Here is a 57671-nt window from a genome sequence, read left to right on the forward strand (position 1 = left end):
CGCGGTGAATAACTTTCAACAAAACCGTTGACGGACTGACTCAGAACTCTTCGTTCGGCGGGCGAAGTTCATCGCATCATAATAACGCGCGGCCTCCAGCGCCCGCGCCTCGGGCTTGCCGTCGGCGCCATTCGGCACCAGCTTCGGCCACCCGCTGGCGCGACCCGCCACTGCCCCGGTGTGATCGCACATGGCCGGCACGCCCGCGGCAAGAAATGTCACCCGCGAATCGAGTCCCGCCGCAACGATCGATTGCGCTCCGCCCTGGCTGCTGCCGTGCACAATCAGCGCGCGTCCATCCCACTCCGGCTGCGCGGTCAGGAAATCAATCGCCCGCACGAGGCGAAGGAACATCCCCAGGAAATAGATCGTGTCCCGCGACTCCCGCCCTTGGGTGCGGTATTCTTTCAACTCGCCGCTCGCCAGGTCCTGGTAAAACTGGTCGGGCTTGCCGTTCGGAATCCCATGCGCGTTGATGTCGAGCGCCAGGAAACCTTGTTTGGCCCAGCCGACGGTCCCGGCCAGATTGGCACTCCGCACCCCTGCCCCGTGGACGGTAAGGATTATAGGCAGGCTCCTGGCCCGGGCCGCAGCCGGTCGGGCATAGTAGCCTGAGACGGGCGCCCCGACGCAATCGGCCTGGAGGTCAAAAGCCTCGACGCCGGCCTCACGTGATTCCACCTGCGCGAGTTTTGCGTTAATCGGCACCGGGACCAGCTTTCGCTTCTGCGCGAACCAGAATGCGTCAAAGTCGCGCGGAACGGGCAAACTAGGCTTGATTCGCAGCGGAGCGACCCCGGCGCCGGCAACCGCAGCGCGGGTGGACCCGTCGGTCGCCGCAAAGGTTACCCGGCACTGCAGGAATCCCGGCTCGTTCAGTTTGCCCGAGATCACCCCGCGTCCGTCGGACAGCTTCAACGTCCCTGTTGTGATCGGCGGCACCCCGTCCTTCGACAGGGTCCATTGCACCTCGGCTTCCGGCACAAGTTGCTCCTGATGCGCCAGCCGGATGTTGAACACCACTTCCTCCCCCTTCCGGTAGATCGCGTCCGGTCGCTGCGTGCTGACGGTCAGCGAGTAGTTGGTGGTGGCCTGCGCTGCCAGCGTCTCCGGCGCCGGAGTAGCGCCGGCGATCACGCAAGCAAGGGTCACGAGTACGTGCGCGTAACGAGAAGTTCCAAGATGCATCGGGTGATTTCAGGGCGCGGTGTCGGGAATGGCAAGCACAAATCCTATTCATGTGGCGCGCTGTGGGAGCCGCCTCGTCTTGCCCAGCAGAAACCGGCCTCTGCCGTCTGGCGGCCGAGGTGCGGCAGCCACGTGAGGCCGAATGGGCGAGGAGTTGCCTGGCAGAGATGTTTGGGTCAGACTCGGAACATGAAAGCAAGCGAGACAAGCAACCAGATCGGTACCCCGGGCGTTTCCCGGCGGAAGTTCATAGCAGCGAGCGGCGCGGCAGCGGCAGCGTTTACGATCGTGCCGCGGCATGTGCTGGGCGGGACTGGATTTGTGGCGCCGAGCGAGAAAATCACCGTCGCCTACATTGGCTGCGGCACGCAAGGATTGCGGGAAATGCCGGGCATGCTGGCGATGCCGGAAGTGCAAATTGTCGCCGTCTGCGATCCGGTTAAGGAAAGCCACGATTATGTGGACTGGTCGAAGGATGGTCTGCGCACAGAGCTGGCTGCGGCACTGGGCAGGCCTGACTGGCGGCGCGGCACACCGGGCATTCCCGGAGGCCGCGACATCGCAAAGGAAGTCGTTGAGACCTACTACGCGGCCAAACGAGGCTCGGAGAAGTTCACCGGCTGCGCGGCTTACGCCGATTTCCGTGAATTGCTGGAGAAGGAAAAGGACGTTAATGCCGTCAAAGTGATGACGCCGGACCATCTGCACGCCACGATCGCCATAGCGGCGATGAAGCAAGGGAAGCACGTAATGATGCACAAGCCGCTGGCCAATCGTCTGCTGGAGGCGCGGTGGGTGATCGAGACGGCGCGCCAAACAAAGGTGGCCACGCACTTTCTGGCAGCCAGTGACGGCGCGAATGCCCGCGAAATCAAGAACTGGGTTGACGCCGGGGCGATCGGCAAACTGCGCGAGATTCACAATTGGTCGAACCGGCCTGTGTGGCCGCAATACGCAACCATCCCGACAGACCAGCCGCCCGTGCCGGCGGGTTTTGACTGGCCGCTGTGGCTCGGGCCGTCGCTGGACCGGCCCTATCACCCGCACTACACCCATGCGGTGTTCCGGGGGTGGTATGAGTTCGGCGGCGGGGCGCTGGCCGATATGGGCCATTACAGCCTGTGGCCGGTATTCCAGGTCTTTGATCTGGACGCACCGGTGATGGTGGAGTCGCGGCCCAGCCACGTCTGCGCGCTGAAGGACAGCGTGTCCGTGCGCATCAGGAATGACTACTCGTTCCCGGCGGCATGCACGATACGATTCAAGTTCGCCGCGAAAGGTTCGCGTCCTGCGCTCGACCTGTTCTGGTACGACGGCTCAATGCGACCGCCATCGCCGGAAGAGTTGGAGGCGGAGAATACGGAACTGCCCGCCGAGGGGATGATGTTCGTAGGCGACAATGGCAAGATACTCGCCGGGTTCCGCGGCGAGGATCCTCACATTATCCCTGGGAAGAAAATGCGGGAATTTCAGGCAGCGGAAAAGGCCCGGCAAGGGCATCCGGGCCAAGCCCGGCGCGAAGCTGCGGCATCGTGGGTGGCCGCCTGCAAGGGCGGACCGCCCAGCTACGGGGATTTTTTGCGAGCCGGGTCTATTTCAGCCGCCTTCAACCTGGGGGCGGTGTCGTTGCGCTTGGGCGGCAGACGGCTGCTCTTTGACGCACCGCGCTGCAAAGTCCCCAATGTCGCGGAAGCTGACCGATGCCTGGGACGTGAGTATCGAGCAGGATGGGAGTTAACAGGGCCGAAGGCTTAGGAAAGGGCGTCATGCCACGGCTTTACTCCCAAATCTCGTTGTAGAAGTCCCGGATATTGCCCCGGATCCCGGCCTGCTTGAGCTTGATAGCGGAGCGGGGATGCTGGTTCAGAGAACCGGTGATTCTATACGCCAGATCGAACCCCCACAGCGGTTCCAAGCGCATGGATTCTACCGTGTCATGCGCGCAGCGCAGGACAGGGAGCAGGTCGTATCTGGGGTTGTGCAGAAGACTGATCCGCATCCACATCCGGCAGTTGCCGGCCCCGCGGCCAAGCGCGGTCATGATGGCACTCTACCTTTTGTTGCCCCGAACGATGGTCTCGATGTTGTTGGCGGCGGCCAGGTGCAGGTTGTGGTGGATATGCACCCCAATCTCTGAGCCGCGCACTGTCCATATTTTGGACAGTCCTCCTGCCTGCCCGCCTTTTCCAGTCCCCACTGACCTCGGCATCTTTGGCTTGGCGATACGGTGCCGGGATGGTGGTGCTACGGTGTGTATCCCATGGGGAGCGCTCCCCATGGGATACACACCGTAGCCCAACCGCATCAGCAGGCTATCCCCAGCGTGCCGCCATGGTAACAGCGCCGCCCTGAGCGCGAGGGGGAAAGATTGAATGGGGGCCTTGCTTTTTCGTCTGTGTTCCAGTTAGTCTGCGCGTTGTTGCGTCCAAAACCTTAGCATATTCTATGAATTCGATTCCAAACCAGAGCATGAACCCTGGCGAGTCCCGCCGCACTTTCATCAAGAAGGCCGCCAGCGTGGCCGCGGCGGTCAGCGCCACCAATCTGTTCAAGACCCCCGTGTACGGCCAGAACCAGGCGCCTTCGACCGGCCGGGTCCTTGGCGCCAATGACCGCATCAACGTGGCCTACATCGGCACCGGCAAGCAGGGCATGCTCCACGTCAACCTGGAAAAGAAACATGCCCAGGACAACAACATTGCCCAGGTGGCGGTGTGCGACGTTTACCAGCGGCATCTGGACCAGGCACGGCAGGCCATCGGCGTGAGCGAGGCCGGCGCATACCGGGATCACCGGAAGCTGCTGGAGCGGAAGGACGTTGACGCCATCATTACGGCAACGACAGACGTGTGGCACGGCCAAGTGAGCATTGACGCGCTGGAGGCGGGGAAACATGTGTTTTGCGAGAAGCCGATGACCCGGTATTTGGCCGAGGCATTCGAGGTCTATGACGCTGTCAAGAAGACCGGCAAGACGTATGTGATCGGCTCGCAAGGCTGCATGGACTCCAAGTGGCACAAGGCGGCGGAGTGGATCAAGGCAGGCAAGCTTGGCCCGCTGGTCTGGGGCCAGGGCTCTTATTGCCGCAACAACAAAAACAACAGCGAGTGGACGTTCCCGGTTGATGCGGGGGTGTCGGAGCAGAACCTGGACTGGGTCCGCTGGCTGGGTAAGGTGCCAAAGATCCCTTTCAACCCCGATCACTACTTTAGCTGGCACAAGTATTACGCGTATAATTCCGGCATTATCGGCAACCTCCTGCCACACCGCTTCCAACCGCTGATGCTGGCGACCGGCAACCCCGAGTTTCCGCGCCGTGTGGTGGCCACCGGCACACGCAAAGTCTCGACTGACCGCGACATCACCGACACGACCCATTTGCTGACGGAGTTTCCCAGCGGTCTGACCCTGGCGGTAGTCGGGACCACGGTCAATGAGCAGGGCCTGCCCGAGGTCATAAGGGGCCGGAAGGCGACGCTGCATTTCGCCTCAAGCCAGAACCGGGTGGAGCTGAAGCCGGAGGCTATTTTCACGGATGAGCTGGAGGCGGAGGCATTCGCGGACCCACAGCCGCCGGAGAGAATTGAGCGGCTCGAGAAGAACTTCTTCGACTGCATTCGCAGCGGCAAGGTGCCCGTGGCAAACGTTGAACTGGCCATTCGGGCGCAGACGGTGCTCTGCCTGGCGGAGATGTCCGAGCGGCTGGGTTTGGCGCTGTTCTTCGACGAGAAGACGCGGACGGTCAAGACCGGCGACGGCCGCGTCGTGCCGCCGCTGACCTACGACAGCGTGGTGCCGCCGATGGGTTAGGCCTTTTCTGCGAGCAGATCCCGGCGGGCGCCGCTGAGGAGTTGTTCGATGAAAGTGGTGGAATAAACGCCGCGGCGGAAGTTGGGGTCCTGCAGAATCGCCTGCTGGAAAGCGATGGTCGTCTTTACACCAGTGATCATGTACTCACTCAGCGCGCGGCTCATCTTGTCCATGGCATCGCGCCGGTCGCGGCCGACAGTAACGAGCTTGGCAATCATCGAGTCGTAGGACGAGGGAATCGTGTAGCCGGCGTAGGCATGGGTGTCCACGCGGACACCGCGGCCGCCGGGCTGGTAATACATCTCGATCCGCCCGGGGCTGGGACGGAAGTCATCGAAAGCATCTTCCGCGTTGATGCGGCATTCGATGGCGTGGCCCTTGAAGTGAATGTCGCTCTGGGAATGGCGCAGAGGTTCGCCCATCGCAAGCATGATCTGATAGCGCACCAGGTCAATGCCGGTGACTTCCTCAGTAACCGGGTGCTCGACCTGAATGCGCTTGTTCACTTCGAGGAAGTAGAACCGGCCATCGGAGTCCACGATGAATTCCACCGTTCCCGCGTTGGTGTAGTTGGCGGCTTCGGCAATCTTGATCGCGGCCTTGCCCATCCTTTCGCGGAGCTTCTTGAACCGCGGATTGTCCAGCAGCGGTGAAGGGGCTTCCTCGACGACCTTCTGATTGCGGCGCTGGATGGAGCAATCCCGCTCGCCCAGGTGAATGATGTGGCCTTTATGGTCGCCCAGAATTTGGAACTCAATGTGGTGAGGGTTCTCGATGAACTTCTCGACATATACCCCGGAGTTGCCGAAGGCCTTCTCAGCCTCGCCGCGCGCGGTGTGAAAGCCTTTAACCAGCGAGATGTCATTATGAGCGACCCGCATGCCCCGGCCACCACCGCCGGCGATGGCTTTGATCATCACCGGGTAACCGATGCGCTTGGCCACCATCAGGGCGTCCTGCTCGGTGTCCACCACTCCGTCCGAACCGGGAGGCGTGGGCACGTCTGCCTTCTTGGCCAATGCCCGGCTGACAGCCTTGTCCTCCAGGGCATTCATAGCGCGAGAGTTTGGGCCGATAAAGCGGATGTTGCAGCTCTCGCAGACATCCGCGAAGTGGGCATTCTCGGCCAGGAAACCATAACCGGGATGGATGGCATCCACATCGGTGATTTCCGCCGCGCTGACGATCCGGTCAATCCGCAGGTAGCTTTCGCCAGCAGGAGCTTTGCCGATACAGATAGCTTCGTCGGCCAACTGGACGTGCATCGAGTTGGCGTCCGCTTCCGAGTAGATCGCCACGGTGCGGATATTGAGTTCCTTGCAGGCGCGAATGATGCGCACGGCGATTTCGCCGCGATTGGCGACCAGAATTTTCTCGAACATGCCTGGAGACGTTGAAGCGTTAAGTCGTTAAGGCGAAACCCGTGGCCAAAACATCCTTAATCCGGTTCAGGAGGGGCGGAGCTTGAACAGAGCCTGGCCGAATTCCACCGGTTTGGCGTTCTCTACCAGCACCTGTGTAATGACCCCCTTGGCTTCAGCTTTGATCTCGTTCATCACCTTCATAGCCTCGATGATGCACACCACCGTGTCGGCGTTGACCTCGGTGCCCACCTCGACGTAGGGGGCGGATTCGGGGGACGGCGCGCGGTAGAACGTGCCAATCATGGGGGACTTGATTTCAAGTTCATTGCTGGCAGGCACTGCGGTGGGGGGGGGTGCCGGGGCAGGAACCGCCACCACTGGTGGCTGGGCATAGACTACGGGGGGCGGATCTTCATTACTGACCACAGAACTACCCCCGTTCGCTCCGCGCCTAAGCCTGATCTTGAAGTCCTGCTTTTCGAGTTCGAACTCCGTTACGGCGTTCTTCCTCATCAGGTCAATAATGGCTTTAATGTCTTTTAGGTCCACAGTTGTTTGTTGCCTTACGCCAAACCTACTATCTTAATTGAGCAAGACGCTAGCAAACCCGTCCGATGTCGTCAACAGACAATCTCCAGGCAAAATTAGGGTGGATTTCGGCCGAGTTTAAGCCTTAGAAACGCCCCAACACAGCGCGAAAAGGGCCATGCGAGGCGCCATTATTACCTCGCGTTAACGTTAACGGCAGCCTCCAAGGCCAATAAGTAGGAATTGGCTCCAAAACCGAGGATTTGGCCGCAACAAACCGGGGCGATAATCGATATATGCCGGAATTTTTCCCGGGCGTGAATGTTCGAAAGGTGGACTTCGATGGTAGGTATGCCGACGGCGGCAATGGCATCGCGCAGGGCGACGCTAGTATGGGTGTAGGCAGCGGCGTTCAAGACGATGGCGTCAAACCTCCCCTTGGCCTGCTGAATCCAAGAGATCAGTTCACCTTCCTGATTGGATTGGTGGAATTCCACTGCCGCCTTGAGCTTCTTGGCCCGGGCGCGGACTTTGGCCTCGATTTCGGCCAGAGTCGTCCGCCCGTAAACCTCAGGCTCCCGCTGGCCAAGCAGGTTCAGGTTCGGGCCGTTGAGGAACAGGATTCTCATTCCGGTGCCCGAAACTAGCGGCTTTGGGCTCTGTTGTCGAGTGGATTCCTGACGGACTTGGGCGGATGTGAGCCGTTGGTGTTCTTGATGCCCAAGAGCCAGCCCAGGAAGGCAAAAACTGGCCAGGCGAGAGCGGGGATATAAAGCCCAAATTCGACCAGACCTTGCAGGCTCCAACCAAGTGCCCCCAGCCAGACCGCGAAGACCTGCCAATTGTCGTGCCCCGTGGCTGAACTCTCGCCCGCACGGGGAAAACTGCATACCAATGCACTCACAATGAACAGGGTGTAGGCCAGGAAGCCCACAAAACCGGAGTCAGAAGCCTGCTGCAAGTAGTCGTTGTGCGTCAGGCGCGCCATTTCGGATTCCGGACGCTTGACCTTCTGATAGGCGCTCGCGAAGGTGCCGGGACCGGTGCCGAGCAGAGGTTTGTCCATGGCGGTTTGGACCGCAGCGCCCCAATAGTCGAACCGTGCGCCGACGCTTGTTGCGCCCTTTTGAAAGAACACCGCGTGCCGCCAGAAGAAACCAGCCAGCCCGGCCAGCAGAATCGCGGTCACGAGGGCGAGTTTGAGCTGCCGGCTGAAGGGAAAGCGCAGCAACCCGACCAGTCCAATCAACAGCATCAGCAGCCAGCCGCCCTTCGAGCCCGACCAGTAGAGGCAGGCCAGGCCAGCGACTCCGACCACGCCCATCAGAAACCACCGGGCGGCCGGGGTCAGAATCGCGCGCAACTGCCACAGGCCTGCCAATGTGGCAGGCAGCAGCAGCAGCAACGCTCCAGCCAGAGTATTGGGATAAAAGAGCGTTGCGAAGATGCGGTTGCTGTTGATCTTCTTGAGGTAATCCGGGGAGACCTCCGTCAGCCCGGGATACACGTAGAGAAAGAAGTAACGGCGCGAAGCCTCCAAACCGCCGAGGTGTTGCTCCCAGCCTGCTGCCAGGACGATAAGGAAACCGCCCAGCAAGCCGGCCCAGAACAGCCAGAGTCGTCGAACACGGCTAAGAGAAAAGTAACCCAGGTAGAAGCAAACGGCACACGCAATAAAGTGCTTCAAGGTGGCTTCGGTGAGAGTGGGCTCGGCCGATTTTGTGCTGGCAATGCATTGCCAAACCAGCCAGACCATCGGTAAAACGACCACCCACCAAGGCGCAGATAATTTCCAGCGCGCGACGGAGACCCCAACCAGGGCGGTCAACGCCAGCAATCCATACGCCCAGCCGATTGGCCACGGATAGCTGAACAGGAACTCGTTCAACTGGGTCGGGGCGGTGACCCACTTCTCTGTAATGGGCGGATTGCCGAACTTCAGGAGCGATAATCCCAGGAGTACGCCGAACATCCCGGCGAACACAGCAGGTAGCAGGTCACTGCGCTGGGCTCCCACGGCTGGCGGTTCGGGCTTCATGGTTGGCGAGACCGCCCCACCCGGTCAGCCAGGAACTGTCGTCTCGACCAATGCATGGCACTGCCGGTCAACACCGCCAAAGCGATAGCCCAGCCTGGCCGACGCCCCGCTTCCATGGAAAGATCCGCCGCCTTGGTAGCGGCGCCCGATTGCGTCCGCTGAGGCCTGAACTCGAAGCCTGTCCGGCAGGAGAGTTCCCATACCAGTGCGTGTCATAGATTGAGCTTCAGCAGCCCAACCTCCAGGGCCAGCGCCTCCTGAACATTGGTGTGGAGCCAGCGTTGGAGTTGCTCGATGATGCGCAGGTTCTCCAGGGCGGCTTTGGGCGAGATACGCCTGGCCACGCGCTGGGTCCCCACCAACCGCGGAAACGCCAGCAACGAGTTGACTCCTGATTCAGGACCTTGGAGTCTGGCCTTTGGGCTCTCGCCTTCTGCCAACGTCTGGAACCACACATCGCGCAGCCACCATTGCAGGGCGAGGAGAAAATCGGACCGCTGGCGGCGATACTCGGCTTCCACGGCGGCTTTGAATTCCTGCTCCCACCGATCGCGCAGGTCCTCTTCAGCGTCCTCGTATTTCTCCAGCGGCGAGCGTGCGGTAAGCGTCTCCTCGATGCTTGTCCGGACTGCATTGAGCTTTCGCAGCAGCACATCCATGAGGCGATAGCGGCCTAGCAGGCTCTTCTGCTCCGCCGCCGCCATCTCGCTGAAAGTCGTCAGCCACTCCATTTGCGCCGGCGCCAACAGTTGCGGTCCTTCGGCGGCGAAGTTCAAGCGCAAGCACCGTGACAGGATAGTTTCAAGCAGCCGCTGCGGCTCGGTGGTCAGGAGAATCAGGACGGAGTGAGGCGGGGGCTCTTCGAGGGTCTTGAGGAAGGCATTAGCCGCATTCTCGTTCATCCGGTCGGCGGCGACGAGGATGCCGAACTTGTATTGGCTCTCGGCCGGCTTGAGATTGACCGCGTCCAGCAGCACACGTGGCGGGCCGTCCTCGCGGTGGACGATCTGGTTGATCTTTATCTGGCGCAGCTTGGACACAGGACGCACCCAGAAGACATCAGCGTGATTGCCGTCCTCAACTTTCTGGCAGTTCAGACATCGGTCGCAGCAGTCAACGGCCACACCGCTCCGCTTAACTGGGTGCAGGCAATTGAGGGTCTTGGCCAGCGTCCGCGCAAGCGCTTCCAACTCATCGAGCTTGTGGCCGGTGAAGAGGTAGGCATGGGCCAACCGCCTGCGCTCGAGCGAGCGTTGCAGCAACTCCACGCTTTGCGCTTGTGCCGGAAAGTCTTTGAATGCCATTGCAACTGTTATAGTGGGCCCGGCAGGAGAAGGGAAGCGGGCATTTCTTCCTCGCTATGGCCCGCCGGCACCTCTCTGAGCAGGGGCGTCTCGCCGAGCGGACCTGGATCAGGTAAAGACCGCACGTTTCGGCGAATAGCCTCTGACTTGCATTTTGGGCTTTGAAAACCGGGCGGGATGCGTAGGCTGGGCGCACGCTTATGGCAAAACAACAATACCAATTCTGTTTCGGTCCCTGGAATATCAGCGAAGGTCAGGATCCCTACGGCCCGCCCACACGGCCGGCCCAGACGTTCGACTGGAAGCTCAAACAACTCAAGAAGCTCGGCTTCGACGCCATGATGTTTCATGACGACGACGCGGTGCCGGACATTGACGGAAAGTCTGACGCGCAGTTGCGCAAGGAATCCAAGGAGCTGAAGACGAAGCTGGCGGATGCGGGCGTGGCGGCGGAGATGGTGGCGCCGCGGCTGTGGTTCAGCCCCAAGACGATTGACGGGGCCTACACGAACAACGACCCGAAGTGCCGGCAGTATGCCATCGAGCGCTCGCTGCGGTGCATTGACGTGGCGAATTACCTGGGCACGGATCTGATCGTGCTGTGGCTGGCGCGAGAAGGCACCTACCTGCGGGAAGCCAAGAATGGCCGACGCAGCGTTGACCTGCTGGTGCAGGCGCTGGACAAGATGCTCGCGCATGACCGCAGAATACGCATTTCGATCGAACCCAAGCCCAATGAGCCGATGGATCATGCGTATGTGCCAACCATCGGCCACGCGCTTGCGATTGCGCAATTGACACGCGACCCGAAGCGGGTGGGCTGCCTCATTGAATCAGCCCACGCCATCCTGGCGGGGCTGGATCCGGCCGATGAAATTGATTTCGCGATGGCCTTCGGCAAGCTTTGGTCGCTGCACCTCAACGACCAGAACGGGCTTAAGTTTGACCAGGACAAGCCTTTCGCCAGCTCGAACCTGCGAGTCGCATTCAATCAGGTGCGGGCGCTGGAGCGCAACGGCTATGGGAAGAATGGCGAATATGTGTGCTTCGACGTGCATCCGTTCCGGTCAACAAAGGTCGAGCACTGGCTGGCGCACCTGAGCAACAGCCGGCGCACGTTCATGAAGCTGGTGCGCAAGGCGCGGACGTTCGACGAGAAGGCGGCGCGGCAGCTCGTGGCCGACCGCAATTACGCGGCGCTGGACCAGATGGTGCTGGAGCACCTGATGGGCGAGTAGTTGCGCGGAGCGCGGAAGGCAAACGGGAGCAGGCCACCCCTGCCCTGCCCTTTTCCCACGAAATCAGTAAGCCGCCCGGTCGCCGGGCGGCTTACAATTCTTTTACACTTCTGTTGCCGGGCCGTGACAAGTTTGGATGGCCGACGGGCTAGCTTGGGCGCATAATGATGCCATGAAGAAGGTCGCGCTGGTATTCGTGCTGGCGGTGCTGGGGCCGAGCCTGGTGCTGGCCTGGCTGGCGGTGCGTTCGCTGCGCGACCAGCAGTTCATTCTGGAACGGCAGCAGTCGCTGCTCTACCAAGGCGTGGCAGACGCGAAGGCGAAGGAGGTGCAGGACGCGCTGGCGGAGTGCCAGCGCAGCTTTGTGGGCCAGGTGGCGAAGCTGCTGAGGCCAGACAACACGAAGCGCGTCACCGTCATGTTTGATGACCTGCTGCGGAAGGACTGGCCGCTGGCGCAAGTGGGTTTCGCGGTGAGCCTGGCCGGCGATATCATTGCGCCCACGGTCCTGGGGGGGGCCGAAGCGCGCCGATTCCTGGACGACAATGGCCGATTCCTGGCCAATCGGGAGATTGCCAACGTGTACGCCAATTACTCGCAGGTTCTCAACATTGGCAACAACGCGATGCTACAGAACTCTGTGGAGCCGGAGACCCAAAACGCAATCAGGCAAGCCGGGGTGAACACGTTTCAGCAGCGGAGCGTGGTGCCCCAGCAACAGGCCATTGACAATCAGCGGGCGGCGCAGACGGAGCAGGGTCAGTTTTCCCGGCTGCTGGCGGCGTCGGCGGAGTTCCGGCAGGTGATCGGCGAAGAGAGCGAGGGAACCATCGCGCGCTTCGTGGACAACAAGCTGGACGTGCTGGTGTGGCATCGGCCGCCGAACCAGTCGAACCTGGTCTTCGGCGCGCAATTGGCCTTGTCCCGGCTGGTGGAGGGGTTGAGCGCGGGGGTGCGCCAGATCGAGCCGGCGCTGCGGGAGGAGATTTGCGTGGCGCTGCTGGATGACACGGCCAAGCCCGTCGCGCTGTCGCATCCGGGGTTTCGGGCCACATGGAAGCGGCCGTTCGTGGCGACGGAGATCGGGGAGGCGCTGCCGCATTGGGAGGTGGCGGTTTACCTGTTGAACCCGGCAAAGCTGTCGCAGTCGGCGCGCCTGGTGACGCTGACGCTAGGGCTGTTGATCGGGGTGCTGTTGCTGGCGATCGGGATCGGGAGTTGGCTGATTGTCACGGACCTGAACCGACAACTCACCCTGGCGCGGCAGAAGACGGACTTCGTCAGCAACGTCTCACACGAGTTGAAGACGCCGCTTACTTCGATTCGCATGTTCGCGGAACTGCTGGCCGAAGGGCGCGTAAACGACCGGGCGAAGCAGCGCTCATACCTGGGGATCATCACGGCGGAGACGGCGCGGCTGACGCGGCTGATCAATAACGTGCTGGACTTTGCCCGCATCGAACGGGGTGAGAAGAAATACCAGTTCCAGGAGTGCGACCTGATCGGGGTAATCCGCGAGACTGCGGAAATCTACCGGCCGCACCTGGAAGCCAACGGATTTCGGTTCGAATGCGATCTACCCGACGAGCCAGTGCGCTTGAACGGTGATCGGGACGCGCTGGCCCAAGTGGTGGTGAACCTGTTGTCCAACGCGGAGAAGTACTCCGACCGCCGGAAAGAAATCACGCTGCGGGTGGCACAGCCCGGTCGCCCCTCGCGATGCGTGGAGGTCAATGTGCTGGATCGAGGCATGGGGGTGCCGACGGGTTGCGCGGAGAAGATATTCGAAAAGTTCTACCGCGCACACGATTCGCTCGGTAATGGAATCCAAGGCTCCGGCCTGGGCCTGACGCTGGCCCGGCAAATCGCGCGGGCACACGGAGGCGATGTGACCTATGAACCGCGCGAAGGAGGCGGGAGCCGCTTTACTCTGAAACTGCCGGTGATGCAGCCGGCCTGAACACCATGAAGACCAAAGTACTGATCGTCGAAGATGATCCGCATATCCTGCTCGGGCTGGAGGAGGTGCTCAAGAGCGACGGGTTCGATGTAGCAGTGTGTAATCGCGGGGACCAGGCGATTGACGCTGTCCGCAAGCACCGCCCGGCACTGGTGTTGTTGGACGTGATGCTGCCCGGTGCGAGCGGCTACGACATCTGCAAAGAGCTTCGCGCCAAGAAGGTCGCCACACCCATCCTGGTGCTCACCGCCAAAGGCCAGGAGATAGACAAAGTGGTGGGACTGAACCTGGGAGCGGATGATTACGTGACCAAGCCGTTTGGCGTGCGCGAGTTGCTGGCGCGGATTCATGCCCTGCTCCGGCGCACCGAGGCGGCTGCCTCGAACGATCCAGCGGCGCAAACGCCATTTCAAATCGGGGCCGCCACCATTGACCCCAAGACGTTTCAGTTAAAGCGCGGGAGCACAGTGGAAGAACTCACCGAGAGGCAGTTAAAGCTGCTCCAAATGTTCCATGCGCATCCGGGCGAGGTGTTGTCGCGCGACCGGTTGCTGAACAAGGTCTGGGGCTACAACTATTACGGCACAACGCGCACGCTGGACCAGGTGATTGTGCAATTGCGCAAGAAGTTGGGTGACAACGGGGACGAGCCCCAACACTTGGTGACGGTGCATGGGGTCGGCTATAAGCTGGTGCTGTAGTGTGGGGATTGTCCACCCGAACCTTCAGCCGTGCTCTCTTGACGCTGCTCGTGAAATGCAAAAGGGGAGCGACTGGCAGATGTGCGCGCTACCCATAACTCCAGCCGTTGACTCTCGCCGCAAACGGCGGACACTACTGCTGTCATGACGGCCCCCGGCGATCCAGCGGTCGAGTTGCGAGGACTGACCAAGCGCTTTGGCAGCGTGCTGGCAAACGCTGGCGTGGACTTGCGGGTGGCGCCCGGCACGATCCACGGCGTCATCGGGGAGAACGGCGCAGGCAAATCCACGGCAATGAAGATTCTCTACGGCATGTTGCACCCGGACGCTGGGGAGATCTTCCTTGGCGGCAGGAAATGTGTTTGGGCCTCGCCCTCGGACGCCATTGCTGCGGGGGTTGGCATGGTGCACCAACATTTCATGCTCGCCGCACCATACTCCGCGCTGGATAACATCCTGCTGGGAGCCGAGCCGCTCCGGTACCGCGTGATAGACCGCAAGGGTGCCCGCGCGCGCCTGGAAACTCTGGCGCGCCAATATGGGTTGCCGGTGGATTGGGACCGCCCCGTCGAGGAGTTGCCCGTCGGTTTGCAGCAGCGCGTGGAAATCCTGAAGCTGCTCTATCGCGAGGCGCGCATTCTTATCCTGGACGAACCGACTGCGGTGCTAACCCCGCAGGAAACGAACGATTTGTTTGGCAACCTCGAGAAGCTGCGCGCGGAAGGCAAGACTGTTTTGCTGGTCACCCACAAGCTCAAAGACGTGATGTCCTTCACCGATCGCGCAACGGTGTTTCGCGGCGGCAAAGTGACCGGCGAAGTGGAGACGTCCCGGACCAATCCGCAGGAGCTTGCCAGCTTGATGGTGGGGCGAAAGGTGATGCTAAGCATTGATGTCCCGCCCGCCCGCCCGCGCGCGGAGCTGGCGCTGGAAGTCGCTGAGCTCACCCTGACGGGTCCAGCCGGCAGCCGACACCGACTCTCGCAGGTCAGCTTCGCAGTGAAGCATGGTGAGATTTTGGGCGTCGCCGGCGTTGAAGGCAACGGCCAGACAGAGCTGCTGCAAACGCTGCTGCATCCGCGCGAGTTCCGCGCCCGGATTTCCGGGACTGTCCGCATTTGCGGCGAAGAGGTGGATAGCTTTGATACTCTGAGGATTCGCGACCTGGGAGTCGCGGTCATTCCTGAAGATCGTCAACAGGAAGGGCTGTTGCTGGAACAGCCCGTCAGCGAGAGTTTCCTTTTAGGCCATCAACGGAGCCCTGCTTTCAGCCGTGCAGGCTTCCTCCGCTTGAATGCTCTGGCCCGCATAGCCGCACAAGCAGTCACGGATCACGACATTCGTCCACCGCACTTGACCTTGCTGGCAGGCAAGCTCTCCGGCGGCAACCAGCAGAAGCTCATCGTGGCGCGGGAATTCCAGCGCCACCCGCGGGTCCTGATCGCGGCACACCCCACGCGCGGGGTGGATGTTGGCGCGATTGAGTTCATCCATTCCCGCATCGTTCGAGCCCGCGACGAAGGCGCCGGTGTGCTGCTCGTCAGCTCTGATTTGGACGAAGTCCTAACCCTGTCAGACCGCGTCCTGGTGATGTTCGAAGGCCGCATCGTCGCCGAATACCGCCGCGGTGAAGTCGACGAGCGGGAATTGGGCCTGAAAATTGGAGGGGTATGAACAAAACGCGGATGGTGGAGCCGAGGGGGTTCGAACCCCTGACCTCCTGAATGCCATTCAGGCGCTCTACCAACTGAGCTACGACCCCATCCGGAGCGAGGCAAAATGTATGACCCTGGCCGAAATTGTCAAAGGCATTTTGCGCTTTGATCTGCCCGCCCCGGACTTTAGCCTGCGGACGTGAACGAGACCGTGCCGAGCGTTACGGTGCTGATCGCGGCCCGCCCTGCCCAACCCGAGGTCAAAGCCGTGGCCGCCAGCCGTGCCTTGGATTACCCGGCTGACCGCTTGGAGATACTTGTTGCGCGTGGGAAGCAGCCTTCCGTTCAGCGCAATACCGCGCTGAGGGCCGCGCACGGAGAGCTTATCTACTTTCTGGACGACGACTCGGTACCCGAACCCGCCAACCTGCGCCACGCGGTGGCCCATTTCCACGATCCGACGGTGCAGATGGTGGGGGGGCCGAACGTATGCCCAGCCGAGGCACCGCCGCTTGAGCAGGTCTTTGCGCGAGTGCTGGCAAGCTGGCTGGCTTTTGGGCCAAGCCGCGCCCGCTATTCCGCGGTCGGGCAGGTGCGCGAGTCGAGCGAGAAAGAACTCATCTTGTGCAACCTGGTGGCACGCCGCCAGGCCATGCTGGAATTGGGCGGGTTCAATGAGGCGCTCTATCCGAACGAGGAGAACGCGCTCATGGATTTGTTGCAGAAGCGCGGAGGGAAGCTGATTTACGATCCGCAACTGCTCGTGCGCCGCCGTCCGCGTTCCAGCCTCAGATCCTTCTCCAGGATGCTGATGACTTACGGGCGGGGCCGGGCCGAGCAGTTCCGTGTGCACCCGACCTTCGGCTCGGCGCTCAACTTCGTGCCACCACTCTTTTGCTTGTATTTGCTGGCGCTGCCTTTGCTGCTAGCTCTCACACCAGTTAATTGGGTTTGCTTTGTGCCGCTCGCGGTTTATGCCCTCGCCGTTCTCGCACAGGGGATGGCTCTCGCAGCGGGTGGGCAAGTTTGGCAGAGCCTGGCTGCGGTCCCGCTGATTGTGTTGACGCATATCCTCTACGGCCTGGGCTTCTGGCGCGGACTGTTCACTCCGCTGAAGCCCCCGGAACAGCGCCCTTCGATCGAGGTGGCACTGGAGACGGTGACCCTGTGACCGGGTATTCTGGGAATGAACAATCCAGTATGGACGAATGCCATCAAGAGCTGCTCAGACCCGCGGCGGGCGAAGCACTTTTTTGACCTGCTCGCGGGCGCCAGCCCTGGATCAGCGCTCCAGGCCGCCTCGGCTGAGCAGGCGCGCGTGCTGGCAGCACTCTTCAGCGGCTCTCAGGCTCTGAGCAACCTGCTAGTGGCCAAGCCGGATTGGCTGGGCGTGCTGGAGCCGGAAACGTTGCAGTTCCCCCGGCGCAAGCAGGGTCTTGGGAATGAGGTCGGCCGGTGGTTGAAACCTCTGTTGGCGACCTCGAGTTTCGAGGCAGCGCTGACGCGCTTGCGCGAGTTCAAACAGAGGGAGATGCTACGCATCGCCGCACGCGACCTGGCAAGGCTCAGCAAGTTATCCGAGATTATGCAGGAACTTTCCGACGTGGCGGACGTCTGCCTGGAAGTGGTCTGGCAAGTTTGCCACCGGCAGCTTGCCGGGCGTTACGGCGTGCCCTGTCACCGGGATGCGAACGGACGCTGGCAGCCGACCGCGGGCTGCGTTCTGGGCATGGGCAAGCTCGGTGGGCAAGAGCTCAACTACAGCTCGGATGTGGACGTGCTGTTCGCTTACAGCGAGGAGGGAAGTGTCTTCAGGCAGCCTCCCACCGGCAGCGAATCGCTCCGCTCAGTCCTGACCAACCATCTTTTCTTCAACCGCCTGGCCGAGGCGTTCATCGCCGAAGTAAGCCGCAGGACACCGGAGGGATGGCTCTATCGGATTGATCTGCGGTTGCGCCCCGAGGGAGACGCGGGGCCGTTGACCCGCTCGCTCGCCGGCTTCGAGAACTACTACGCGCAGTGGGGGCAGACCTGGGAACGGATGATGCTGATCAAGGCGCGCGGCGTGGCGGGCGATGGGACGCTGGCGGCGGAGTTCCTGGAGATGGTGCAACCGTTCCGTTATCCACGATCCATCAACGAAGACGCGTTGCGGGAAGTGGTGGCCATGAAAGGCCGTATCGAGCGTGACGTGCTCAAGGCGGATGAGCTGGATCGCAATGTGAAGCTCGGGCGGGGAGGCATTCGCGAGGTCGAGTTTGTGGCACAGGCGCTGCAGACCCTGCATGCAGGTCGGCAACCTTTTCTGCAGGGCGCCCAGACCCTCCCATGTCTGGGCAAGCTGGCTCAATACGGACTCCTCTCAGAAGACGAATCCCGGCGGCTCGCCTCGGCATATGGCTTCTTGCGCGAGGTGGAACACCGCCTGCAGATGGAGGAGAACCTGCAAACGCACACCATACCCACCGACCACCGGACCCAGAAACGCCTGGCAGGCTTGATGGGCATTGCGACAAGAAAGGACTTCGAAGCCGCGCGCCAAACCCACACGGAGAATGTCCGACGGATATTCGACCGGCTGCTGAAAGAGACTGCCGGCGAAAGTGAATCGCCCTCCCTGTTCCCGGGCCAATTTGAGGGCGCCGAGGAAGAATGGAAGAAGCTCCTGACCGACCATACCTTCAAGGACCCGGACAAGGCGTTCCGCGTACTGCGGGAGTTTGTCGAGGGCCCAGGGTATGTTCACGTATCACCGCGAACGAGCGACCTGGCGCATCAGTTGCTGCCGCGACTCTTCGCGCTGTGTCCGCAGCCCGCGGGCCGGAACGTTTCGCGAAGGCGTCCGCGCGGACGTTTCGGAGAAACGTCCTTACCGGCAGCAACGGTGCCGCTTTCTGATCCGGACCGCGTGGTGACGAGGCTCGACAGCTTCATCAGCGCCTACGGGGCGCGGGGGACGCTCTTCGAGCTGTGGCACAGCAACCCTTCGATCTTCGAGCTGCTGGTGCTGCTGTTCGACCGCTCGGAATTCCTGGCAGAGCTGGCCATTCGCACGCCGGACCTGGTAGATGAACTGGTGATGAGCGGCCGGCTGCGCCGGGGAAAGTCAGCGGATGAGACACTGCGGGACCTGCGACACGGGTTGGGCGACCACGACCAACACTTGTGGCTGCGCCGGTATCACCAGGCCGAGCTTATGCGCATCGGCCTGCGAGATATCCTGGGCCTGGCGGACCCCGAGCAGTATTTAACCGAGCTTTCAGGGCTGGCGGAAGCTTGCCTGCAATACGCGCTGGAGGTCGTGATGCGCAAGCACAACGTCAAGCTGCCTCCGTTTGTGATCGTCGGTCTCGGCAAACTTGGCGGCGTAGAGATTGACTACGGCTCGGACCTGGACGTTGTGTTTATAGCCGATTCGACGGCGAGGGACTTGGGCAAACTGACCCGGTTGGCGTTGGAAGCACTGGACTTGCTCTCAGCGCGGACCGAGCAGGGTGTGGTATTTCGAACCGACGCCCGCTTGCGGCCAGACGGCGAGAAAGGCCTCCTGGTCAACACGCTGAGTGCCTATGAGCAGTATTACCGGCAGCGCGCTCAGCTCTGGGAGATCCAATCCCTCACACGCATGCGTGCAGTGGCAGGTGATCCGGAACTGGGCGCTCGTTTCCAGACCCTGGCAGCTTCACTTGTTAATTTCCGGCAGCCGTCGTTGCCGCTGGCAGCCTATGCGCCGGACTGGAAGCACCGGATTCACCAGATGCGCATGCGCATTGAGAAAGAACGCACTCCGCCGGGCAAAGACGATCTGGCCATCAAGACCGGCAAGGGGGGGCTGATGGACGCAGAGTTCATTGCGCAGACACTATGCCTCGAAAACGGCTGGCAGGAGGCGAATACCGTGCACGCCCTGGAGCGGGGACGTGCCGCCAGTGTCATGCCGGATGCGGACAAGCTAATCCAAAATTACCGCCAAGTTCGACGTGTCGAGGGCATCCTGCGGCGGTGGAGTTACGAGGGAGAGACTGTTCTGCCTGACGATCCCGCGCCATATTATCGCGTCTCGGTCCGCTGCGGCTTTACTACGCCGGACGCTTTCCACGAAGCGCTGGCCGGGTGGCGAAGGGCCATGCGCGAGGTGTATTTGAAAGTGTTTCAACAGGTCTGATCGCGGAGGCGGCAGCCGTCTGACTCGTTGGAAACTGCGCGCTCGCTGGGAAACAGCGCCAGAGGACTGGCGCACTCAAGAACTTGTCGACGGAGCGCGAATTCTACATTCGATTGCGCTGCCGATTGGCTTCGTAAAGGAATACCGCGGCGGCGCTGCCGACATTGAGAGAGTCCACCGTGGGGGACATGGGGATGACGGCGGCTTCGTCGCAGGCGGCGAGCACGGCGGGGGAGACCCCGTGACCTTCACTGCCGAAAACGATGCAGCAGTCGCCGGCAAAGTTCACTTGGGAGAGTGTGTGGCCGTCAGCATGCGGATGGGCGGCGACGCACCGAACGCCCAGTTTGCGCAGGTCATGCAGGGCCTGGGTCAGGCTCGCGCTCTCCACGACAGGCAGTTGGAAAATAGCCCCCATCGAACCTCGCACGGCGCGGCGTAAGAATGGACTGCTGCACGTTTCGCCAACGACCAGGGCCTGGGCGTTGAGGGCGGCGCAGTTGCGGACCAGGGCGCCGAGGTTCTCGGCGTTGCTGAGCCCGTCGGCCGCCGTCAGGAGACGCGGCCGCGGGCTGCGCGCGATAATGTCCGCCAGCGTCGGGAGAGGCGGGACTTTCCCCAACGCGAGCAAGCCCTGATACATGGAGTAGCCGGTGAGTGTCTCGAGCAGCGGCTTCTCGGCCACGTAAACCTGGATGGTTTCGGTCCTGGCCTTCAGCAAGGGCTCCAATTCCCGCAGCCATTTTTCCGGGAGCAACATCGAGACGACGCTGAAGTTGCTCTCCAGCAAACGCCGCACAACCTTTTCGCCCTCGGCAACGAAGATGCCTTGCTGCCGGTGTTCCGCCTGCCGCCGCATCGTGCGGTAAGGCTGAAGCTCGGGCAGATCGAAGGACTCAATCCTTTGGGCCTGATACATTTGGGGTGAGCGGGTCCCTGCGCGTCAGTCAAAGTGCCTCGGTGCGTCCCAGTCTCCCTCAGCCCGACCCTCTGTCGCAGGGAGAAAGAAAAGCGAGTGGCAGCCCATCATAATATCAGGGTCGGGCAGGGCTGGGCTTGGGAGGTTAGTTCGAGGCGTACATGGTTAGCCCCGATCTTTTGAAGGCGGTCGCTGACGACGCGGTGCGCCAACTCTGGGAGATTGCACTCGCGGCTCAAGTGGCCCAAGTACAAATGGCGCAGGTCGCCAGACATGATCTGCTCGGCCGTCTCAGCGGCGGCGTCGTTGGACAGATGGCCGTGCCGCCCCAGAATACGCTGCTTCAGGGGCCAGGGGCGTGTCGGACAATCCTGCAGCATCTGAACATCGTGGTTGGCTTCCAGCACCAGCGCATGGGCCGGGCGGATTCGTTCGAGCACCAGGCGGTTTGTATGACCGAGGTCGGTCAGGAATCCGATATTGCCCGCGCTGGTCCGCAGGAGGTAGCCCACAGGATCCTGGGCATCGTGCGGAATGCTGAACGTCTCAACCTGGATGTCGCCCACCTCGAAACTGGCGCCGGTCGCAAACAGGCAGCAGGCCAGCCGCGTTCCATATTGATACTCGACCGCCTCCAGAGTGGGGCGGTTGCCATAGACGGGAATTCCCAACTTCCCATTCAAGGCCGGGAGGCTCTGCACATGGTCCGAGTGTTCGTGCGTGATCAGGATCGCAGTCAGGTTCTCGGGCGCGCGGCCAATCGTGGCGAGGCGCTGGCGAATCTGGCGCAGGCTGAAACCCGCGTCAATGAGGACGCGGGCCTCTTCGGTTTCCACGTAGGCGCAATTGCCACTGGAACCGCTGCCCAAAATGGTTAGGCGAACGGACACGGCTTACCTTACGGACGAGTCGATGCTGGAGCAATGCTTTTCAAAGCACCTGCCCGGCCGCCTGGTTATTTCGGCCGCGTGGCACGATCCTGCAGCCAGGCAACATCGGGATTATCCGGCGAATTGAACCAGTCCCCTACCCCGCCGTTTTCCACCAGCGGCGGCGTGGTGCGAGCGTCGCGCCAGCGCCGCAGTTCTGAATGCCCGTCGGCAAAGGAGAAGCCGCCGGCGAAATGGTGATAGAATCCGGGCAGATCGTAAAAGCCGTAGCGCGCAGGCTGATCTGGCCATCCGGACATTCGCACGGCGAAATTGCCCACGTCAATGCTGTCGGGCCGCATGTCAAGGAAAACGAAGATTTTGGCGGGGCCGGGATTAACCAATTCGGCTTGTTTGAAATACAGCCTGTAGGCGCCAGTATCGAGGCGTTCGCTGTTATCCCAGCCGCCGAAGCCGCCGAGGTAGAAGTTCATGGACATGGTGCGAACGCGCGGCCTGGCTTGACCGTCAACCAGGATGGTTGAACGGTCGGCGGGACATCTCCAGATGGCCAGGTTCTTCCCGCAATACGGCCATAAAGGACTCCTGGTGATGTCGTGGTTCGGGTCCCAGTTGGCGGGGTCCCCGGGGTTCCACCATTGAAGCCAGCCGGTGACCCAGGTCGCGGCGATGGTAGAGGGGTTGCGGGGGTCTTCGCTGGCATACAGCAACCGGTCCTGGTTGTCATCGGAGTACATTCGCCACGCCAAACACAACTGGCGGTGGTTGTTCATGCATTGGATGGCCTGGGCTTTGAGCTTGCCCTTGTTGAGCGCCGGAAGCAGCAGGGCCGCCAGGATGGCGATGATGGCGATGACGACAAGCAGCTCGATCAGCGTGAAGCCGCAGCGGTCAAGCCGCGCGCGCCGAATGTGTCCTGCCTCGCACATCACAGGTAATGATAGTCCCGGTAGGCAAGGCGTTCAAACCCAACGGCGGGATCGAGGCGGGAGGTTAATGACGTTGCGGCTATGGCAGCGTGGGACGTCCCCTTCCGGAAGTGGAGAGAGCCCCAGAACAGCCCGGGGGTGGCGGCGATCTTGCCGGGCCGGTCAATCCTGCGAGAGCTCCTTCAGGGTTCGTTCGAGTTGCTGCCGCAGCACCTCCCGCTCCGCGTCCGACACCTCGCGCGGCACACGCACGGGCTTGCCGATTACCATTTCACAGCGCGAGAATGGCAGGGGGATCTGGAATCGGTCCCAGCTCCTGGCCTGGAGCTTCCAGCCCAGGTAATAGGAGGCCGGGACGATAGGCAAGCCGGTGACTTGGGCCAGGCCCATGACTCCCTCCTGCACCACATAGCAGGGCCCGCGCGGCCCGTCGGGGGTGATGGCCAGGTCATAGCCGCGTTCCGCCCAACCGGTCAATTCGATGAGGGCCTGCGGGCCGCGCCGGCTGGAGGAGCCGCGGACTGGTTGCACGCCGAAGCATTCGAGGATGGCGGCAAGAAAAGCGCCATCTTTGCTGGCGCTGACCAGCGCAGCCAAGCCGGGGGTGTGATTGCGGTGTTTGGCGTAGCCGTAATACGGCACCAGGCAGAGCGCGAGGCGGTTGTGCCACACGCAGTAAATCGCCGGGCCAGTCGCGCTGCCGTCAAAGTAGCCGGAGTGGTCCGTCCATCGGTACCGCAACGTCGCGGAAACGACGCGCACGAGCAGAAATACCAGCCATGCACCCAGCCGCTGGAACCAACGCGGCGCATTCGGCACCACAATGCCGCTCGATCTGCGCTTGCGGGCTGGGCGCGGGGCATTCACGCCTTGGGACGGAGGACTGCTCACAATCGTCAGGCGCCCTTCTTCAAACAAGCGCGGACGAGGTCCTCCACGGTGGCCTGGGGACCCAGCGAGCCCTGGACCTTACGCGCGGCCTCGTGGGCCTCAACCTGTTTGAAGCCCAGCGCCATCAACGCCAGCACGGCGTCGTTGAGCTTTTGATCCTCGGGCGAGCGGGCGCGCTGCGCGCTGGCGGCTTCCCAGGCGCCGGCGGCGCCGATCTTGTCCTTGAGTTCCACCACGATACGCTCCGCTGTCTTCCGGCCCACGCCGGAGATTTGCGACAGCATCTTGATGTCTCCATTGGCCACCGCGCCACGGAAGGCCGTCACGCTGATACCGCTGAGCACATTGAGCGCGATCTTTGGGCCAATGCCGCTGACGGTGTTGATGAGCAGGCGGAACAAATCGCGCTCGGCGGCGCTCATGAAGCCATAGAGCGTGTGCGCGTCTTCCCGCACAACCAAATGCGTCAGGAGTCTTATCTCCTGGCCGGGCTGCGGCAGCTTGTCATAGGACGAAAGCGGAATGAGCGCTTCGTAACCCACGCCATTGACGTCCACGATAACTTGCGTGGGAAGCGCCTCAACCAGTTTGCCGTGCAGGAAGGTAATCATACGCGTTTGGCGGCCTGAAAGCTGTAGCGCCCTTGCTCCTGGGCAAACGCCAGCGCCAGCGCCAGGGCGTCGGCTGCGTCCGGGACGGGTGCTTCGGGCAGGCGCAACATGCGTTGCACCATCTTGGCCACGGCGAGTTTCGACGCCGCGCCGTAGCCGACAATGGCCTGCTTCACCTTGCGCGGAGCCAGCTCATAGACCTCCAAGCCGGCCTCGGCGACCGTGGCCAGCGCCGCGCCGCGAGCCTCGCCCATGATGAGGGCCGTCTGCAGGTTCTGCGCATAGAAGAGCCCCTCGACCACGCACACGGCAAGTTGCCAGCGCCGCGCCACGTCGCGCAGGGTCCGGGCGATCTGCATCAGGCAACGGGAACGTTCCCAACTCGCCGGACAGGATACCACGCCATGCTCCAGAGCTTGAGGACTTGGTTTGGCCAATCGGATCACGCCGTAGCCCGTGCCGCGCAGCGAAGGATCCAGACCCAGAATTAGCTGGTGGGCTTTGGCACTGACCGGCGCGGTGGGCTCGAACACGGCCCTGGCCGCGCGCTTCGGACTGCCGAGGCGCTCCTGCATTTGCCTGAACTGCCGTGGGGTAATACCCATCGGCGCCATAGTGCCAGCACCTCTATGGCCGCAAAAGCAGAAAACGGGGCGGGTGGAGCGGCTATCGCCCTCTTTGGCCGGAGGACGAACGACCGTGGCCGGGCGAAGCAGAGGCTCTCGGCGGTGGGGACGCCGATGGTGCGGGACGGGATTCCATCGCTCGCACCCGAGGGGCCGGTGACGCTGCCGACGGGGTGGATGAGCGCGCTGGCGGCGATGAGAAGCTACGAGACGGGGCGCTGCGCGGCGCCGAGAAACTGGGCGCCGGGGTACCGCGCGACGGCGTGAAAGTGCGCGCTGGAGCGCTGCGTGCCGGTGAGGGACTCGGGTTGTGGCGCGGCACCGATATACTTGGCGCTGGAACTGCGCGAGGAGCCGGGGCCGGCGCTGAGAAGCTCGGAGCCCTGGATGCCGGCTGCCGTTCGCTGCGAACGGACGGCACGACCGCGCGCGAGGTAGATCGAGCCGGCTGTGAATGGGTTGGCGCCCGCCAGGCCGGCGTTGTGACAGGTTGCGGGCGCTCACGCACCGCAGGCCGCGAAATGGTTTCTCGCGACGGTGACGCGGGTGCGGGGCGCGGTGTTTCAATCCTTGGCGCCGGAGGCTGGCTGATGGATTGCCGCGGAGCAGGATCGCTTCTCGCAGGGGCAACCGACGATTGGCGGGAAGGGCTCTCGTGCCGGCTGGCTGCACTGCTGTGTGCCGTGCCTCGGTCTGGACGCTCCGAACGATGGATGATGACAGGGCTGCTCGGCCTGGTTGCAGCCTCCGGTCTCGTGCGAATGGTGTTCGGCTCGGAGCGGGGGCGTGTGATTGTGAGTGAGGGAGACCCAATAGCAGGGTTTTCGGTTCTGGTGGCAAATGACTGCCCGGCACGCGGTTGGGCAGCGGCGCCCACTTCTGGCCTTGGCGATGAGCCCGGCGCGGCTCGTTGCGTCGAGGGGGCAAATGTCGAGCCAACGGTCCCGCTGCGGCTTTCGGTCCTCGTCCGGCGGTTCGAGGGCGAGGCTGTCACTGTGGAGGAGGGAAACTGCGGGCGGGAAACAGCCAGCGTACCCCTGGCGCTGTCGAACCGTTCACCGCGGTTTCCCCGGGCGGCAGGACTATTGACGGGCTGAATGTTGACCTTGCGGACTTCCGTGCGGGTGGCTGCCGCGATCCTTGAGGCGGGAATGCCGCGGTTGAGGACGCGGCGGTTGTTCTCGACGATGGACGCAGACGGAGTCGTCTGGTGATAGGCGCGAAGCGCCTGATCGGACCTCAGGGCATGCCGGTCCAGGTGATGGTCGCGGAAACGACCGGCATCAACGAACGTGTAAGCGCTGGACCTCAAACCAAAGCCGAATCCGGCGCGGACAGGCCGGCCATGGTAGGTAAGACCCACGCCGGGCCTGAAGACGGCGCGCGGCGGCAGTGGCGCCCACCCGCAGTGGTTGCCGCTGTATCTCCAGCAGACCCACGACGGCCCCCAAACTCTGTCCGGCGTCCAGCACCAACCGATTCGATGGTGACGGAACCAGCGGCCGTAATGAAACGGCGCCCAACCCCACGAATAGCCCGAAAGCCAGTACCAGCCACAGTCTGTGTAGAGCCAGCGACCGCCATGGCAGTATGGCTGCCAGGCCGGATTGACAATTACCACTCTCGGCTGCCAGCAAGGCCCCCAGCCGGCAACGTTCACCCAAGTGCCGTAGGGCGCCAGTGAGTCGTAGAAAACAGTGTATCCCGCATCCGCCACCGGGGGCGGCGCCGGTTCCGGAGCCACCTCCGGAACCCCTTCGGACTCTGCGAGCTGCGGGGCGTAAAGCCCGGGCAAGGCAACCTCCTGGGGAAACGCGTTGGTCGTGGGGTCTGAAACGGGCGCCGGCGGCAGTTGCGATGCATCGACTGGAAGCCCCTTCAAAGTCTGGTCGTGCTGAATCATCGCCGTCACCACGGATGCTGGAACTCCAATATCATTGAGGTAGACAATCTCCTCGGCCCCAAGATTAAAGGGGCTCGTCGAGTTGGTGACGAAGGCCAGCATGACGCTTTCCTCCACGCTCGATTCCACCAGTTTGATCAGTTCCAAGGCCGGGGCGGACAGCTTGAGATTGGGCGGCAACGGTTGTTGGGCCGAGATCGGTGTGATATCGGCATTGGCAAGGTCGGAATCCTCGGATTGGGCTTCCACCGCGGCTCCCGGTTCGACCGGGAGTTGAATCCCCTGTGGCTCTGGCGCGGGCTCGATGCCGGCGACGGTGCTGATCCCCTGGCTCGATGCTCGTTGCGAGCTCTCGCACGCCAGCAGCAGGCCCGCCACCGCCACACCCAAAATCGTATTACAGACGGTCCAGCTTTTCATGTTTGGCTATGACAGGCTCTGCTTGATCGCATCACCTGTCACAATCATTAGACTCGACTGCCCCCGGACCTATTCAACGGTTCCCGCGGGATAGCCATTCCTCCAGACCGCACAGTGCCCCAGGAATTCAGGCTGCGGAATTCACTTGCCCGGCGGCTGGCTGGTGAGTTGGACGAGCGCTTCCTTAACCCGCACCACCTGGGCTTCATTGAGCAGCAGGTAGCGGTCGCGACCCGCTGGGGTGGGTGCAAAGCGCGTGAAACCGTCCTCCTCCACCGTCACCTGCCCGGGTGCGGAAAGGCCGAAGTAGCCCCTGTCCGGACGGACGGCATACAAGACGCTCGTGAGGTCCCAGGTGGGCCGTTCATGCGGCGGGGGGTTGTAAAGACAGTAAGCTTCCGCCGCCGGATGGTGCGGGACATAACCGAAATCCCGCTCGATGCTCACTGCCGGGTAAGGCACGGCGATCCCAATCTCGAACCCGCTCCAAATCACCGGCGTGGGCCAGTCCGGAACGAGCCTCTTTGCCGCCGGCAAGTCCTGAACCACGTTGTATTCGCGGTCGTGGTGTGTGGTCCGGAATGAACCGGCCATGACCGACAGCAGCCTCACCTTCTGCCGCACCAGTTCGCGCCCCCCCAGCGGCGACGACGCATCGGCCTGCGTGTCCAGCAGCGCGGCGAAGTTGGAGAAATAGCCCACCTGGATGAGGACCACGGACCGGTCAGGCTGACGGCTGAGGATCCTGCGCAACAAGGCTGTGGCTTCCGGCGCGTCGGAACTGCGCTTGAGGCGGTGTGGATAGCGGGGCTTCCTGCCGTCCCTGGCCTCTGCGAGCGGGAGAAACTTGCTCGGGTCATTCTTCAGCTTTGCGTGGGTGAAGCCGATGGGAATGTCCGGCCGTCCGTAAAACGTGTTCACGGCGCTGACGAAGGGACCCGCCAGTTCGTCAGGCTTGGTAATCGTCACCGCCAGCAACTCGCACTCGCCCCGGCTCTGCAGGGCGTGGATGACTGACAACGCCAGCACGTCGTCCACGTCGTTGCCGATGTCCGTGTCAAAGATGATCTTCACCGGCGCGGCCCCCGCCGCGCAGGCGCAGACCAAGGTGCAAATAACAACTCGGCAGTGAACGAAGAACAGTGAAAGGTAATGCATACGCACAGGGTGTTCCGGGCCTGAGGGTTACGCCGCGTAATACTTCGCCACTTTCCGCACCGCCTTGGCGACCGAGCGGATGTAGTCCTCGTCCATCGCTTCGTTCACTCCGAACCGCAAACATGTCTTGAGGATAGCTTCTGTCTCCGGGCATTTCACCTGGGTGTAATCCATCTTTGTCAGGCCGCACTCCTTGACCGGCCAATGCCCGGCAAAGAAGGAGTGATTCTGGAACATCGGCATGCCATAAACGGGCACGGCGATATAGCCGGCGCTGAAGCTCGCCCCTTCCGCGGCCAGCGCCTTGACGAACGTGGCGCGGTCGCAGCGCAGTTTCTCCGGCACCAGGCGCGCCATGTAGAACCAATACACGCAGCGGTCGTCCGAGCGCACCTGGTGCGTCAGGATGCCGGGAATGCCCTCCAGCTCCGCGGTGAGGAGGTTCCCGAGCCTGGCGCGCTGCGCGGCGATGCCCTCCAGGCGGGTCAGTTGTGCCGCCACAAACGCCGCCTGCAGCTCGGTGATGCGGTAATTTGCGGCCAGGGCCGTGCTTGAATCCTTGGGATTGAGGCGGTTGGTGCCTTTGTCCCCGAACTTGATCAGCAGCGGGCCAAACCGCTCTTCGCTGGTCGTCACCACGCCGCCGTCCCCGCAGGCGATGTGCTTGGTGTCCTGCAGCGAGAAGCAGCTAATCTGCCCCACGCTGGTGATCGGCCTGCCGCGGTAGAGCGTGCCCCACGCTTGAGCACAGTCTTCGACGAGAATCAGCTTATGCTTGTCGGCGATTTCCTTGAGTTCGGCCAGCCGGCACGGGTTGCCGGCCAGGTGAACGGCGATGATCATCCTGGTCCTGGGTGTGATCTTGCGCTCGACATCCGCCGGGTCGAGACAGCCGGTCCGCGGCTCCAGGTCCGCGAAGACCGGCACCGCCTGCTGGAACAACACACCGATAACGGTGCCGATATCGGTGATGCCGGAGGTGATGACCTCGTCGCCGGGCGCGATGCCGGCGGCGGCCACGGCGATGTGCAACGCCGCGCTGCCCGAGGAGCACGGCTGGACATACTTGTGCCCGTAAATGGCACGGAACCGCTCCATGAGCAGCTTGGTTTGCTGGTTGTTCCAGTAGTAGAGCGAGTTCTGTTCGACAGCGGCCCCGAGCTGTCGCAGCTCCGGTTCGCCCCAGCGCCTGGGTTTGGGCGCGGACCGGCTGACGGCTTTCGCTCCGCCGTTGAGCGCAAGCTGGTCGGCGCTGTTTTCAGTGGTCTCAGCCACCCCAAGCTGGCTGGCAGCCAGCAGCACCGAAGTGGAGGCAATGAACTCACGGCGGGAAACCTGGTTGTTAGGTCGCATAGCGTGGTTCAGTGTAGGTCTCAAGCCACCAAGGCCAAGACGAAAATGTCCCGTTGACGCCGTCGTCAGCGCGCAGGTCTGAAGGCGCACGGGAACTGCGCCGGGTGCCAACCGGGCGGGGGACGGAAGGGATTCTACATCCGCCCGTTGAAGCGGTGGATGGTTTCGATCATGGCCACGTAGTTCTCGGTGGGCATGTAGTTGGTGATGGAGTTGCCTGAGCCGCAGGCGTAACCGCCACCGGGCGCGCAGGCCGTGAGAATCTGGCTGGTGCGGCGCCGGACATCGTCCTGCGTGCCGCGGCTCAGCAGGTCCACATCCACGCCGCCCAACACCGCCACACGGGTGCCCCACCACTGCTTGAACTCCTCGACCGGCACGATGACGTCTTCGAAGCTGTGCTTGGCGTCTATGCGCACGTCCTCGATCAGATCGGGCATGACCGCCTCGACGTGCCCGCAACTGTGCAGGAGGAACAGCCGGCCGGTTTGGTGGGCCAGTTCCACGTAGCGCTTGTGCCACGGCAGGATGTAGCGGCGGAGGTGCCGCGGCTGGAGCAAGGTGGCCGTCTTGAATCCCATGTCGTCCCCGAGCCAGATGGCGAAGACGCTCTCCATCTCGCAGAAGACGCGGAAGGCGTCGTAGATGATCTGCCCCACGCGGTCCACCACCGCGCGCACCAGCTCCGGGTCGTCATAGAGCAAGAGCATCATGCCCTCCAGCCCGAGCAGGTTGCTGGACCATTCCAGCACGCCGCCGGAGAACCCGATCAGCCCCATGCCCTCCGGCAGTGCGGCGGCCGCCGCCTCCGCTGCCGCGAAGTCAACCGTCGCCGGCGCCGGCCAGGGGTAGGACTCGAAGTCCGAGGAGGACTTGATCAGGCCCTCATGTTCATTGACCCACTGCCGGTCTCCCGTGGCCGCGGCGGCCGTGTTGCGCGCTGCCAAAGTCTCCATCTGAAACGGAATCTCCGCGCGGGCGCGGTAGTAGTCGTAACCCAGGGCGTGCCAAAGCTGGACGCGCTGTCGGATGGCGTCGCGGAACTGCGGCAGGCCGTTCTGGCGGGCGAGCGGGATCAAAGGCGCGCCATGGAGCGCGGTCAGCGTTTCCTCGGCAATGGCCAGTTCGACGAGCGGGACCCGGTCGCAGGGTTCGCGCTGGAGGACGCGCCGGAACCGCTCAACACTGGGTTCGGGCTTCGGGAGCCGGTGCATAATCGAGCCGTTCCGTTCGCCAGCAAATGAACTCATAACCGCAGCGTTCTAACGTTCAGGCCCGCGAAGCGCAAGTCGCAAGCAAGGTCGTTGATTTCGAGACACCGCCAGCCCTGGGCGCATCAAAGTCTTTATGCACCCGTAGGGCCCGTCTCATTGACACCCCGCTTCAGCGGGGTGGACGACGTGCGCGCAGCCCCCTAACCGCTTCAGCGGTTTCAGGTGTGTACGTAAACCGCTGAAGCGGTTCCCACGCCGCGCCACCGGCCATCACCCCGCTGAAGCGGGGCGTTAATGAAAGGTCAGCAAAGACAGGGGCTTGAAAAGGCCTGCCACCCCATCAAACCTCACTACCAGCATATGCGGAGTGGATTACTCCTGAGGGCAAATCCAGGCTCGTCAGACTTCTTGCCCTCAGTTTACATGGCCACATGCGCCAGTATTCGTTCAGAACCATCTCCAGTGAACACCCGCTCAAGACTCATCTTGTCATGGCGCTGCTCATGGCTTGCCCAACGACCCTGTGGGCCGGGGAAAGTGTTCAATCCGGGCGGCCGGAGGCAAAGCCCGCGGCAGACGCAGCCGGGAGCACTCTCAGCGACGCGGCCTGGCAGACGCTTCGTCGGCAGGCAGTCGAGCGGCCGCGACGGATCATCTTCAACAACGACGGCAATGAGCCGGTCTATTTCTGCAAAGCCGCCACAGCGGAGGAACTCCTGAAGGCCCGCACGAGCCGGCTGGCCGGCTCGCAGGTGGACTCGATTTTCTATTGCACCTGGAGTTCGGGCTTTGGGCTGTTCACGCACAACACGAAGGCGGGCCAGGTCTTCAGCACGCGGGAAGCCATGTTCAAGGACAACCGCACACAGGAGTTTCTGGATAGGAAGCTGGACCCGCTGCAGGTCATGGCGGACTTCGCCCATCAGCACGGGATGGAGCTGTTTTGGTCAATGCGCATGAACGATACCCACGACGGCGCAGGCGCGGACTATGGGCCGGTTATGTTCCGGGCCAACCGGCTGAAGCAGGAGCATCCCGAATGGCTGATCGGCAGCAAAGAACACCCGCCGCGCCACGGCGCCTGGTCGGCGGTGGATTATGGCGTGCCGGAGATTCGGGACCTGGCTTTCCGTTACTGCGCTGAGGTTTGCCGGAACTACCAGGTGAATGGCATCGAGCTGGACTTTTTCCGCCACGCCTTCTTTTTCAGGTGCTCTGGCCGCGGCGAACCCTGCGGCGATGCGGAGTTGGACCAGATGACCGCTCTGGTTCGCCGCATTCGCGCCGCGACGGAAGAGGCGGGCCGGAAATGCAACCGGCCGATTCTGCTGGCCGTCCGCGTGCCCGACTCGACGGATTATTGCCGGTTGATTGGCATTGACCTGGAACGCTGGCTGCGCGAGGGCCTGGTGGATTTGCTGATCGTCAGCGGCTACACGCAACTCAACCCGTGGGAATACAGCGTCCAGCTCGGACACAGGTACGGGGTCAAGGTCTATCCCTCGCTCGATGAGCCGCGCGTGCGGGACGAGGGGGCCCGAAAGCTGCGGGGAACTCCGGCGGCTTACCGGGGCCGCGCGCTTAACGTGTGGCATGCCGGGGCCGACGGGGTTTACCTGTTCAATTTCTTTGATCCGGCCAGCTCACTGTGGCGGGAACTGGGCGACCCCGCCGGCTTGCGCAAGCTCGAACGCACTTACTTTGCCAGCGTCCGGGGCGTCGGCTCGATGCCGGTGCCACACCAGAAGTTCCTGCGTGTGCCGACCTTGAATCCGGCCAGCCCGGTTTCCGTTGCGGCTGGGAAGCCTGGCCGCGTTGTGTTCCGCGTCGGGGAAGACTTTGCCGGTGCCGGCGAGCCGGCGCGAATCTGTCTGCGACTCCGGTTCAAGAACATGCCTGCGGCCGGACAATTCCACGGGTCTTTGAACCAGCAACCGCTGTCAAACGGAGAGATTCGAGATGTCTGGATGGAATACCAGTTGAACGCCAAGGCGCTCTGCGCTGGAATCAATCTGCTGGAAGTGTCCTGCGCCGACTCGCCGGCGGGGCCGTTCTCGCTGCTTGACCTTTGCATTGAGGTCACCCCGGCTGAGGATTGACGCCACCCAGCTCAGAGCCAGCCCGGCCAACACGCCCTGCCCCGCTGATTGTCACTAAACCGCATCGGACTGGCTGCAGGGGTGGCTCCCTGCTGCAGTCCGGTGAGGCTGCCAGGGATGGCAAACGGTCGGATGCCCTGTGAAACGGAATAAGTGCAATAATCTCAGTGGATTATAACGATCGGGCAGAAGAAAACGCCCATCCTGGCCCGGATTTGGCATAAGTGCATCAATCGCAGTCGGTTACGTAGAACTCCTCCCGGATGTCAAGGTTGTATCCACGGTGTGGATACGGTGAGGATACGGTGCGTATACGGTGAGGCTCCCTTGGGCACTGCAACCTGACCGCGAGGTTTGTCAGGTTGAATCGCTCGGGGTCCAGGAAACCGTCCGGCCCATCGGTAGCGCCGGTCTGCTGCCCGGCGGGCTACAAGAACATTTCCTGGCGCCGGGTCGGCAACCAGTTTACCAGGGCTGTGCGCGAGCTGCCCTACGGCTGCCGAATGGCTTCCAGGCTGCTGCGGTTTTCGGTCTTGATGGTGTAGCCGGCGGGAGCGGTGACCTGGTATAGGTGCTTGCCGCCATCTTTGCGCCAGCGGAGCGCGATGGGGCCGTCGGCGGTCGGGAAGCGGCCTTCACACCAGTCCAGGCGGGAGTCGGTGAAGCGGAGCTGGACGAGGTGGTTGACCGTGTCCACGCGGTGCAGGCCCAGCACGTCGCGGTAGAGGACATGCACGGCGCCGTGGGAGGCGAAGCCGTGATTGCAACTGGCGTAGGCGCCGTCGTTCTCCCAGAGCGTCCCGGTGCGGTCGGCCATGTAAAGCTGGTAGGCGAGCGATTCGTCGAGCAATTGCTGGCACAAGCCATATCGGGAGAGCAGTTCCAGCCGCAGGACATTGCCGATGAAGGCATTGGCGGGGTGAACTTCGGGGAAGGCCTTGGTCTGCTTGCGCTGCGGGCCGAAGTCGTTGATCAGGCGCTGCCACAGCTCCGAGTGCGTCTCCGGTTTGGCCACGCCGAAGAAGAACGCGAAGTATTGGCAAACCTCGGTGCGGTTGGTAGTAACCTCCAGCTTGCCGTTGATGCGCTTGGCGTTGTCCACGAAGAACCCATCCCTGAAAGACTGCTGGCGGATGGTCTCGCGGATGCGCTCGGCGTCGTCCGTCAGCTCCGACAGGCCGTACATCCGGCCGACGGCGTCGAGGGCCTTGGCGTAAAGCATGTTGGAGGGGTAATTGACATCCTGCACAAAGGAGTTGGCGGCGGACCACTCGACGAAGACCCAGCTCTCCAGCTTCTCCAGCAGGCCGTTGTCGTTCCGGAACTTCTTGAAGTAGTCCAGCAGCCGCAGGATGCGGGGGCGGAGGGCGTCCACCATCTCGCGGTCGCCGCTGCGGGCGAGGTACTCCTCCAACTCCACAACGAACCACAGCGACCAGTTGGGAATGAACACGCCGTCGTTGTGGTCGGCGGGGTAGCACATGGGCAGCATGCCGTCGGGCAGATGGGCGAACCTGGCGGGCAAGCGGTAGTTCTCGAAGAAGTTCTGCTCGATGCGGGTGTCGCCGCACAGGTCCTTGGCGACACGCGCGGTGAAGAAGCTGTCGCAGAGCCAACCGGCGCGCTCGCGTGAGGGGCAGTCCATGAAGATGTCCAGGGCGTTCTGGCGGAAGGTCTCGCGGCCGGCGGCGAAGAGGCGGTTGAGCCGTTCGTCGCTGGCGGCGAAGTGCGCCTGCCAGACGCCGTCGCTGGCGAACTCGCGGAAGTAGAGCTTCTGCACCTCGCACTCGCCTTCGAGCACGATGAGCTTGAGGTAGCGGAGGGTGTAAGGCTCGAAGGACTCGAACGCGCAGGTGCCCGGCTGCAATTCGCAGGCGATGACGTTCGCGCAGCTCAGGCGCTTCCAGTCCACGTCGTCCCGGGTGAGGATTTCGTCGAAGGTCAGAAACAGACGGGTCGGAGTGCGGCAGTTGAAGCGCGCGCCGATGAAACCGGTGAGGTTGCAGCCGAAGTCCACGATCTGGAAACCATTGGACTTGAGCACCTGCGAGTCTGCCGATGACCAGGGCTGGTTGATGGGCTGGCTGGAGGCGTTGGCAACGGTTTGCAATTCCAGCGAGGGGATGGCCTCCAGGTCCTTTGCCGGGTAACCGCCGAATTTGGGGCCGACTCCGGTCAGGGACCGGTCCCGCCAAGGCTCATCCACCTTGAGGTTAATTCGGACCTGGCCTTGGGAAACGAGCCACGACGGCTGACGGACCGCGTAGTCGGGGTAGTCAACCCGGCGGGGGAGCAGCACTCGCTCGGGCAGGGCGGAGACCTTGACTTCAGCGAACTCCGGGGTCGTGTCCGTGCGCCACCGGCTGTAACCGGGCGCGAGCCGATAAACCTCCGAGAACGTGCGTTGGAAACTGAAGCGCTGCACTTTCTGCAACCGCTCTTTCAGGATGGTGGCAGCAAAGGAGGCCCCCTTGCCGCCCGTGGACGCAATCACAGTGCCGCCGGCAACGACCTCGGCTTGCAGGAACGAAGGTTGGTCGAGCAGGTAGTAACTATTGACGTTGTAACCGGCCACCTCGAAAGCCACCACGTTTTCGCCAGGCTGGAGCCTGGGGGTCAGGTCCCATTCGTCCACGCGGTAGAAGCCGTGCGGACCGCGAGCCGGACCGTGTGCCAGGAATTGGCCATTCAGGAAGACGCGATACACGCTGGCGCCGGTGGCGCGCAGCAGGACTTGCGCCTTTTCGGGAGCCTTGAAGCTCGCGCGGAAGCCGACAAAGAGATTCTTCTCCGTCTCGCGGCCACTAGGCCAGATTGGCTTGGCGGAGAGGAAAGCCGGCGTTGAGGCGGCGAGACTTGTGCAAGGCGGCAGGAATGCAAACAGGGTGAGAGTCAATCGCCAGGCGCCACGCGTAAGCAGGTTTTGCAGGTTCATAATCCGCCCATTGACTTGGCCGATTTGAGGCGGCCATTCAAGACTTAATTGCGTTCAGGCGCAGCAATCAGCGGCAAAGGAGCAGCCGGTAACGGCACAATGCGCTCTTTTCCTGCTGACGCGCCGCCCAGGGACTGATATGCCTTTCGCGCACCATCCGATGCTATGAGACAAGACCGCTGGCTGCGCATCATTCCCGTGGCGCTGGTCATGTACACCATCTCCTACGTGGACCGCACCAACGTCTCCCTGGCGCTCGACCCCACGATCTCGTCCATGATGAAGGACCTGTTCATGGACGACCGGATGAAGGGCGAGGCTGCGGGCATTTTCTTTTTCGGCTACATCCTGCTCCAAATTCCGGGCGGTTATTGGGCGACGGCCTGGAGCCCGCGGAAGATCATCAGCCTGTTCCTGATCTCCTGGGGCGTGTGCGCGGTCGGCTGCGGGCTCGCGCGCACCTTCAGACAATTTGAATTGATGCGCTTCCTCCTGGGTGTCGCCGAAAGCGGCGTGTTCCCGGCGACGATGGTGCTGCTGGCCAACTGGTTTCCGCGGGGAGAACGGGCTCGCGCCAACGCGTACTGGAATCTCTGCCAGCCGCTGGCCGTCGCGGCGACCGCCCCCGTCACCTGCTGGCTGCTGGGCGCCTATGGCTGGCAGAAGATGCTGATCCTGGAAGGGCTGCTGCCCTTTGTCTGGCTCCCCGTCTGGTGGTTCTGCATCCGGGACCATCCACGCGACGCAAAATGGATTTCCGCCGAGGAAAGGAGCTTTCTTGAAACCACTTTGCAGCGGGAAGCCGCCGAGCTGGAGCCGCCCCAGCCTGTCTCGATCTGGGCGCGGCTTTGCGAACGCCCGGTGCTGGTGCTGCTGGCCATGTATTTCCTGCAAAATTGCGCGGCCTACGGCTGCATGACCTTCTTCACCAGCAGCCTGAAAGGCAGGGAGTTCAGCGGGCTGCAGTATGGCATTCTGTTTGGCATTCCCTACGCCCTGACCGCCGTGATCATGGTGCTCAACTCCCGGCACTCGGACAAGACCCGGGAACGCAGGGGACATGTGGCCGCGGTCTATCTCCTGAGCGGTCTGAGCCTCATCCTCAGCGTGGGGCTGCGAGAGCATTTCTGGGTATCCTACGCCTTCATGTGCCTGGCCATCCCCGGCCCCTTCGCCGCCCTGGGCCCCTTTTGGGCCATCCCCAGCGAAACCCTGCCCCGGGCCGCCGTGGGCCTGGTGATCGGCGTAGTCAATGCCTTCGGCAACCTGGGCGGGTTCGCCGGACCCTACATCGCCGGCTGGCTCAAGCAGGAATACCAGAGCCTGCCCGTGGCCTTCAGTGCTTTGGGCGCCGGACTGCTGATCGGCGCCGGGCTGGCTTTCCTGCTTCCGAAAGCCGCTCCCCTGCCAGCGCCGGCTTCGTCTCGCGGAGGCTGCGGTTAGTGTGCCGCACTGTTCCCGGGTCGCGCCATGTCTCTTTGTCAGTGTCGGCAGGGCAATCGGCCCCTGTCTCACAGCGCAGGCGCGGGAGAACGCCCGGCCTGTGCGGAGCGGGGTCGAGGGCATCCGAATGCAAACTGGACGCGCCGTCCCGCGTCCGCTGCAAGCCGCTGGAAGGCCCCGTGAGGTTCGCGCTTCACACAGGCCCGATTGAGTCCGAATAGGTGTTTAGCCGGACTCCCCAGTCCGAGCTGCCTAACTGAAAACTAAGCCGGAGTTCCCGCTCTGAGGACCGCTAAACGGAAGGACAAGAGCCTTCCGTAAAAAACTACTGTTGCCTATTGACGGCGCGGGCTTGATAGGTGGTTTAGGCCGCCTTCCTGAGTTTGTCCAAGTGTTCACGTAGAAAGACTCCGAACTGCCCTATCCGGTTTGCCACAGCCACCTCAAAAAGCCGCTCAACTTCGGCTCGTCCGCCTTTATCGAGTGGGTGGACACGCTTGTATCTCTCGTAATAATCACCTCGTTCAGAAGCCAGCGTAAACTCCGGCACAATAACACTCAACTCCAGAACTCTGCGCTTTTTCCGCAAGCTGACGACTTCGAGCTCTGGCAAATTCATTGGCAGCCATAACCACACCCGGATATCGAGGCGCTCATCTTCAAACGTCATTCGGGCGTAAGCGTCGGGACCGCCATGTATCTCTCCGTTCCATGAAAAGCCGCGATCACGGCTGAGGTATTCCAAATGCTCAAAGCACGGCTCAAAAAACCAAGGCACTTCCTTGGTCAGTTGGGTGCGTAAGGGGACATACATAGCTTTGCCGCCTAACTAAGTGATTATACAGGTCTGCATAACATCCCCTTTTGGAGTGATATCCAAACGTCCCCCCTCCGCGAAGGAAAGGCTTCTCTTCATCAAGGGCCTCTCTACTCCTCGCATGTTCGGCTGTAAAGCACCGTTTTGACGGATTAACACCAGAAAGCCCCCTTGACCGAGCCGGCGCGATGGTCCTAACTGGGTTGCGTGATCCGATGAAAGCCCTCGTCCTCAAACAATACCAGCAGTTCGCCTGCGAAGATGTGCCAACCCCGGAGCCCGGTCCAGCCGACGTCCTCGTCGCGGTCAAAGCCTGCGGCATTTGCGGCAGCGACGTGCACGGGATGGACGGCAGCACTGGCCGGCGCCGCCCTCCCATCATCATGGGCCATGAGGCGGCGGGCGTTATCTCCAAGGTGGGCAATAACGTGACCGGCTGGGCAGCGGGGGACCGTGTCACGTTCGACTCGACCATCTATTGCGGCGAATGCGCCTATTGCCGGCGCGGCCTGATCAACCTGTGCGATCGCCGGCGGGTGCTGGGGGTCTCGTGCGAGGATTACCGGCAGCCCGGCGCGTTCGCGCAATTCGTAGTCGTGCCCCAACATATCCTGTACCGGCTGCCGGATGCCTTGGCCTTCGAGCACGCCGCCCTGGTCGAGCCGTTTTCCATCGCCGTGCACGCAGTTCGCCGCGCACCGCCCACATTGAACGACACCGTCACGGTGGTGGGCGCGGGGATGATCGGCCTGGCCCTGGTGCAAGCGCTCAGCCAGGCCGGCTGCGGGCGGCTCATCGTGGTGGACATCTCCCCGGACCGGCTGGCCCTCGCGGCGGATTTCGGCGCGACCCATACCATCAACTCCGGGGCCGAGGACGCCCTCGCCGCGATTCTCCGATTGACGAACGGCCAGGGCGCTGACTTGGCCTTCGAGGCGGTGGGCCTGACGGCCACGGTCGAGTTGGCCCTGCGCTGCCTGCGCAAAGGCGGCGCCGCAACCCTCGTTGGCAACGTCACCCCCAAGACCGATTTCCCGCTGCAACTGGCCGTGACGCGCGAGTTAACCATCCGCGGCTCGTGCGCTTCGCAAGGGGAATACCCGGCGTGCCTTGACATGCTGGCGCGCGGCGCGTTGCGGGCCGCGCCGCTGATCAGCGCCATCGCCCCGCTGGCCGAGGGCGCCGTCTGGTTCGACCGGCTCTACCGGAAGGAACCCGGATTGCTGAAGGTCGTGCTGAAACCGTGAGGCGCGAAACGTGATGCGGGAGAACTGCAGGAAACGCTTGCCATCATGGCAATGAGAATGAGGACAACTATGAGTGAGAACGCATTTGATCTGACCGGCAAGGTGGCGATCGTCACCGGCACCAGCCGCGGGCTGGGCCAATACTTCGGCCGGGCGCTGGCCCGGGCCGGCGCCGACCTCGTCATCACCAGCCGCGACGCGGCTGCCCTCGCGCCGTTCCAGGCCGAGATTCAGGCCCTGGGCCGCCGCGCATTGCCGCTGGCGCTGGATGTGCGCAAACCCGACAGCGTCCAGGCCATGGCCGAGGCAGCGGTCGCGCATTACGGGAGGATTGACGTGCTCGTCAATAACGCCGGCTGCAACGTGCGCAAACCGGCCCTGGAGGTCACTTGGGACGATTGGAACCTGGTGTTGGACACCAACCTGCGCGGCACCTTCTTCGTCTCCCAGGCCGTCGCGCGGCACATGATCCCGCGGAAGTATGGCCGCATCATCAACATCGGCTCGGTCACCTGCGTCTTCGGCTATGCCGGCCTGGGGCCATACAGCGCCAGTCGCGGCGGCGTCAAACAGCTCACCATGAGCCTCGCCGACGACTGGGGCCTCCACGGCATCACTGTCAATTGCCTGGCCCCCGGCTGGTTCAAAACCCAGCAGAACGCCGTCATGTATGAGAACCAGGAATGGGTCGAATACCTCTGCGACCGCATCCCGCTCAAGCGCCCCGGCCAGCCGCCGGACCTGGAGGGCGCCGTAGTCTTCCTCGCCTCCGACGCCAGCGCCTATATCACCGGCCAGACCCTGCTGGTGGACGGCGGCATCTCCACGGGAGCAACGCGCGCGCTACCCAGGAAGGGGCGTTGACCGCAGCCGGCCAGCCTGCGCCGGCGCCCAAGAACGCCCGCCGGCCACCCCCGCCGCGTCGCGCGAGTTCTTGGCTGCCACCCCCTGTTTCAACTGTCTCAAAACTGGACAGTCCGGGGCGTTTGCACGGTGTAGCCCCGGCCAGAACACGGTGCAACCCCAGTGTGTATCCCATGGGGAGCGCTCCCCATGGGATACACACCGGGGTGTCGCCGGGCTCGCACCGGTGTCTGACCGGTATTTCGGGCGCAATCCAGACTATCGCACTCGAAATGAAAGATATGCTGGTTTCGCCAGGAAAGGGATGCGGCGAGGATGGTCCTGGCGGCGCAAAGGCTGATGAATGACAGGGCCGGCGGCAGGAAGGTTGGCGCGCCCGCGAGCAAATGAGGTTCGCCCGGGCGCTTCCCGCAGGCGGAGAAGGATTTGCTTCCCGGTATCGCTCCGTTATAGGATGCAGCCTGAACACAGTTTGGTTCCGCAGACAGGTCCCGCAGTTGCCTGAGTCGGTATGCCGGCGTCAGGTTTCTCTCTGCCTTTCTAGTGGCGTCCTTGAATAGCGAAACGTGCTCGTATGAAACACATTGTTAGACTTTCCGTCGCCCTCGTCGCAACAATCTCCCTGGCCCTGGCGGCCACCGCCCAGGTGCCCTATGTCATCGTCATCAGCGTGGACGGTCTCGGGGGGACTTATCTGAGCAACTTGTTTGCTCCGACCAATACCGCCTACCCGATTCCAAACTTTACGCGGTTAAGGAACGAGGGCGCGAGCACGCTGGCCGCCCACATTGACAACAACAATTGGGAGACCTTGCCGAACCACACCTCCATCGTCACGGCCCGGCCGAGGGACGGCGCCAACGGCCACGAATGGAGCAGCAATGACAATCCCGCCGTCGGGCAAACGATTCATTCCAAGAAAGGCTCCTACGTGGCCAGTGTCTTCGACGTGGCGCATGACAACGGGCTGAGGACCGGTATGTACGCCAATAAGACCAAGTTCATGCTGTTCGACACCAACACAACCTATACTGGCGGCGGCTCCTATAACGCCCTTTACGGCGCTCCCGACGTGACGGGGCCGGACAACGGGCGCGACAAGGTGGACAACACCTACATCAACGCCGCCCTCGGCGGCGTCATCGTCAATACCTTCATCGCGCAGCAGAAAACCGCCAATCCCAACCACTACGCTTTCCTGCACATTAACGAGCCGGATTCATACGGCCATTCAACGGGGTGGGGCAGCGCGACGTGGTACAGCCAGGTCGTGAACGTAGATACGATGCTGGGCAAGATCTTCAAACTGATCGAGGAGGATGTTCCCGCGATGACGGGCAATACGGCCATCATCCTCACGGCTGACCACGGGACCCAGAGCAGTTACAGCTACCCGGCCCAGCGGTATTCTGTTCCGTTCTTCGTCTGGGGACCCGGGGTGCCCGCGGGCGCGGATCTCTACGCGATGAACGTCGGCAGGCGCCAAGTGGCGTCCGCGTACCCGATGACCACCTATGCCGGCATGCAGCCAATCCGGAATGCTGAAGCCAACAACGTCGCGCTGCAGCTTCTCGGCCTTGGGCCGATACCCGGTTCCACCTTTGACTACGCGCAGGACCTGCGCGTCACGCTGCCGCCCACGCCCGTTATCACCGGCATCTCTCACGATGAACCCGGGACGTTTACCATCAGCGGTTCGGCGGACCGGAGCGGCAAGGTCGTTCTGTGGCAATCGGAGAATCTTGCGGCTCCTGATTGGCAGGCCATCCAGACTAATGCCGTCGCCGCCGGGCCCTTTAGCTTCACCGTTTCGCAGGGATCGGGTTCCATGGCCGTCTTCAGGATGCAAGGCCAATAACGCGCCCTTATTTGCAGGGTTGTCGCCCGCTAATCGCCACGGGCAGGCAAGGAGCGCAGTTCCAGCTTTGTCGGGTCCACCACCACGTGCTTAATGCGCTCGCGTTTCCAGGTGTAGGTGATATGGACCAGACCATCGCTGGTCTGGATGACGGCGGGGTAAGAGAACTCCTTCCGGGGCTGGTCCTCGAGCGTCAGCGCCGCCTGCCACTGCTTGCCGTCCCGGGAAATGGCGACGTTGAGGGGGCTGCGGCCTTTCTGGCAGTGGTTATAGACCAGGAGCTGGCGTCCGTCGCGCAGGGTGACGGCATCGGTGCCTGAGTTGGGATTGGGCAGCGCAGTGAGCGTCATCTGAGCCCAGGTCTTCCCGCCGTCGCCAGACCAGACTTGGAAGATCGAGCCCTGTCTGGTCCGCCCGATCGCCTGGAGGCGATCGTCGGGGTAGCAGAGGATGCTGGGCTGGATGGCGTCGATTGCCTTGCCGTCGTTTACCGGAGGGGTTGCCTGCCACGTCTCGCCCAGATCAGCCGTGCGTTCGAAATGGATGCGCCAGCCGCCTTGTTCGGTGCTGCTGGGGCAGAGGAGGTCGCCGTTGGGGAGTGGCACAGGCTTGTTCTTGCTGGGGCCGAGGATGCCATCCGGCAACCGGCGCGGCTTGGACCAGACTTGGCCGCCGTCGGCGGAAGTCATGAGCATGCCCCACCAACGGTTCGGGCTCGGGCCGACCTTGTAGAAGAGCAACAAGGGCCCGGACCGGGGCTGAAACAGCACGGGATTCCAGCAGGGAAAGCGGTTGGTGGCGGATTGCACACCGTTGGCGACCTCCACAGGCGCGGTCCAATGTCCCGAAACCTGGCGCGAGAGCCAGATTCCCACGTCGGGGTGCCGCTCGCGAGTGCCGCCAAACCATGCCGCCACCAGGTGGCCCGATTCAGCCTCGGCGATGGTCGAGGCATGGCAGGAAGGAAAGGGGGCGGTCCGGTAGATGAACTCCGATGTCAGCAAGCCAGGCGGGACGCCAGCCAAAGAGGACATGGTCACGGTCATGCTCGCGCAGCAGGCGAACGTTGATGCGAATGGGCGTTTCATAAAGGGTGCGACAGGCGGTTATAGGAGTCCTAACAGTTGAATAGGTCAAATGTGTTACCTGGGCTAGGCCCAGTGGCGGGCCTGGCGTTTGGGGGCGGCAGGGCGGGCGGGGGCGGGGATCGGTGGCTGGGCGGACGCAGGCAGGAGACTTCTGAGGAAGCGGGGCGTGTCGCGGCGGCCAGGGCGCTGGTAATCGCGGCAGAGGACGGCGGCGGTTTGGGCGGGGTCGAGGCGGCGAACGGCGGTGAGATACTCGAAGAGCAGTTCGGCTAGGCGGAGGAGAGCGATGCCGTCGGTGCGGCGGGTGCGGGCGTAGAGCCATTCGGTGAAGCGCAGGAATGCGGCGAAGGGGGAGTGAACGCCTGCACCGCCAATTGCAGTTTGCACTCCTGAACCCCTCACCCCGGCCCTCTTCCCTTCGGAAGGGGAGAGGGAGAATGGCTGGCCGCTGGTAGACGAGGGGTGATTGTTGGGAGGAGACGGAGCGGCGTAGGCATCGGGCGGGTGGGTCCAGAGCAGTGGCGTGGTCTCGCGAAAATTGCCGCTGTTGGCGACGAGGTCCCAGTAGCGGGCGAAGCGGCGGAGATTCTGCATGGCGGGGAATTCAATGAGGCGGTTTTGCAGGATGTCATATGGCGGATGGGGACTATAGAGCATTTGCCATTCGGTGTCGTGCCGGGCGATGGGCGCGCCGCTAAGGCGCTTGAGGATGCCGACCTGGATTTCGTGCGGGCGCAAGGCAACAAGGCGGTCGAACCCGGCGGCGAAGCTCTCGAGGGATTCTCCCGGCAGACCCGCGATAAGGTCGGCATGGAGGTGGACCCCGGTGTGCTCGCGCAGGAAACGGAAGTTGTCCTCAAGCCGCGCGTAGTCCTGGCGGCGCTGGATGCGGGCGGCGACCTCCTCGTTGAACGTCTGGACGCCGATCTCGAATTGGAGCGCGCCCGGTGGGAAACGGGCGATGATTTCGCGCAGGGCGTCCGGCAGGCGGTCGGGGATGATCTCGAAGTGGAAGAGGTGGCCGGGGCAGTGGTGTTCGAAGAGGAACTGGAGGATGGCGCGGGCAGCATTGAGGTTCAGGTTGAAGGTGCGGTCCACGAACTTGAACTGTCTCACACCGCGGTCCAGCAGGTGTTGCAGGTGGTCGAGCAAGGCGGGCAGCGGGGTCTGGCGCACCGGGATGTCAAGTGAGGAAAGACAGAACTCGCAGGAGAAAGGGCAGCCGCGCGAAGCTTCCACGTAGATGACACGGTGCGCCACATCGTGGTCGTCGTAGAGATCGTAAGGCAGCACCAACTCCGCGAGCTCGGGCGGGCTGGCGGGGATGATCCGGGAGCCGGGGCGCCCGCCGGAGAGCAGTTGGCGGCACAGGTCGGCGAAGGCCAGGTCTCCTTCGCCCGTAATGGTGTAATCGGCCAGCGCCACGATCGGTCGGGACTCGGTTTCGAAGCTGACTTCCGGTCCGCCCAGGACGAGTGTGATGTCTGGCCGCACACGCTTGAGGATGGCGACAACCTCCGTCGCGGGCGCAACGTTCCAGATGTAGATGCCCAACCCGATGATCTTCGGCTGCCGTGCCAGGAGCGCTTCCGCAATCTCAACCGGCCGCTGGCCAAGGTCGAACTCGGCGAGCGCGGCAGCCGACCGCAGCGGGCCGAGGTTGGCCAGCAGGTAGCGCAGCCCAAACGCGGTGTGAATATGCTTCGCGTTGAGGGTCGTCAGGACAATGTCTGGCATCGTTGCGGCCTATTGCTTGCGACCGGCCAATTCCTGCTCCGTTTTCAGGCGCAGTTGCCCGCACGCCGCGTCAATATCGCCCCCCTTCTCCCGCCGCAGCGTCGCGCTGACCTTCTGCTTCTCCAGCGCGCGCAGAAACGACTCCTGCGCCGCTTCGGCCGGCCGCTCCCAGGGCAAGCCCTCGACCCGGTTGTAGGGAATCAGGTTCACCTTCGCCTTGAGCCTCCGCGCCAGCGCCGCCAGCGGCTTGACCTGATCCAAATTGTCGTTCACCCCGGCGATCAGGACGTATTCGAACGTGATCATCCGCCCCTTCTCTTGCTGGTAATGCTCACAAGCGGCGGTTAATTCGCGCAGCGGGTATTTGCGGTTGATGGGCATGATCTTGTTGCGCGTCTCGTCCGTCGCGCCATGCAGGGAGATCGCCAGCCGGAATTGGAGCGGCTCGTCCGCGAGCTTGCGGATTTGCGGAGCCAGGCCGCTGGTCGAGATGGTCATCTTCCGCGCGCCGATTCCGGCGCCCCACGGCGCATTGAGAATCCGCAACGCCTTGAGCAGGTTCTCGTAATTCGCCAGCGGTTCGCCCATGCCCATGATCACCACGTTGCTGACCACGCGGGGTTGAGGGTAAGACGATGCTTGCTGCGTGTTGCGTGTTGCATGTTGCGTGCTTTCAGCTTCCCCTCGCTCTTCGCCTCTCGCCCCTCGCCGCTCGCCTGCATTCCATCGCTCAACCGCCAGCACCTGCTCGACAATCTCCTCCACGCGCAGGTTTCGTTTCCAGCCAGCCAGTCCGCTGGCGCAGAATTTGCAGCCGTAGGCGCAGCCGACCTGGGTCGAGACGCACAGCGTGTGCCGGTCGCTCGGCTCGCCGTAGAGCGCCGGGTTGGCCGGAATCAGCACGCTTTCGATGAGCGCCCCGTCGTCCAGCCGCCACAGGAACTTCTGCGTCGTGTCGCGCGCGCCCTGCTTCCGCACCAACTCCAGCACGGCAAGCGAGAAATGCCGCCGCAACTCCTCCCGCAGCGAACGCGGCAGGTTTGTCATCGCCTCCCAGTCCGTTGCCCGATGCGCGTAAAGCCACTCCAGCACTTGCTTCACCCGGTATGCCGGCTGGCCCCACGCGCGGAACTGCGTCCCCAGTTCCTCGGCCGTCTGCGCTCTAATGTCGTTCGACACCTCGACAGGTTAACCCATCTTCCCCGTTTAACCCATTCAACTTATTGAACTTCTACAAACCCCTTTGCTGAGGCCAACCATTCGACCCGCGCGCCCGCTCACTTGGCCAGGTAATACCTCTCGGCATATTCCCGCACCATGCGCGTGGTGGTAAAATGCGGGACCAATGTCACCATGGCGCGACGGATGCGCTGGATCCATTGCCGGGGGATGCCTTGGGCGTCGCGCTGGTAGAAGAGCGGGATCACTTCCTGCGTCAGCACCGCGTAAAGGTTGTCGCTGTCCACCCGGTCCTGCTGCTCGACTGATTCGTGATGCGAGTCCTGGCCGATGGCGAAGCCGTTTGTGCCGTCGTAACCCTCGCGCCACCAACCGTCCAGGATGCTCAAGTTGAGGCAGCCCTGGCATCCGGCCTTCATCCCGCTGGTACCCGAAGCCTCCAGCGGGCGGCGCGGCGTGTTTAACCACACGTCGCAGCCCGACACCATCTGCCGGGCCACGTGCACGTCGTAATTCTCGATGAATACCAGGTGCCCTTGCAGGTCGCTGTACTTGCTCAGATGAATGACGTACTGGATGTAGCGTTTCCCGTCGTCATCCCGCGGATGCGCCTTGCCCGCAAAAATGAACTGGACCGGGCGCTCCATATCGCGCGTCAGGCGGATGATGTTCTCCAGTTGCTTGAAAATCAGCGGCGCCCGCTTGTAGGTCGCGAAGCGGCGCGCAAAACCGATCGTCAGGGCGTCCGGGTTCAGCAGTTGATCGAATGCGATGAAATCGCCATGCGCCAGGCGCTGGCCCTGGATCAACAGCCGCCGCCGCGCAAACTCGATCAACTCCCGGCGCAGCTTGAAGCGGATGGCCCAGATTTCCTCGTCGGTGATGAAGTCCGGGTCCGCCATCCGCTGCCAGAACTCGGGCGAGTTGACTTGCGCGGCCCAGTCCTGCCCTGTCCCGCGAAAGCCGGGCGGCACCTCGCCTTCGAGGCTGGTCTTGAGCTTGCGCTGCCAGAACCGGCGCACCGTCCCCTTCATCCAGCCCAGCAGGTGCACGCCGTTGGTGATATGCCCGATCGGCACCTGCTCCTCCGCGCAGTCTGGATAGAGGCAATGCCACATGTGCCGGCTCACCCGTCCGTGCAATTCGCTCACCGCGTTGGCCGCCCGCGACAGCTTCAGCGCCAGCACCGTCATGCAGAATGCCTCCTGCGCGTTGTGCGGATTCACCTGGCCCAGCTTCATCACCTCCTGGAACGGCGCCCCGATCTTCGCCCGGTACCGGTGCATCGCGTAGTCCATCAAGCTCGGGCTAAAGCGGTCGTGCCCCGCCTCGACCGGCGTATGCGTGGTGAAGATGCATTCCGCCGTGGTTTGGGTTACTGCGTCCGCAAAGTTCGTCCCCGCCGCCAGCTTCTCCCGGATCAACTCCAGCGTCAGAAACGCCGCGTGCCCCTCGTTCATGTGGTACACCGACGGCTGGATCCCCAACGCCCGCAGCAGCCGCACGCCGCCGATACCCAGGAGCATCTCCTGCATGATCCGCGTCGTGCTGTCGCCGCCGTACACTCGCTGCGTCAAGTCGCGGAAATGTTGCTCGTTTTCGGGCCGGTTGGCATCCAGCAGATAGACCGCCACCCGCCCCACGTTGACCCGCCAGGCGTGGAAGGCCACCTCGTTCATCCCAATGTCCACCCGGCACACCAGCGGTTCGCCCTTCTCGTCCAGCACCGGCTCGACCGGCAGGCTCTTCGGATTCAGTTGCGAATAGTATTCTGTCTGCCAGTTGTTCGCATCAATCGCCTGCTGGAAATAGCCTTCCCGATAGAACAAGCTGACCCCCGCAAAGTTCAGGCCCAGATCGCTCGCCGACTTCGCGTGATCCCCGGCCAGTATCCCCAAGCCGCCCGCCGCGATCGGCAGCGTCTCGTGGAAACCGAACTCCGCCGAGAAATATGCCACCGGGTTGGCCCGCAGCGCCGGCGCGTGTTCGTGCGCCCAGGTGCGCTGGTCGTTCATGTAAAGTTCAAACAACCGCAGCACCTCGCAAACTCTTTCGCAGAAATCCGGATCCTGCAGGCGCGACCGCAGCTCGTAATCCGAAACTTCGTGCAGGACCGCTACCGCGTTGTGATAGAGATTCTGCCAGCCGCGCGGCGACAGCTCCTGGAACACCTCCTGCGCTTCCTGATTCCATGTCCACCACAGATTTCGCGCCACCCGGTTCAGGGATACAGTCATTTCCCGCAGCTCTTCGCTTGTCAGTGGTTTTTTGGTCATAAAGTATTAGGCCTCATCCTCTCACAACTCTGTACTGCAACTGGTTACGCTGTTAATCCTAATGACTGCCCGTGCGGTCCGCAAATAAAATCACGGCCCGCTTGTCATCGCGGTCGCTGCTCGACATGGCCATTACCGACCGACAGCTCAGTCCTTAACGTTTGCCGTCCCGGCGTTGATCTGCGTACGATTGAGGCCGATGCAACCATGTGTTGCCACTATGAAGTGTCAAAACCGCCTGTACCTTTCGGCTATCCTGTTGCTAGTCGCCGCCTTGCCAGTTGCGGCCGCGTCCAGCCATCAGCCGCTACGGGGCACGCTCTCCGTCCCCTCTCTGGACGACGCCATGGCCTCCCGCACCGACCTTTGGGGCGAGTTGGCCATGCGTCAGACCAACGGCCCGAGCTACGAGTTCTTCGCGCCGCTGCTGAGTCCGCTCCGCTATGTCAACGCCGATTTCCGCTACTACCCCATCGTGCTCAGCGCCCCCAACGCACAGGTGAAAGCCCGCCTCATCGCCAACGGCAGCGGCCTCAACCATCGCGGCGGAACCCGGTCCTGGACCGACAACGGCATCCCCGCGCGTTTCCGCGTCGGCCCCGACGAATTCCTCTTCGGCGGTCTCCCTGACCGCGTGCACCAGCCGACGCTCGCCGAAGGCTGGCTGCCCATTGTTGAAATTCGTTATCGGCATCCCTCTCCAATGCAGCCGGGCGGCAATGTCCCCTTGGCCGAGCCCACACCCAAAGTCCCGCCCGAAATCTACCGCCTCGAGGCGTTCGCCGCCACCGCACCCCACCTCGCTGCCAAGGGTCTCGTGTTCGTAAAGTTCGATCTCATCCAAGGCACCAACGGCTACATTGCTGTTGATCTGGATGCCGGGAGCGCCCTCAAGCTGCAGGAGGGCCGCCTGTTCGACAACCAGGATCGCCTGCTGGCGCTCTTCGACGCTGCCTGGAAGTGGGAACGCCAGCGCGCCGTGGCCCGCCTTAGGCCCGGCGCAGCGGTGGTGCTTGCCATCCCCACCCAACCGCTGGACGCCTCCTTGCGGCTGGTGATCAATCCGGCCACCTACGCCGAGCACCGTCAAGCTTGTGCTGAAACCTGGCGCAAACTCCTCGCCCGGGGCATGAATGTCCAGACTCCCGAGCCTTATGTCAACAACGCATGGCGCCATCTCCTCTGCCAGAACTTCGGACTCATCAACGGCAACTCGATTCGCTGCAGCGCCGGCAACCAGTACGACAAACTCTACGTATCCGAAGGCAGCGACGCCGCCCTCGCCTGCCTCGTCTGGGGATACGAGTCCGACATGCGCCGACTGATGGTTCCGCTATTCGACTTCACCCGCAAGGATCTCGAATGCCATCAGGCCGGCTTCAAGCTCAACAATCTATGCCGCTACTACTGGCAAACCCGCGACCACGCCGCCGTGTCCGACCTGCGCCCGCGTTGGGAACCAGAAGCCGCCCGCCTCGCCAACACCCGCACCAACGAATACGGCCTCTGCCCCAAAGGCCAATACTGCGGCGACATCAGCACCCTCGTCCATAGCCTCACCGTTGACGCCAAAGGCTGGAGAGCCTTGCACGATCTTAGCGCCGTCCTCGCCCAAACCGGCGCCGCCGCTGAGGCCGAACGCTATCGCGAGAACGCCGCCCGGTTCAAGCGGGACACTCTCATCGCCATAGACCAGAGCCTCAACCGCCAGACGACGCCCCCCTTTGTCCCTGTCGCACTCTACGCGGATGAGCCCGCCCACGACCCCATCACCGCCAACCGCATCGGCAGCTACTGGAACATCGTTATCGGTTACGTCATCGGCAGCGGCATCTTTCCGCCGGGCAGCGAGGAAGAGACCTGGATTCCCCGTTACCAGGAACAGCATGGCGGCCTCTGCATGGGCATGCTCCGCGCCGGCGGCGGCTATACGTTCTGGACCAGCTCCGCCCGCACCAATCCCCTCTACGGAACCCGTTACGCCCTCGACACCCTCCGCCGCGACGACCCCGATCGCGCGCTGGTCAGTTTCTATGGCATGCTCGCGCAGGGCTTCACCCCGAACACTTTCGTCTCCGGCGAAGGCTGCTCCCTTTCCGCCGCCGACCCAGACGGGCGGTTCTTCTACTGCCCGCCCAACAGCGCCGCCAACGCTCATTTCCTCTCCCTGCTCCGCAACCTCCTGGTCCAGGACTGGGACCTCGATGTTGACGGCGAGCCCGAAACCCTCCGCCTCCTTTTCGCCACCTCCAAACGCTGGCTCGAAGACGGCAAGACCCTCACGGTCGAACGCGCCCCTACTGCCTTCGGCCCCGTCTCCGTGCGCGTCCAATCGCATCTCGCCCGCGGTGAGCTTATCGCCGACCTCGACCTGCCCGCCCGCAACACGCCAAAGCAAACCTTCCTCCGCCTCCGCGTCCCCGATGGCTGGCGCGTGACGTCAGGCAGGGCGCACCTGCCGAGCGCGCCATCCGAGTCTCCGCTCAGGGAGCGGACTCTGCTGCTGGACGAGCGCGGCACCGCAGACATTTCCGCCCTCAGCGGCAAGGTCACTCTCCGCTTCCAGGCCCAGTCCGTTTCCTCCCATTGATGTTCCAGCCAGGGGCGACACTCCCCTTGCGCCGCGAGCACTCGGAGGTGTTCAAAGTACAAGGGTTTTCCCGGATTCTAACTACACGCCCAACCTGCGCTTGAACAGTCCAGTGGCGTTCAAGGTGGAGTTTGAACCAAGCAAGCAGGATTGCGTAGAGCGTGGAAGTTCCGCCATCGCAGGAAACCTCCTTGACTGGAACCGCAGACTTGCCTACAGCCGCCCGAACCTGCCGTCGAGGCCCAGGCGCCACATGAGGGCGTTGGTGCCGCCTGACCAGCAAACGTAGATCAATTGGATATTGGCGGCGTTGAGTTGGTTGATGATAGTGGATGGCACACTGGGGTCCAAACGCGGCTCGAAGATGAACTCTTCCGTGAAGTTGTGGTGACCGGGACAGTAGGTTTGGGAGTAGCAATTGGTCAGCACGATCGGTTCGGAGGTCAGGCCCGTGATCCGCGTCTCAACAAACTGCAGCAAGGGGGCCGTGTAGATCAAGATGCCGTTGGGCCGTTCGGGCCAGCAGAACGAAGTCTGGACGGTGACGGCATTCGTGTGGAGGGTCCTCTGCATGAGGATGGCCCCAGGCGTGAGCACCGGCTGGGTCTCCAGTGAGACCGTCTCGTTGGTGACCTTGCCCGAAACGCCAGAGCGGTCAATGGTGGGCATGGCCGTCGCGTAAGTGACGCCAACCTTCCTGGCAAAATCCGCCTGCGTGAAGACCGGTGGCTGGGCGCCCGTGGCATTGGTCTCTAGCGTGGTCTCCAGCCGCCAGAACCAGCTATTGGCCGCGCCGGCGCCCGTTGTCCAGTAATTCGTGCTGCCCGAAGGTGAGACGGACGCGCCGGGCCACCCGCTGAGCGGACCGCTGAGGGTCTGGATCGTCCCGTTGCTGGGGTACTCATAGCTGCCATAGGTGTAGATCCCGTTGCCGAGGTTGGTCGCCGTCATCCACAGGTTGGTCGTGTGGAGGTTCCAGAGCGACTTGAGCCGGTGATTCGCGAAGACGCTGGTGAACTCGGCCTGCCGCACCGAGCAAGTCGTCGCTTCATCAATTAGAAATGCCGTGACTGAGTTGGTCGTGCTGGCCTTGGGGAGTTCGCGCACCTGCTTCACCACCAGGCCGAGGTTGACGTCCTTCTTGTATTCGAAGTCGAGGCAAAAGTCGTTCTTGGTCGGGTAGAATTGGCGAAAGCCGCATCCAATCGCGGTGAAGAGATCCAGGAAACCGCGATAGTCCGCCTGCCAATCCATCACATAGTCGCCCAGCGGAACGCGCGACGAATACTGTTTCAGGGTCAGCGTGTAGGTTGGCGGGATTGAAATGGAATTGTAGCGCTTGCCGGTGACAACTTCGGGTACTGCGCTGCCGTCGGGATTGGTCACCGACTCCGCGCCAAGCTGAGTCACGATGTCACCGAGCACGTTGGTGCTGCTGGGGGTGAACGTGAAGGTGGGTGTGGCCACGCCGTTGGCTAGCTCCTCCTCGTCCGGGAAGGAGTGGTGCACCAGCACGCCCATGGCGACCTGGGTTTCGTCCACCCGGTGCATCAGGCGTTCGAGAACCGCATCATCGTTGTAAAAGCTGGCGTAGACCTTCTGGATGGCCAGGAAAACGCCCTTCTCCTTGGAATCGGTGGCATCACAATGCGAGGGGCCGGCGGTGTCGCCGTCCATGTCATCCAACAGGCAACCGCTGTAGCTGTCGTAGAGCCCCGCGCCGGTGAATTGCTCGGCGTCCTCCACGTTCGTCGAGCTGCGGAACCGGATCTTTCGCTGCGGATTGAACCAGCCAGCCAGCACGTTGGTGATCGCCTGTTGCTGCGCGCTCGTGAAGCTGGCGGTCTTGGTGAACAAGTCACGAATGGCGGCCAGGTTGGTCTTGAGCGAGACGACATCGGGCGGGTAGTTCGTGAAGGGCGCCAGGCGGGTGGCAATTTCCACCCGCAGTGTCTGCCCGCCGGGCAGGGTTTGGTCCAGGAAGGCGTCCCACAGGTCGAAGGAGAAGGCGATGGCGACCGGGCAGTTGGTTGGAATCCAACGCCGCAGCAGGCCGTAGTTGGCGGCCTTGCCGCCAAAATGCTTAATGTCGGTCGGCACCAGAAAGTCCGTGTTGGTCCAAATTGAGCCGAAGGGCTGCTTGGGCAGGAAGTTAATCGGCGCCGGAACCTTGAGTTCGAGGATCTGCGCCTCTAACTCCGGGTCGAGTTGCCCTTCGACATCGAGCACCTTGATCTCCGCAACGCCCGAGGTGACCGTCGCGCGCAAAATGACCTTGTGGCCGACCAGGCTCTGCACACGGGCCTGCTCCTCGGGGTTGGGCACATACACGAAAGGAATGCCAAAAGACTGCGACAGGATCGCCGTGTGCGAGTTGGGTGTGGACGGGCTCAGAGTAATGATGCCCGCCACAAGCGGCGTGTCCGCCGGCACGCCGTCGGTTAGCAGGATGTCGCCGGGTTGCAGCCGGCCATCGCTGTAGGCGGCTACAACGTCCGCGGCGGTGAAGAACTTCAGCCGGCCCAAGGCCCAGCCGGCCGAATAGCAAGTATTGACCGTTAGCCACCGGTCCACGGAAGCCACCGGAATCCCGAGCGCGGCGAAGCCGCCGGCATTGGTCCGGGCCATTTCGCTCTGTTCATAGGTCGGCATGTAGTATGCCTCGGCACTGTTCGAGAGGTAGGTGGTGGCCTTTACCAACTCGAACCAGTTGCTGATCTCCTCGGGTGTGTAAACGTCCCGGCCGATGAATTGCACGCCATATTCCGCATACGTGACCGCGGGCGGATACAGCACCGCGCCCATCACAACCTGCTGGTTGGTACGATAAAGCGAGACAGCGTCGAACTCCGCGTAGCTCATGCCCCAAAATTGCGGCAGCCGCAGCGTGGCGAAGTCGTAGTGGAACAGGTGTTTCTTGCTGTCCTGGTAATAGACCCGCGTCGGGTCGTCCAGCAGAATGGAGAACTTCACCCAAGTGACGCTCTTGGGGGCATTCGTAGCCTGGAACGGGTCAGAGGGATAGCTGATCTGATTCTTCCAGTCATTGGTCGCATGGCGCTCGGCGGCGGCCACCCGGTAGAACCGCTGGCCCCCGGCAGCGCTGGCCGCATCCGGGTAGGCAAGCAGCGCATTGTGAAGCGTGCCGATGTTCGTCCACGCGGACAGGTTGGCAGACGCGTGAAGAGTCAATACTGAGTTGCTGTGGAACGTGCTATTGAGCCGCAACCAGCCGTTGGCGTTCTCCGGCCACAGAATCTCCAGCCGCGGCGCGGCGACCTGTGCGGACGCCGAGAGGAGCAGCAGTGGAAGGCAACACCATTCCAGCCACCGGAGCGAGATGCGGGAAACCTTTGGCCCGCAGAGGAATCTCCAGGCGCTTTGACGAGGCAGTAAAGACGGCTTCATAAACTATGCTGCTAAAGCAGAAAGCAAGGCCTGGGAGACTCTGCCTTCTGCCGATAAACTCAAATCCAAACCCGGGCGTTTGTCGAGCCAAATCGCCAGGCCCGAGCCAGCCAGCCACGGCGATGACACGGCGGCAATCCGGCGCGACCCCGGTGTGGTTCCCATGGGGGCCGACCCCCATGGGAACCACACCGGGGTATCACGCGTGTCACACCGTTGTCACACCGGTGCTTCCGGCTGTTGGGGCTGGGCTAGAAACCGCCACTGTCCCAAAAATGGACACTGCGCCGGTTCGAGGCCCTCGCGCGCTTCCGCCAGTGGAAAAGTCGCTGGCAACAGGCAGCGCTCAAAGCAGTGGACAGCCTGGGGAAAATCCCAACTTTGATCGTATGACCATCAACTGGTCCCGTCACCCGTTTCCCGCTTCCACGCGGAACCGTTGACGCCGCCTTGGGATTTCACTCCAGCCTGCATCAGCCCCCCAAAGGAAGCACCCTGGATAACAAAGCGGCCTGGCCGGGGCAGGAACCGCTTGCTTCAGGCTTGCTCCATTCGCGTCAAACGCCAAGAATCCTGCGCGCGTACATGCTCACAGACAACATTCTCGATTTGATTGGCCGCACACCGCTGATTCGCCTCAAGAGCGAGTCCATCTTCGCCAAGGCGGAGTTTCTCAACCCCGGCGGCAGCATCAAGGACCGCGTCGCGCTGGCCATGATCGAAGGCGCCGAGCGCGATCGTCGGCTGCGGCCCGATTCGATCATCGTCGAACCCACGTCCGGCAACACGGGCATCGGCATTGCGTTGGTTGGCTGCCTCAAGGGCTACACCGTCCGCATCGTGATGCCTGAGAACATGAGTGAGGAACGGAAGAAGCTCACCCGCAGCCTGGGCGCCGAACTGGTGCTCACCCCCGCCGAAGCCAGCCTTGGCGGCGCGATCGAGCGCGTACGGGAGATGCAGGCCCGGGACCCGCGGGTGTTCGTGCCCCAACAGTTCGAAAACCCGGACAATCCGCGCGTGCATTACGAAGAGACCGCGCACGAGCTGTGGCGGCAGATGAACGGCGACGTGGCGGCGTTCGTGGCTGGCGTAGGCAGCGGCGGCACATTGCAGGGCGTCGGCAAATTCCTGCGCGAGCACAAGCCGGGCATCCGCATCGTGGCGGTGGAACCCCGTAACGTGTCCGCCTTGCTGGGCCACGAACCCGGGCTGCACCAGATCCAGGGCATCGGGGACGGCTTTGTGCCCGCGGTGCTCGATGTGAAGCTGGTGGACGAGGTGATCGAGGTAACCGACGAGGATGCCATCGAAACGACGCGGGCGCTGGGGCGCGATCACGGCCTGCTGGTGGGCATCTCCTCCGGCGCGAACGTGTGGGCGGCGCGGCAGCTGGCCCGGCGCATCACCGGCAACATTGCCACCGTGCTCCCCGATCGCGCGGAACGCTATTTCAGCACCGCGCTGATGTAACCGGCCTTGGATTGCCGGGCCGGCCTGTGAGACGGGCGGCGGCCGGGAAGAATTAGCTTCTGCCGGGAGGGGAAGTGGTGTTCAATTTCCACGGTTATGAGCCAAACACATCCGCTTACGACGACAACATTTGAATTGCCCGGCTACCGGCTGGTCAAATCGTTCGGTGTGGTGCGCGGCATTGTCGTGCGCTCGCGCTCCATCATCGGCAACATGGGCGCGCACCTGCAAAGCCTGGTTGGCGGAAATATCTCAATCTACACGACGCTGTGCGAACGGACCCGCGAGGATGCGTTCAATCAGATGATCAGCCACGCGGGAGCGCTAGGCGCCAACGCCGTCGTCGGGGTCCGCTATGATGCGACGGAGATCGGGCCGGGCATTACGGAAGTGCTGTGCTACGGCACAGCGGTGTATGTGGAAGGAGCGGCATAGTTGAGTGTAAGTTGATGGCAATCTGAGTGGATGGTTGATGGAGCCGAATCAGGCAGGTCCTGGTTCCAGCGCCCTCAACTCTCAACTCTCATCGAACGTCTAAACATGGCTGGACATAGCAAATGGGCGAAGGTTAAGCATTTCAAAGGCGCGCTGGACGCCAAGCGGGGAAAGATCTTCTCCAAGCTGAGCAAGGAGATCACCATCGCCGCCAAGATCGGCGGCGGCGACCCGGACTTGAACCCGCGGCTGCGCATGGTGCTGCTCAAGTGCCGCGCCGCCAACATGCCGAGCGATAACATCGAGCGGGCGGTCAAGAAAGGCACCGGCGGCGGCGAGGCGGCCAACTTCGAAGACCTGACCTACGAGATTTACGGGCCGCACGGCGTGGCCGTGCTGGTCGAGGTCAGCACCGACAACCGCAACCGCTCAGCCTCCGAGATCCGCAGCCTGGTCACCAAAAACGGCGGCAGCATCGCAACGCAAGGCGCGGTCAGCCGGCTGTTCCGTCGCAAAGGGCAGATCATCGTCCCGCGTGACGCCGCCAGCGAGGACGAGTTGATGGAAGTGGCGCTGGAAGCGGGCGCCGAGGATTTCAAGGCGGAGCCGCAGGGCTACGAAATCATCACCGACCCGTCACACTTCGAGGCGGTCCACAAGCAAATCGAGGCCAAGCACATCAAAGCCGATCTGGCCGCGGTCACGGAACTGCCCACCGTCACCGTGCCGCTGCCAGACGAGCGGGCAGTGGCCGCCATCAACAAGTTGATCGAAGCGCTGGAGGACCACGATGACGTGAAAGAAATCTACTCGAATGCAGAGCTGCCGGACGATGCCCCTAAAGCCGGCGGGTGAAACCCACCCGCGCAAGGGAGCCCCAGTGGCCAATCCGCGTGCCGCAGGCCCAAGCATCATGGCGCCCTAGAGTACGATTGCGCCCATGCAGATCAAACCGCTCAGCACGAACAGCCTCATGGCGCGGTCTCTGGCGTGGCTGGCGGGCATGGTGATCCGTCACCGAAGGCTGTTCTCCTATCCGCCGGTGGCGCTGTTCGTTGTCAGCATCCTCATTACAGTCAAGTATCCGGGAATTGAGTTTAGCACGAGCCGCAACGATCTGGTGGGGGCCAATAAGAAGTACCACCAGAATTTTCTGCGCCTCAAGAAGGAGTTCCCGACGCAGGACGACCTGGTCGTCCTGGTCGAGAGCGAGGACACGGAGAAGAACCGCCAGTTTGTTGAGCGCCTTGGAGCCAAGCTCGAAGCGGAAACCAACCTGTTTCACGACGTCTTCTACAAGGGCGACCTTAAGATGCTCGGCGCCAAGGCGCTGCTATTCGTGCCCGACAGTGATTTG

The 57671-nt window shown here is 62.6% G+C and carries 42 protein-coding genes and 1 tRNA gene (1 of these 43 running past the window's edge); 19 read left to right on the top strand and 24 right to left on the bottom strand.

All coding sequences use genetic code 11. The annotated features are described in order from the left end of the window. Positions 1 to 15: 15 nt before the first annotated feature. Positions 16 to 1188, bottom strand: a complete 1173-nt coding sequence (locus tag P5205_10735; GenBank protein HSA10832.1) for an acetylxylan esterase — start codon at positions 1186 to 1188, stop codon at positions 16 to 18. A 189-nt stretch (positions 1189 to 1377) separates the two neighbouring features. Here P5205_10735 and P5205_10740 point away from each other — a divergent pair, with 189 nt between their 5' ends. After that, positions 1378 to 2943, top strand: coding sequence for a Gfo/Idh/MocA family oxidoreductase (locus P5205_10740; GenBank protein ID HSA10833.1), 1566 nt, complete (start codon positions 1378 to 1380; stop codon positions 2941 to 2943). 22 nt (positions 2944 to 2965) lie between these two features. Here P5205_10740 and P5205_10745 read toward each other — a convergent pair whose 3' ends face one another. Next, entirely contained in the window at positions 2966 to 3229 is a 264-nt protein-coding gene (locus tag P5205_10745) for a hypothetical protein (GenBank protein ID HSA10834.1), read from the bottom strand. Positions 3230 to 3633: 404 nt separating this feature from the next. Between P5205_10745 and P5205_10750 the strand changes: the two genes are divergently transcribed. Beyond that, positions 3634 to 4998 (top strand): Gfo/Idh/MocA family oxidoreductase, encoded by a 1365-nt coding sequence (locus P5205_10750; protein HSA10835.1) that lies wholly within the window; start codon positions 3634 to 3636, stop codon positions 4996 to 4998. On the opposite strand, the gene accC is transcribed toward P5205_10750, so the two are convergent. From accC to P5205_10775, 5 genes are all read right to left on the bottom strand, one after another. After that, complete coding sequence (gene accC, locus P5205_10755) at positions 4995 to 6380, bottom strand: acetyl-CoA carboxylase biotin carboxylase subunit (GenBank protein ID HSA10836.1); 1386 nt, start codon at positions 6378 to 6380, stop codon at positions 4995 to 4997. The two genes, P5205_10750 and accC, sit on opposite strands and share 4 nt — an antisense overlap. A 66-nt stretch (positions 6381 to 6446) precedes the next feature. Next, positions 6447 to 6911: an acetyl-CoA carboxylase biotin carboxyl carrier protein gene (gene accB / locus P5205_10760; protein ID HSA10837.1), complete on the bottom strand. Its 465-nt coding sequence runs from the start codon at positions 6909 to 6911 to the stop codon at positions 6447 to 6449. Positions 6912 to 7084: 173 nt separating this feature from the next. Next, positions 7085 to 7519, bottom strand: coding sequence for a type II 3-dehydroquinate dehydratase (aroQ, locus tag P5205_10765; protein HSA10838.1), 435 nt, complete (start codon positions 7517 to 7519; stop codon positions 7085 to 7087). A gap of 14 nt (positions 7520 to 7533) precedes the next feature. Then, positions 7534 to 8928, bottom strand: a complete 1395-nt coding sequence (locus P5205_10770; GenBank protein ID HSA10839.1) for an O-antigen ligase family protein — start codon at positions 8926 to 8928, stop codon at positions 7534 to 7536. Positions 8929 to 9140: 212 nt separating this feature from the next. Beyond that, positions 9141 to 10232, bottom strand: a complete 1092-nt coding sequence (locus P5205_10775; GenBank protein ID HSA10840.1) for a hypothetical protein — start codon at positions 10230 to 10232, stop codon at positions 9141 to 9143. A gap of 200 nt (positions 10233 to 10432) precedes the next feature. On the opposite strand from P5205_10775, the gene P5205_10780 reads away from it, so the two are divergent. The 4 genes from P5205_10780 (at position 10433) to P5205_10795 (ending at position 15805) form a co-directional block, all read left to right on the top strand. Beyond that, positions 10433 to 11470 carry a TIM barrel protein gene (locus P5205_10780; GenBank protein HSA10841.1) on the top strand — a complete coding sequence of 346 codons (1038 nt, stop codon included), beginning with the start codon at positions 10433 to 10435 and terminating at the stop codon, positions 11468 to 11470. A 172-nt stretch (positions 11471 to 11642) separates the two neighbouring features. Further along, the gene (locus tag P5205_10785) at positions 11643 to 13430 is read left to right on the top strand and encodes a HAMP domain-containing sensor histidine kinase (GenBank protein HSA10842.1); all 1788 of its coding nucleotides are present in this window, start codon (positions 11643 to 11645) and stop codon (positions 13428 to 13430) included. A gap of 5 nt (positions 13431 to 13435) precedes the next feature. Continuing rightward, a complete protein-coding gene (locus P5205_10790) occupies positions 13436 to 14131 on the top strand; it encodes a response regulator transcription factor (protein ID HSA10843.1) in 696 nt (231 codons plus the stop codon). Between the two features lie 144 nt (positions 14132 to 14275). Continuing rightward, a complete protein-coding gene (locus P5205_10795) occupies positions 14276 to 15805 on the top strand; it encodes an ABC transporter ATP-binding protein (GenBank protein HSA10844.1) in 1530 nt (509 codons plus the stop codon). Positions 15806 to 15817: 12 nt separating this feature from the next. Here P5205_10795 and P5205_10800 read toward each other — a convergent pair. Then, a tRNA-Ala gene (locus P5205_10800) sits at positions 15818 to 15893 on the bottom strand. Positions 15894 to 15985: 92 nt separating this feature from the next. On the opposite strand from P5205_10800, the gene P5205_10805 reads away from it, so the two are divergent. Together P5205_10805 and glnE are read left to right on the top strand one after the other, a co-directional pair. Further along, positions 15986 to 16957 (top strand): glycosyltransferase family 2 protein, encoded by a 972-nt coding sequence (locus P5205_10805; GenBank protein HSA10845.1) that lies wholly within the window; start codon positions 15986 to 15988, stop codon positions 16955 to 16957. 15 nt (positions 16958 to 16972) lie between these two features. Beyond that, complete coding sequence (gene glnE / locus P5205_10810) at positions 16973 to 19951, top strand: bifunctional [glutamate--ammonia ligase]-adenylyl-L-tyrosine phosphorylase/[glutamate--ammonia-ligase] adenylyltransferase (protein ID HSA10846.1); 2979 nt, start codon at positions 16973 to 16975, stop codon at positions 19949 to 19951. 103 nt (positions 19952 to 20054) lie between these two features. On the opposite strand, the gene P5205_10815 is transcribed toward glnE, so the two are convergent. The 6 genes from P5205_10815 to ruvC all read right to left on the bottom strand — a co-directional run bounded on the left by P5205_10815 (position 20055) and on the right by ruvC (position 24805). Next, complete coding sequence (locus tag P5205_10815) at positions 20055 to 20870, bottom strand: RNA methyltransferase (protein ID HSA10847.1); 816 nt, start codon at positions 20868 to 20870, stop codon at positions 20055 to 20057. Between the two features lie 107 nt (positions 20871 to 20977). After that, entirely contained in the window at positions 20978 to 21760 is a 783-nt protein-coding gene (locus tag P5205_10820; protein HSA10848.1) for an MBL fold metallo-hydrolase, read from the bottom strand. Positions 21761 to 21825: 65 nt separating this feature from the next. Next, positions 21826 to 22689, bottom strand: a complete 864-nt coding sequence (locus tag P5205_10825; GenBank protein ID HSA10849.1) for a prepilin-type N-terminal cleavage/methylation domain-containing protein — start codon at positions 22687 to 22689, stop codon at positions 21826 to 21828. Between the two features lie 162 nt (positions 22690 to 22851). Then, entirely contained in the window at positions 22852 to 23580 is a 729-nt protein-coding gene (locus P5205_10830; protein ID HSA10850.1) for a lysophospholipid acyltransferase family protein, read from the bottom strand. A gap of 5 nt (positions 23581 to 23585) precedes the next feature. Continuing rightward, the gene (ruvA, locus tag P5205_10835; GenBank protein HSA10851.1) at positions 23586 to 24191 is read right to left on the bottom strand and encodes a Holliday junction branch migration protein RuvA; all 606 of its coding nucleotides are present in this window, start codon (positions 24189 to 24191) and stop codon (positions 23586 to 23588) included. Beyond that, positions 24188 to 24805: a crossover junction endodeoxyribonuclease RuvC gene (gene ruvC, locus P5205_10840; GenBank protein HSA10852.1), complete on the bottom strand. Its 618-nt coding sequence runs from the start codon at positions 24803 to 24805 to the stop codon at positions 24188 to 24190. Before ruvC ends, ruvA begins: the two co-directional genes overlap by 4 nt. 15 nt (positions 24806 to 24820) lie before the next feature. On the opposite strand from ruvC, the gene P5205_10845 reads away from it, so the two are divergent. Next, positions 24821 to 25084: a hypothetical protein gene (locus P5205_10845; GenBank protein HSA10853.1), complete on the top strand. Its 264-nt coding sequence runs from the start codon at positions 24821 to 24823 to the stop codon at positions 25082 to 25084. A gap of 2197 nt (positions 25085 to 27281) precedes the next feature. Here the strand turns inward: P5205_10845 and P5205_10850 are convergent. From P5205_10850 to P5205_10860, 3 genes are all read right to left on the bottom strand, one after another. Continuing rightward, entirely contained in the window at positions 27282 to 28298 is a 1017-nt protein-coding gene (locus tag P5205_10850) for a nucleoside hydrolase (GenBank protein HSA10854.1), read from the bottom strand. A gap of 27 nt (positions 28299 to 28325) precedes the next feature. Beyond that, entirely contained in the window at positions 28326 to 29651 is a 1326-nt protein-coding gene (locus P5205_10855; protein ID HSA10855.1) for a DegT/DnrJ/EryC1/StrS family aminotransferase, read from the bottom strand. A 134-nt stretch (positions 29652 to 29785) separates the two neighbouring features. Next, complete coding sequence (locus tag P5205_10860; GenBank protein ID HSA10856.1) at positions 29786 to 30901, bottom strand: uroporphyrinogen decarboxylase family protein; 1116 nt, start codon at positions 30899 to 30901, stop codon at positions 29786 to 29788. Positions 30902 to 31296: 395 nt separating this feature from the next. On the opposite strand from P5205_10860, the gene P5205_10865 reads away from it, so the two are divergent. Continuing rightward, the gene (locus P5205_10865) at positions 31297 to 32964 is read left to right on the top strand and encodes a hypothetical protein (protein HSA10857.1); all 1668 of its coding nucleotides are present in this window, start codon (positions 31297 to 31299) and stop codon (positions 32962 to 32964) included. Between the two features lie 490 nt (positions 32965 to 33454). Here the strand turns inward: P5205_10865 and P5205_10870 are convergent, their stop codons facing one another. After that, complete coding sequence (locus tag P5205_10870) at positions 33455 to 35899, bottom strand: hypothetical protein (protein HSA10858.1); 2445 nt, start codon at positions 35897 to 35899, stop codon at positions 33455 to 33457. Between the two features lie 165 nt (positions 35900 to 36064). Here P5205_10870 and P5205_10875 point away from each other — a divergent pair, with 165 nt between their 5' ends. Further along, positions 36065 to 37342, top strand: coding sequence for an MFS transporter (locus P5205_10875; GenBank protein ID HSA10859.1), 1278 nt, complete (start codon positions 36065 to 36067; stop codon positions 37340 to 37342). Between the two features lie 364 nt (positions 37343 to 37706). Here the strand turns inward: P5205_10875 and P5205_10880 are convergent, their stop codons facing one another. Continuing rightward, a complete protein-coding gene (locus P5205_10880) occupies positions 37707 to 38156 on the bottom strand; it encodes a hypothetical protein (protein ID HSA10860.1) in 450 nt (149 codons plus the stop codon). Between the two features lie 218 nt (positions 38157 to 38374). On the opposite strand from P5205_10880, the gene P5205_10885 reads away from it, so the two are divergent. From P5205_10885 to P5205_10895, 3 genes are all read left to right on the top strand, one after another. Next, positions 38375 to 39406: a galactitol-1-phosphate 5-dehydrogenase gene (locus P5205_10885; protein HSA10861.1), complete on the top strand. Its 1032-nt coding sequence runs from the start codon at positions 38375 to 38377 to the stop codon at positions 39404 to 39406. A gap of 69 nt (positions 39407 to 39475) precedes the next feature. Further along, positions 39476 to 40270, top strand: a complete 795-nt coding sequence (locus tag P5205_10890) for a glucose 1-dehydrogenase (protein ID HSA10862.1) — start codon at positions 39476 to 39478, stop codon at positions 40268 to 40270. Positions 40271 to 40844: 574 nt separating this feature from the next. After that, on the top strand, positions 40845 to 42128 hold the full coding sequence (locus P5205_10895; GenBank protein HSA10863.1) for an alkaline phosphatase family protein: 1284 nt from the start codon (positions 40845 to 40847) through the stop codon (positions 42126 to 42128). 29 nt (positions 42129 to 42157) lie between these two features. Here the strand turns inward: P5205_10895 and P5205_10900 are convergent, their stop codons facing one another. The 4 genes from P5205_10900 to glgP all read right to left on the bottom strand — a co-directional run bounded on the left by P5205_10900 (position 42158) and on the right by glgP (position 48408). Continuing rightward, on the bottom strand, positions 42158 to 43174 hold the full coding sequence (locus tag P5205_10900) for an exo-alpha-sialidase (GenBank protein ID HSA10864.1): 1017 nt from the start codon (positions 43172 to 43174) through the stop codon (positions 42158 to 42160). 105 nt (positions 43175 to 43279) lie between these two features. Next, positions 43280 to 44953, bottom strand: a complete 1674-nt coding sequence (locus P5205_10905) for a DUF4080 domain-containing protein (protein ID HSA10865.1) — start codon at positions 44951 to 44953, stop codon at positions 43280 to 43282. A 9-nt stretch (positions 44954 to 44962) separates the two neighbouring features. Next, positions 44963 to 46132 (bottom strand): 23S rRNA (adenine(2503)-C(2))-methyltransferase RlmN, encoded by a 1170-nt coding sequence (gene rlmN / locus P5205_10910; protein ID HSA10866.1) that lies wholly within the window; start codon positions 46130 to 46132, stop codon positions 44963 to 44965. Between the two features lie 98 nt (positions 46133 to 46230). Beyond that, positions 46231 to 48408: an alpha-glucan family phosphorylase gene (gene glgP, locus P5205_10915; GenBank protein ID HSA10867.1), complete on the bottom strand. Its 2178-nt coding sequence runs from the start codon at positions 48406 to 48408 to the stop codon at positions 46231 to 46233. A 220-nt stretch (positions 48409 to 48628) separates the two neighbouring features. On the opposite strand from glgP, the gene P5205_10920 reads away from it, so the two are divergent. Then, positions 48629 to 50998 (top strand): hypothetical protein, encoded by a 2370-nt coding sequence (locus tag P5205_10920; GenBank protein HSA10868.1) that lies wholly within the window; start codon positions 48629 to 48631, stop codon positions 50996 to 50998. A 213-nt stretch (positions 50999 to 51211) separates the two neighbouring features. Here the strand turns inward: P5205_10920 and P5205_10925 are convergent, their stop codons facing one another. Continuing rightward, positions 51212 to 54406, bottom strand: coding sequence for a PEP/pyruvate-binding domain-containing protein (locus P5205_10925; protein ID HSA10869.1), 3195 nt, complete (start codon positions 54404 to 54406; stop codon positions 51212 to 51214). A gap of 585 nt (positions 54407 to 54991) precedes the next feature. Between P5205_10925 and cysK the strand changes: the two genes are divergently transcribed. The 4 genes from cysK to P5205_10945 all read left to right on the top strand — a co-directional run. After that, complete coding sequence (cysK, locus tag P5205_10930) at positions 54992 to 55879, top strand: cysteine synthase A (GenBank protein ID HSA10870.1); 888 nt, start codon at positions 54992 to 54994, stop codon at positions 55877 to 55879. 96 nt (positions 55880 to 55975) lie between these two features. Further along, positions 55976 to 56314 (top strand): YbjQ family protein, encoded by a 339-nt coding sequence (locus P5205_10935; GenBank protein HSA10871.1) that lies wholly within the window; start codon positions 55976 to 55978, stop codon positions 56312 to 56314. Between the two features lie 105 nt (positions 56315 to 56419). After that, positions 56420 to 57169 carry a YebC/PmpR family DNA-binding transcriptional regulator gene (locus P5205_10940; protein ID HSA10872.1) on the top strand — a complete coding sequence of 250 codons (750 nt, stop codon included), beginning with the start codon at positions 56420 to 56422 and terminating at the stop codon, positions 57167 to 57169. 85 nt (positions 57170 to 57254) lie between these two features. Next, positions 57255 to 57671: the 5' end (the start) of an MMPL family transporter gene (locus P5205_10945; GenBank protein ID HSA10873.1), read on the top strand. It continues 2346 nt past the right edge of the window; 417 of the gene's 2763 nt are visible here — the first part of the coding sequence; it begins with the start codon at positions 57255 to 57257; its stop codon lies off the right edge, out of view.

This window comes from Candidatus Paceibacterota bacterium, assembly GCA_035452965.1.
Lineage (GTDB): Bacteria > Verrucomicrobiota > Verrucomicrobiia > Limisphaerales > UBA8199 > UBA8199.

Bases quoted from the DNA above. Each gene is read 5' to 3' on its own strand.
- P5205_10935 (HSA10871.1), top strand. From the start codon at position 55,976: ATGAGCCAAACACATCCGCTTACGACGACAACATTTGAATTGCCCGGC.
- P5205_10905 (HSA10865.1), bottom strand. From the start codon at position 44,953: ATGCCAGACATTGTCCTGACGACCCTCAACGCGAAGCATATTCACACC.
- P5205_10895 (HSA10863.1), top strand. From the start codon at position 40,845: ATGAAACACATTGTTAGACTTTCCGTCGCCCTCGTCGCAACAATCTCC.
- P5205_10825 (HSA10849.1), bottom strand. From the start codon at position 22,689: ATGTGCGAGGCAGGACACATTCGGCGCGCGCGGCTTGACCGCTGCGGC.
- P5205_10770 (HSA10839.1), bottom strand. From the start codon at position 8,928: ATGAAGCCCGAACCGCCAGCCGTGGGAGCCCAGCGCAGTGACCTGCTA.
- ruvC (HSA10852.1), bottom strand. From the start codon at position 24,805: ATGGCGCCGATGGGTATTACCCCACGGCAGTTCAGGCAAATGCAGGAG.
- P5205_10790 (HSA10843.1), top strand. From the start codon at position 13,436: ATGAAGACCAAAGTACTGATCGTCGAAGATGATCCGCATATCCTGCTC.
- P5205_10865 (HSA10857.1), top strand. From the start codon at position 31,297: ATGCGCCAGTATTCGTTCAGAACCATCTCCAGTGAACACCCGCTCAAG.
- P5205_10880 (HSA10860.1), bottom strand. From the start codon at position 38,156: ATGTATGTCCCCTTACGCACCCAACTGACCAAGGAAGTGCCTTGGTTT.
- P5205_10900 (HSA10864.1), bottom strand. From the start codon at position 43,174: ATGACCGTGACCATGTCCTCTTTGGCTGGCGTCCCGCCTGGCTTGCTG.
- glnE (HSA10846.1), top strand. From the start codon at position 16,973: ATGAACAATCCAGTATGGACGAATGCCATCAAGAGCTGCTCAGACCCG.
- P5205_10740 (HSA10833.1), top strand. From the start codon at position 1,378: ATGAAAGCAAGCGAGACAAGCAACCAGATCGGTACCCCGGGCGTTTCC.
- P5205_10940 (HSA10872.1), top strand. From the start codon at position 56,420: ATGGCTGGACATAGCAAATGGGCGAAGGTTAAGCATTTCAAAGGCGCG.
- P5205_10845 (HSA10853.1), top strand. From the start codon at position 24,821: ATGGCCGCAAAAGCAGAAAACGGGGCGGGTGGAGCGGCTATCGCCCTC.
- P5205_10885 (HSA10861.1), top strand. From the start codon at position 38,375: ATGAAAGCCCTCGTCCTCAAACAATACCAGCAGTTCGCCTGCGAAGAT.
- P5205_10815 (HSA10847.1), bottom strand. From the start codon at position 20,870: ATGTATCAGGCCCAAAGGATTGAGTCCTTCGATCTGCCCGAGCTTCAG.
- P5205_10745 (HSA10834.1), bottom strand. From the start codon at position 3,229: ATGACCGCGCTTGGCCGCGGGGCCGGCAACTGCCGGATGTGGATGCGG.
- P5205_10870 (HSA10858.1), bottom strand. From the start codon at position 35,899: ATGAACCTGCAAAACCTGCTTACGCGTGGCGCCTGGCGATTGACTCTC.
- P5205_10890 (HSA10862.1), top strand. From the start codon at position 39,476: ATGAGTGAGAACGCATTTGATCTGACCGGCAAGGTGGCGATCGTCACC.
- P5205_10850 (HSA10854.1), bottom strand. From the start codon at position 28,298: ATGCATTACCTTTCACTGTTCTTCGTTCACTGCCGAGTTGTTATTTGC.
- P5205_10795 (HSA10844.1), top strand. From the start codon at position 14,276: ATGACGGCCCCCGGCGATCCAGCGGTCGAGTTGCGAGGACTGACCAAG.
- cysK (HSA10870.1), top strand. From the start codon at position 54,992: ATGCTCACAGACAACATTCTCGATTTGATTGGCCGCACACCGCTGATT.
- P5205_10780 (HSA10841.1), top strand. From the start codon at position 10,433: ATGGCAAAACAACAATACCAATTCTGTTTCGGTCCCTGGAATATCAGC.
- accC (HSA10836.1), bottom strand. From the start codon at position 6,380: ATGTTCGAGAAAATTCTGGTCGCCAATCGCGGCGAAATCGCCGTGCGC.
- P5205_10860 (HSA10856.1), bottom strand. From the start codon at position 30,901: ATGAGTTCATTTGCTGGCGAACGGAACGGCTCGATTATGCACCGGCTC.
- P5205_10775 (HSA10840.1), bottom strand. From the start codon at position 10,232: ATGGCATTCAAAGACTTTCCGGCACAAGCGCAAAGCGTGGAGTTGCTG.
- P5205_10920 (HSA10868.1), top strand. From the start codon at position 48,629: ATGAAGTGTCAAAACCGCCTGTACCTTTCGGCTATCCTGTTGCTAGTC.
- P5205_10750 (HSA10835.1), top strand. From the start codon at position 3,634: ATGAATTCGATTCCAAACCAGAGCATGAACCCTGGCGAGTCCCGCCGC.
- ruvA (HSA10851.1), bottom strand. From the start codon at position 24,191: ATGATTACCTTCCTGCACGGCAAACTGGTTGAGGCGCTTCCCACGCAA.
- aroQ (HSA10838.1), bottom strand. From the start codon at position 7,519: ATGAGAATCCTGTTCCTCAACGGCCCGAACCTGAACCTGCTTGGCCAG.
- P5205_10875 (HSA10859.1), top strand. From the start codon at position 36,065: ATGAGACAAGACCGCTGGCTGCGCATCATTCCCGTGGCGCTGGTCATG.
- P5205_10855 (HSA10855.1), bottom strand. From the start codon at position 29,651: ATGCGACCTAACAACCAGGTTTCCCGCCGTGAGTTCATTGCCTCCACT.
- P5205_10925 (HSA10869.1), bottom strand. From the start codon at position 54,406: ATGAAGCCGTCTTTACTGCCTCGTCAAAGCGCCTGGAGATTCCTCTGC.
- P5205_10735 (HSA10832.1), bottom strand. From the start codon at position 1,188: ATGCATCTTGGAACTTCTCGTTACGCGCACGTACTCGTGACCCTTGCT.
- P5205_10785 (HSA10842.1), top strand. From the start codon at position 11,643: ATGAAGAAGGTCGCGCTGGTATTCGTGCTGGCGGTGCTGGGGCCGAGC.
- glgP (HSA10867.1), bottom strand. From the start codon at position 48,408: ATGACCAAAAAACCACTGACAAGCGAAGAGCTGCGGGAAATGACTGTA.